We start from the raw sequence: 55,451 nt of genomic DNA, 5'->3' as shown, positions 1-55,451 counted from the left end.
GTACCACCTGGACGACCCGTTCCTGGAGAGCTACTGGCGCTGGCTGACCGGCATGGTGCACGGCGACGCCGGCCAGTCGCTCAGCTACCAGGACTCCGTCACCCACCTGCTGGCCGACCGGGTCGGCAACACCCTGTTCCTCATCGGCTACGCCGCCGTGCTCATCGTCGTCCTCGGCGTCACCCTGGGCACCGTCGCCGCCCTGCGCGGCAGGTGGGTCGACACGGCCGTGACGGTGGTCTCCACCACCCTCATGGCGGTCCCCGTCTTCGTCATGTCCGTGCTGCTGACCTGGGTACTGGCGGTGCGTCTCGGCTGGTTCCCGGCCTACGGAACCGGCGTCGGCCTCGCCGGCCGGCTGGAGCACCTCACCCTGCCCGCCCTGGCGCTCGCCGCCTCGTGGCTCGCGTACGTCGCGCAGGTGTCCCGCTCCGCGGTCCGCGCCGAACTGGCCTCCGAACACGTCCAGACAGCGCGCAGCCGCGGCATCGGGGAGCGCTTCCTCATCCGCAAGCACATCCTGCGGAACGCCTCCGCGCCGATCGCCTCGGTCTCCGGGGTGGCCGTCGCGGGCTTGATCGCCGGCTCCTCGATCGTGGAACAGGCATTCGGCCTCAATGGCGTCGGCGCGCTGCTGATCCAGAGCGCCGCGAAGCAGGACCTGGCCGTGGTGCAGGCCGTGGCGCTGCTGACGGTGGTGGCGTTCGCCCTGATCAACACCGTGGTGGACGTGCTCACCGCCGCCCTCGACCACCGCGTTCCGCTGGGAGGAAGCCAGTGAGGCTCGAAGAAAGACAGTTGAGGCCGGGAGGAAGCCAGTGAGTACTTATCAGTTGGCCGCCGAGGCCGACGGCCGGCTGTCGCTCGGCCGCGCCCGCGTCCGTGCCCTCGCCCGCGGTCGAGGGACACTGATCGCCGCCGGAACCGTCATCGCCCTCATCATCCTGGCCGCCGTGTTCGCGCCGCTCCTCGCGCCGTACGATCCCAACGCCGTGGACCCCATGGCCGTCTCGCAAGGCGGTTCGGCGGCGCACTGGCTCGGTACGGACAACACCGGGCGCGACATCCTGTCCCGGCTGCTGTACGGGGCGCGGCCCAGCCTGCTCGCGCCGGCCCTCGTCACCGTGCTCGCGGGCACGGTGGGCACCGCGCTCGCGGTGTCGGCGGCCTGGCTCGGCGGCTGGTACGACCGGGTCGTCGCCGGCTTCCTCGACCTCGTCTTCGGCTTCCCCGGCCTCGTACTGGCCGTGGTCGGCGCCGCGGTCTTCGGGGCCGGCCTGGACATCGCCGTGGCCACCCTCTCCCTCGCCTACCTGCCGTACATCGCCCGCGTCGTACGCGGTGCGGCGCTGCGCGAGCGCGCACTGCCGTACGTATCGGCGCTGACCATGCTCGGCATGTCCGGCCGGCGGAGCTGCCTGCGACATCTCCTGCCCAACCTGCTGCCCCTCGTCCTGGTGCAGGCGACCACCTCCTTCGGCTACACGATGCTCGACGTGGCGGCCTTCTCCTTCATCGGGCTCGGCACCCAGCCGCCCACCGCCGAATGGGGCCTGATGGTGGCGAACGGCGCCCCGGACATCGTCGCCGGACAGCCCGAGCAGTCCCTCTGCGCCGGCCTGGTCATCGTCGTCTTCGTCGTCGCCTGCAATCTGCTCGGCAGCGGCCTGTCCCGCCGGCTCTCGGGAGCGGACCGATGAACCCCACCACCGTGCCACCCCTGCTGCGGTTCGACGGCCTGCACATCACCCTCCCTGTCCAGGGCGGGCACCGCGCCGTCATCCACCGGGTGGACCTGACCGTCCCGGCCGGCGGCGCCGTGGGGCTGGTCGGCGAGTCCGGCTCCGGCAAGTCGCTCACCGCGCGCTCGGTGTTGCGCCTGCTGCCTCCGGGCGCGCGCCTCAGCGGCGAGGTCCGCTTCGAGGGCGCCTCGATCGCCGCCATGGATCCGGCCGCGCTGCGTACGCTGCGCAGCCGCGACGTGGCGATGATCTTCCAGGACCCCCGGGCGCACATCAATCCCCTGCGCACGATCGGCGACTTCCTCACCGAAGGTCTGATCACCACGCGCGGCGTGCGCCGCAGGGCGGCCGAGGCCCGAGGCACGGAGCTGCTGCGCGAGGTGGGGATCGCCGATGCGCCGCGGCGGCTGCGGCAGCGCCCGGCCGAGCTCTCCGGCGGGCTGCTGCAACGCGTGATGATCGCGGCGGCCCTGCTCGGCGAGCCCCGGCTGCTGCTCGCGGACGAGCCCACCACCGCGCTGGACGTCACCACGCAGGCCGAGGTGATGGCCGTCATCGACGAGGCCCGCGTGCGGCGGGGGCTCGCGCTGCTCTTCATCACCCACGACCTCGCCCTGGCCTCGGCCGTCTGCGACAGCATCGCGGTCATGTACGCCGGCTCGGTGGTCGAAGTGCTGCCGGCCGGACGGCTGTACGAGGGCTCCTGCCATCCGTACACCCGCGCCCTGCTGGCCTCCCGGCCCGACCTCGGAGCCGGTGCGCAGCCGCTGCGGGCGATCGGGGGCAGGCCCCTGTCGGCGTCCGAGGCCGGCCCCGGCTGCGCCTTCGCGCCCCGCTGCCCGGCCGTCCAGGACATCTGCGCTGCCGAGCGCCCGCCGCTGGAACCCACCGGCGACGGCCGCACCGCCTGCCACTTCCCTCATCTGCCGCACGCCCAGCCGGACGACACAAGCGACACGGACAGGAGCGCGTACCATGCCTGACACCGCCGTGCCGCCCGCCCTGGAGGCAGTAGGTCTCCGCAAGGCCTTCGGTGACTTCCTCGCCGTCGACGACGTCAGCCTGACTCTTCCCGCCGGTGCCGCACTGGCCGTGGTCGGCGAGTCGGGATCGGGCAAGACCACCACCGCCCGCATGATCGCCGGGCTCGACGTGCCGACCACCGGCACCCTCCGGTGGAACGGTCACGGCCTGCCCGGCCGCCGGGCCCGCGCCGCCGAGCGCCGGCGCTTCGCCCGCGATGTCCAGATGGTCTTCCAGGACCCGTACGCCTCACTGGACCGGCACCAGCGCGTCGACGACTGCATCGGCGAGGTACTGGCGCTCCACACCGACCTCACCGGACGTGCGCTCACCCGGCGTACGGCCGAGCTGCTCGACCAGGTCGGGCTCGGCCCGCGGCAGGCCCGCTCCCTGCCCCGCGCCCTGTCCGGCGGACAGCGGCAACGCGTCGCCATCGCCCGCGCCGTGGCCGTCCAGCCGCGCGTCCTGGTACTCGACGAGGCGGTCGCCGCGCTGGACGTCTCCGTACAGGCGCAGATCATCTCCCTGCTGGCGGAGCTCCGCGAACGGTCCGGCATCGCCTACCTCTTCATCACCCACGACCTCGGCCTCGTCCAGCACCTCTGCGACGAGATCGCGGTCATGCACCGCGGCCGGATCGTCGAACGGGGTCCCACGGTCTCCGTACTCGAACGGCCCCAGCACGCGTACACCCGCGAGCTGATCGACTCGGTACCCCGCCAGGGCTGGAAACCGAAGCGCCGCGCCACGGCCTGACTCTCCGCGACCGCACCCCAACGCCCCTCTACACCACCGGAGTTACGCAATGTCCTTCTCTCCCGCTCTGACTTACGCGTTCGAGATCCGCGCGCACCTCAACGCGTCCCTGCACATCGGCCACGGCGACGGCGAAGTCACCGAATTCACCCCGATCGTCGGCGGCACCGTGGACGGCCCCCTGCTGCGCGGCAAGGTCCTCGCGGGCGGCGGCGACTGGAGCAGCACCCGCGGCGAGATCTGCCAGCTCGACGCGCGCTATCTGATCCAGGCCGAGGACGGCGCCGTCATCGACATCGTGAACCGCGGTTACTACCACCCCGCCCCCGACAGCCCCGACCAGTACGACGACGGCCTCCAGGTCACACACTCCGGGCACTACTACCGCACCTCCCCCGTCTTCCGCACCGACGCACCGGAGCACCGCTGGCTCGCCGAGACGGTCTTCGTGGGCCTCGCCCGCCCCGAGGGGGAGGACACGGTGGCGATCCGCATGTACGCGCTCAAGTAACCGCGCCCGTAGCACGGGTCAGAAACGCACCGGTGCTTGCCGGAGGGCTCCCATCCCGCGCAGCTGACGCGCCTTCATGCAGCTCTCCAGGTGGTCGATGAGGTCATCGGCCGGCCCCAGGCCGGTGCTGCGGTCGGTGACCAGGGTGTGGCCGTCGTGCACCAGTCGGTACTCGAAGCGGTCAGCGGAGCCCTCGGAGACGCTGCGGGAGGGAAGGGCAGCGAAGTCGACGGCGCCAAGCAGGGAGCCGAGCTTCTCGCGCTCGGCTCCCGTCAGGTCACGGCCCGGATGGCTGCCCTTCCAGTCGGTGAGCAGCACCGACCCGTCGGGCCGTACCTCGATGCCACGCCGGACCCCCGCGATCCCACCGCTGACGCTGAGACTCACCTCTTTGGACGCATCCCCGAAGTCGTTCCCGGACGCGACGGACTCCCCGCAGCCGACCAACAGCAGCACACCCGTGAGAAGGGCGAGGAACCGTCCGATGCGCTGTGCCATGCTTCCGCTCCCCTGGCTCGCCGTGCCGCCACTTTACTGAGGAGACCGGCTTTTCTGGTGGGACCAGCGCCGCGAGTCCTTCCCCGAGAGCGCTCTCACCCAAGTATTGACAGGGACGCGTCAGCACCGCTTCACTTCCTGAAGGCAGGTCCGGACCAATCGAGGCGGGTCACATGTCCCTTCGCATGTCCTTCAACGTGTCCCCAGGGAAGCGCCGGCGCCCTCTCCGCGGCATCTCCCTGGCCACCGCGGCACTCACCGCCGCACTGAGCTGGGCCCCCGGTTCCGCCGCCGCGGCGCCCCCACCGGACGCACCCAACGCGTCGATACTCGCCGCCACCTTCGAGGACACCTTCGACGGCCCCGCCGGGTCGGCGGTCGACGGCGGCAAGTGGCAGACCGAGGCCGGCGACAACGTCAACAACCACGAGCGGCAGTACTACACGGCGGGCAACGCCAACGCCGCGCTGAACGGCCAGGGCCAGCTGGTCATCACCGCACGCCGCGAAAACCCCGCCAACTACCAGTGCTGGTACGGGCGTTGCGAGTACACCTCGGCCCGGCTGAACACCTCGGGCCGCTTCACCTCCACCTACGGCCACGTCGAGGCCCGGATGAAGGTGCCGCGCGGCCAGGGCATGTGGCCGGCGTTCTGGATGCTCGGCAACGACATCGGCCAGGTCGGCTGGCCGAACAGCGGCGAGATCGACGTCATGGAGAACGTCGGCTTCGAGCCGGGTACGGTGCACGGCACGCTCCACGGCCCCGGTTACTCGGGCAGCGGCGGCATCGGCGCGCCGTACTCCCTCCCGAACGGGCAGGTCTTCGCCGACGCCTTCCACACCTTCGCCATCGACTGGGCGCCGGACTCGATCACCTGGTCCGTGGACGGCACCGTCTACCAGCGCCGCACGCCCGCCGATCTCGGCGGCAAGACCTGGGTGTTCAACAAGCCCTTCTTCCTCATCCTCAACCTGGCCGTCGGCGGCTACTGGCCCGGCGACCCCGACGGCTCGACCGCCTTCCCGCAGCAGCTCGTCGTCGACCACGTCCGCGTCACCACCTCGGACACGGCCGGCAGCGCCGGTACTCTCCGCGGGCCGGGCGGCAAGTGTCTGGACGTGGCCGGCGCCAACACCGCCAACGGCACGCCCGTGCAGCTCGCGAACTGCAACGGGAACGCGGCACAACGCTGGACGGTGGGCACCGACGGCACCATCCGGGCGCTCGGCAAGTGCCTCGACGCCGCCTCGGCGGGCACGGCGAACGGCACGCGCGTACAACTGTGGGACTGCAACGGCACGGGTGCGCAGCGCTGGTCGTACAACGCTGCCACCCACGACGTGGTCAACCTGCCCGCCGACAAATGCCTCGACGTCGTCGGCGGCAACCCGGCGGACGGCACGCCGACACAACTCTGGACCTGCACGGGCAGCGCCAACCAGAAGTGGTCACTGGCGCCGTGAGGCAGCGCCGGCGGTCTTCATCGGTTCACTCGTGGCCGAGGTCCACATCGTGGCTGATCACTCCGTGTCCATTCACGGTCAGCGGGTCGGCGGCCGGTGGGTATCCGCCGGCTATCAGCGTGTACTCGCCGGGGGTCAGGCCGTTGAAGGCGTAGTGGCCGTCGCTGCCGGTGGTCGCGGTGCCCGCGACATCGCCTGCCGCGTCGACCAGCGTGACCCGCGCGCCGGCCAGCGGGCCGTGGTCGGCGCCGGCCCTGACCGCTCCCCGGACGTGCGTACCGGCGGCCGGGCCGGCGGCGCCGGAGAGCTGGACGTCATGGCCGAGCGGCCCGTCACCGACGAGCACGGTGGACGCCTGCGGCCGGCGCCCGTCGGCAGTGGCGATCAGCACATAGCTGCCGGCGACGGGTACGGCCAAGTCGTACCCACCGTCCGGCCCCACCGGCATACGCCCCAACTGCCGCCCCTGCGGGGAAATCAGGGTGACGGTCGCGCTACCGACCGCTCCCCCTTCGGCATCCCGCACAAAGCCATGAACCCTGCTCCCTCCAGTACCGATGTGGCCCTCCGTGCCCGCGGCCTCCTGCAAGGAGTTGGCCGTCTTCAGCGGCACCTCCCTGATGCAGAGCGCCAGCAAAAATGCCATGCAGGCGAACGGAGCGGCGTACAGGAAGACATCGGCGATGCCGTGCCCGTAACTGCTCTCGACGACCCCGCGCACGGTGGGCGGCAGTGTCTTCAGGTCGGGGATGTCGCCCCCGCCCGCGTGCGGCATCGGTATGCCGAGCGAGGCGAAGCCGTCCTTCATGTACTGGCCGATCCGCGTGGAGAGCGCGGCGCCCAGGGCGGAGACGCCGATGGCGCCGCCGAGGGTGCGGAAGAACGTGACGAGTGAGCTGGCCGCGCCCAGGTCCTTGGGGGCGACCTGGTTCTGCACCGCGAGCACCAGGTTCTGTTGCATCAGGCCGATGCCGATGCCGAGTACGGTCATGTAGACGACGACCTGCCAGTACGGGGTGTCGTACCGCATCAGGCTCAGCGTGGCCGCGCCGCCGGTCAGGAAGAGCCCGCCGCCGACGAGGAATATCTTCCAGCGTCCGGTGCGGGTGATGATCCGGCCCGAGCCCATCGAGGCGACCAGCAGTCCCGCCACCATCGGGATGGTCGAGACGCCCGACATGGTCGGCGTCTTGCCGCGGGAGAGCTGGAAGTACTGGCTGAGGAAGACGGTGCCGGCGAACATGGCGACACCGACGAAGACGCTGGCGAGGGAGGTGAGTGTGATGGTCGCGTTGCGGAACAGGCGCAGCGGGATGATCGGTTCGCTCGCGCGGGTCTCGACGAACAGGAAGATCAGGCCCAGTAGCACCGCTCCGGGCACCATCACACAGCTCTGCCAGGACAGCCAGTCGTACGCGTCGCCGGCCAGCGTGACCCACACCATCAGCAGGCAGACCGCGGCGGTGACGAAGAAGGCGCCCAGCCAGTCGGCCTTCACCTGGCGCTTGACCACCGGCAGGTGAATGGTCTTCTGCAGCACGACCATCGCGATCACGGCGAAGGGCACGACCGCGTAGAAGCACCAGCGCCAGCCGAGCCAGCTGGTGTCGGTGATGACACCGCCGATCAGCGGGCCGGACACGGTACCGACGGCGTACGTCGCACCGAGGTAGCCGCTGTACCGGCCCCGCTCGCGCGGCGACACCATGGCCGCCATGATCACCTGCGAGAGCGCGGACAGCCCGCCCGCGCCGATGCCCTGCACCACGCGGCAGGCGATCAGCATCCCGGCGTTCTGCGAGAAGCCCGCGACGATCGAAGCGACGATGTAGAGCAACAGCGCGAACTGGACCAGGAGCTTCTTGCTCACCAGGTCCGACATCTTGCCCCACAACGGGGTGGTCGCCGTCACCGAGAGCAGGGCCGCCGTGACGACCCAGGTGTACGCGCTCTGCCCGCCGCCGACGTCGGCGAGGATGGTCGGCAGCGCCGAGGAGACGATGGTGGAGGACAGCACCGCAACGAACATCCCGAGCATGAGCCCGGAAAGCGCCTCCATGATCTGCCGATGAGACATGGCCGCGGCGTGCGCACCGTGTCCCCCGTGCCGGGCCCCGCCGGACTGCACACCCTCGGACGCTGTCGATGCAGTTGATGCCGTTGTCGTCCTCATGACCTTCCTCTTGCCGCCCCCTCCGGCCCTAGTTGGCCAACGCAACCATAATTAATTTGGTTGCTGCATTCAACTGAGCGTCGGAGGGTAGCGGCCTCGGAGGTCAGGACGGCTGACCGGCTCTTGGCTACTGACTACCGGCTGCCCCCAGCCGGCACCTCGGTCCTCAGTCGTACGTCGGTCAGGGAGCGGCCGGTTTCGGCGGTGTATATGCCGGGGAGCAGCCGCCAGTCCTGTGCCTGCTCGTCCCAGATCTCGGCGGCGCGGCGGGGGACGGGGATGCGGACTTCGGCCGTCTCGCCGGGGGCCGCGGAGACGGAGGCGAAGCCGGCGAGGCGGCGAGCCGGGCGGTCGACGGTGTCGGTGTCAGCGTCGGTGTCGGTGTCGGTGTCGGTGTCGGTGTCGGTGTCGGTGTCCGGGGTGGCGAGGTAGACCTGGATCACCTCGCGGCCGGGGCGCTCACCGGTGTTGCGCACGCGTACGGTGAGGGTGCCCAGTCGGTCCCCGTCAGCGGCGGGGGCGTAGGTGGCCGTCTCGTACTCCCAGTCGGTGTAGCCGAGGCCGTGTCCGAAGCAGTACGCGGGCTCGGCGGCTGCTTGCTGCCAGGCGCGGTAGCCGATGAAGACGCCCTCGGAGTAGGGGAGTTCGCCATCCTTTGGGGTGACGCGGGTGACGGGGGCATCGGCCAGTCGGGCGGGCCAGGTGGTGGGCAGCCGGCCGCCCGGCTCCTCGGCGCCGAGGAGGACGTCCGCGAGGGCCGCGCCGGCCTCCTGGCCGGGGAACCAGCTGAGCAACACCGCGGCCACGTCGTTCCGCCACGGCAGCTCCACCGGGGAGCCGGAGTTGACGATCACGACGGTTCGGGGGTTGGCGGCGGCGACCCGCCGGACCAATTCGTCCTGGTGGCCGGGGAGCCGGAGGTCCGTACGGTCGAAGCCCTCGCTCTCCACACGCTCGGTGGTGGCGACCACGACGACCGCGGTGCCGGCCGTGCGCGCGGCGGCCACGGCCTCCTCGATGAGCTCCTCGGCGTCGCGCCGGGGCTCGCGGTGGACGAGGGCGAAGCCGACGGCCTGGATCGGCGCGTCCGGGAGGTCGGGCACGGTGTGCAGAAGGCCGACCTCGACCGGCTGCCCCGCGGTGAGTTCCACCTGGCCGCGTTCCACGGGCGCGCCGAAGAACGCCTCGAACGGGTCGTCGTGGTCGGGGGTCTGGACGTCCTCGTGGAGCACGCGGTCGCCGACGGTGAGCCGGAAGCCGCCGATGCCCTTGGTGCCGAAGCAGTGCGCGCCGCTCTCGCGCGGGGTGAAGGTGCCGGCGATCTCGACGGTGTGCAGCTCTTCGTGGGTGACGCCCGCGGGCAGGTCGTCGCCGTGCCACTGGACCGCGCCGCTGGGCAGCGAGGTCTCCCCCAGTACCCGCCCGTGCCGGTCCCGGCAGACCGCCCGCAGCGTGAACCCCTGTCCTGCAGCGGCGAGTTCATCGCTCGGGTCGGCGCCGACGCAGTAGGTGAGGTCGCCTTCGGGGAGGGCGGCGCGCAGGCCGTCCAGCGGGGAGACGATGTGGTCGGGGAAGACCTGCGCGGAGCCGCCGCCGAGGACGCGGGCGTCGCGGGCCGCGGCGCCGATGAGGGCGACGGTGCCGGCCTGCGCGGGCCCGCCGAGGGGCAGGGTGCGGTTCTCGTTGCGTACGAGGACGAAGGCGCGGCGGGCGATCTCGCGGGCCAGTGCCGCGCCGTCGACCTGGGCCGGGAGGTCGGCGGGGGCGACGGCGGGCGGCGCGCCGTCGAGGATGCCGACGCGGGCGGCGAGCCGCAGGACGTTGCGTACCGCGTCGTCGACGAGGGACTCGGCCACCTCGCCCGCGCGGACGGCGGCGGCGAGCGCGCTGCCGTACACGGTCTTCGGCCCTGGCATGGCCACGTCGAGGCCGCCTTCGATGGCGCCCTTGGTGGACCTGGCGGCCATCCAGTCGGAGACGATGAAGCCGTCGAAGCCCCACTCGCCGCGCAGCACCTCGTTCTGGAGGTAGCGGTGTTCGGTCATGGTGGGGCCGTTGACGGAGTTGTAGGCGGCCATGATGCCCCAGGGGTGGGCGTTCTTGACGATCGTCTCGAACGGCGCGAGGTACAGCTCGCGCAGCGGCCGCGGGGCGACGGTGTTGTTGACGGTGAAGCGCTCGGTCTCGGCGTCGTTGGCGACGAAGTGCTTCACGGTGGTGCCGACGCCGCCCTCCTGTACGCCGGTGACGTATCCGGTGCCGATCGCGCCGGTGAGGTGCGGGTCCTCCGAGTAGCACTCGAAGTGGCGGCCGCCGAGCGGGGAGCGGTGCAGGTTGACGGTCGGGGCGAGGAGGACGTGCACGCCCTTGCGGCGGGCCTCCTGGGCGAGCAGGTGCCCGGCGCGGCGGGCGAGGGCCGGGTCCCAGGTCGCGGCGAGCGCGGTGGGGCTGGGCAGGGCGACGGAGGGGTCGTCGGCGGTCCAGCGCACGCCGCGCACGCCGACCGGGCCGTCGGACATGACCAGGGACCGCAGCCCGATCTCCGGGAGCGCGGGCAGCGCCCACATGCTGCGGCCGGCCAGCAGCCGGGTCTTGGCGTCGAGGTCCAGCTTGCCGAGCGCGTCCTCGATGGTCGTGTCGTACGGGGTCATGCGTGACTCCTTGGTGCGAAGGGATGGTGCGACGGGCGCGGGCCGGCTCATCGCGCGCCCTTGATACGGGTGACGAGTACCGAACCGATCAGCGCGGCGGCCGCGGCCACGCCGAACAGCAGGGGGTAGTTCCCTCCCCCGCCGATCGCCAGCACGAACGGCGCGATCATCGGCATCAGGGACTGCGGCAGCGCGTTGGCGATGTTGACGATGCCGAGGTCCTTGGCGGGGTTGTCGGGGTCGGGCAGGACGTGGGTGATCAGCGCCATGTCGACGGCGTAGAAAAGGCCGCCGCCGACGCTCATGACGAACTGGGCGACGACGATCCAGGTGAGGTCCGGGGCGAGGGCCAGCAGCGCGAGGCCGGCGGCGACGATGAGCCCGGAGGCGACGACGAAGGGCTTGCGGCGGCCGAAGCGGTCGGAGAGCCGGCCGCCGGCCGCGGCCGTGACGGACTGGACGGCGTAGCCGGCGGCGACCAGTACGGCCACGGTGCCCGCCGTGGCGGCGGCGCTCACGCCCATCCGGAAGGGCAGGTAGTAGGCCAGGTAGGTCATCGGCGCGACGGAGCCGAACATGACCAGGAACTTGGTGAGCCAGGCCCAGCCGAAGTCCGGGCTGCGGCGCGGGTCGAACACGAAGCTGCCGAGGAACTCCCGCACGGAGAACGGCTCGGGCGGCCCGGCCGGCGCGCGGTCGTCCAGCGTGAGCACGAACCAGCCGACCAGGGCGACGGTCAGCACGGCCGGCAGCAGGAACATCACCCGCGCGTCGGTGCTGAGCGCGGCGATGCCCGAGCCGGCCAGTACGGCGGCGGTGAGGCCGGTGCCGATGGCCCCGGAGGCGCTGCCCCGGGCGGCTTCGGGCACCTGGTCCGGGATGGTCGCCATGAGGGCCGCGTACACGGCGTTGAAGGAGGTCTGGACGACGGCCCAGCCGATGACGAGGGCGGGGACGGAGGGCACGAAGGCGATCACCGTCAGGCCCAGCAGGCCGCCGACGAGTCCGCCGACGAGCCAGGGCCGGCGGCGCCCGAAGCGGGAGCGGGTGCGGTCCGAGAGCCTGCCGAAGAGCGGATTGGCGATCACCGCCAAGACGGCGCCGACGCCGAGCACGAGGCCCAGTACCGATTCCTTGTCGCGGGGCGCGATGTCCGCGACGCGCAGCGCCATGGTGACGATGACGGGCGTCAACAGGGCGCTGTAGAGGCCGAAGTTGGCGAGGCCCAGGCGGAGTACGAAGCCCCGCGGGGCTCTTTCCGCGTCCGGGTCGGTGCTCGCGGGCTCGGCAGGCGTGGTGGCTGGAGCGGGGACAGCTGCCTGATCCACTGCCGTACCTCCTCATTGAGGTGAAGAAAGCGGCTCGAAGGCAGGGAGGAATCACGCCACGAGACGGCGGGCTCCCTGCGGTTCGCAGCATCGTGTCCCAGCCACCTGGTGAGCGGTAGGCTTTGTAATGTCTTCGTTACCTTCAGGGGTCCGGACCGTTTCGTCGATTAGGCTCGGGCCCGTGGCAGCGAACGAACGGTCCGTGGCGAAGGAACGGGAAGCGCGGCGCGGGTGGGCCGTGCGCGGCGAGGACCGCCGCGCGGAGATCCTCCGGGCGGCGCTGGAGGTGATCGCCGAGCGCGGTTACCGAGGCGCCTCGCTGAGCGCGGTCGCCGAACGGGTCGGCATCACCCAGCAGGGCCTGCTGCACCACTTCCCCACCAAGGAGGCGCTGCTCGTCGCCGTGCTGGAGGCGCGGGACGCGTGGGACACCGGCGGCGGCTCCCCGCGGCGCGGCGAGCCCTGGCCGCTGGACCTGTACGCCTCGCTCGTCGAGTACAACGCCATGCGCCCGGGCATCGTGCAGACCTTCTCCGCCCTGCTCGGCGAGAGCGTGACCGGGGAGGACCACCCGGCGCGGGAGTTCTTCGCCCACCGCTATGCGACGGTGCGCGAGTCGGCGGCCGCCACGCTGCGGGCCGAGTTCGGCGACCGGCTCCCCGGCGGCCGTACGCCGGAGGAGGCGGCGCCGCTGCTCATCGCGGTGATGGACGGCCTGCAGTTCCAGTGGCTGCTGGACCCCGCGGCCGTGGACATGCCGGCCGCCTTCCGCACGCTGGTCCAGCTCCTGGGCCGGACGGAGCCCAAGGACTGAGGCCCGGCTGCTCGTTCAGGTCCGCCGCCCCCGCCGCCCCAGCCACGTCTGGGCGATCACGACCACCGCGAGGAACGCGCCGCTGACCACCTGCTGATAGGCGGAGTCGAGGGAGCCGATCTGGTTGATGACGTTCTGGATGACCTTCAGCAGGAGGACGCCCACCAGCGAGCCGCTGAGGAAGCCGGAGCCGCCGGTCAGCAGCGTGCCGCCGATGACGACGGCGGAGATCGCCTCCAGCTCCATGCCGGAGCCGAGGATGGTGACGCCGGAGACCAGCCAGGCCGCGTTGAGCGCCCCGGCGAGCCCGGCGCACAGGCCGGACAGCGTGTACACGATGATCTTCGTACGGTCGACCGGCGCACCCATCAGCGCCGCGGCGTCCTCGTTGCCGCCGACCGCGTAGACGTACTGGCCGAAGCGGGTGCGGCGGAGCACCAGCGCGCCGGCCGCGAACAGCACCAGCGCGATCCACACGGGCACGCCGACCCCGAGCAGCCTGCCCTGGCCGAGCGTCGCGAAGAACGTGCCCTTGTCGACGAGGTACGTCTGCGATCCCTCGTCCGTGACGGCGAGCAGCAGGCCGCGCGCGCCGAGCATCGCGGCGAGTGTCACGATGAACGGGGCGAGCCGGGACCGGGCGATCAGCACCCCGTTGAGCAGGCCGATGAGGCCGCAGACGGCGAGCGGGAGCAGCAGCGCCACGGCCGTCCCGTACCGCGATCCCCACGCCGCGAGCACGCCGCCGAGCGCGAACAGCGAGCCCACCGACAGGTCGATGCCACCGGTGACGATCACGAACGTCATGCCGAGCGCCACGACCGCCAGGAACGCGGACGACAGCGCCATGTTCTGGACGTTGTCGGCCGTCAGGAAGGGTTCGAAGGTGAGCGCCGCGACGATCACGGCGAGTACGAGGGTGACCAGCGCGCCGTGCTGCTGGGCGAGCGCGCTGAGCCGCTCGGCGGGCCGCGGCGCGTCGACCGCCGCCTCCTCGGCCCCGGCAACAGGCGGCACCGGCACCGGATCGCGGACATCGGCGGTGGTCATCGCTTCCCCCGTTCCCTGGCCGCGTAGACCGCGAGAACGATCACCGCGGCCTGGGCGATCTGGGTCCATGACGGCGGCAGGTCGTGCTTGATGAGTGTGGCGGTCAGCAGCTGGATCAGGACGGCGCCGGCAACGGTGCCGCCGATGCGCACGCGGCCGCCGCTGAGCGGAGTACCGCCGACGACCACGGCGGTGATCGCGGACAGCTCCATCAGGGTGCCGAGCGAGGTGGGGTCGCTGGCGGTGAGCCGCGCCGTGGCCAGCACGCCCGCGATCGCGGCGAGCGCCCCGGAGGCGGCGTAGACGAGGATCAGTACGCGGCGTACCGGCAGGCCCGCCAGGCGCGCGGCCGGGCGGCTGTCCCCGATGGCGAGCAGCTGCCGGCCGAAGGTCGTGCGGCGGACGACGAAGGCGGTGAGCAGCGCGAGGCCCGCCGCGATCAGGACGAGATACGGGACGCCGAGTACGGCACCGGAGCCGAGGGCCGCCATGCCGGGGTCGTGCACCTGCTTGAGCTGGGGCAGCAGGACGAGTGCGAGGCCGCGTCCGGCGACCATCAGCGCGAGGGTGGCGACGATCGGCTGCACCCCGACGAAGGCGATGAGCGAGCCGTTCGCGAGGCCGACGACGATGCCGCCGACCACCGCGACGAGCAGCGCGATCCACGGCCCGTACCCGAGGTAGAGCGAGACGAGTGAGGTGGCCAGGGCCATCACTGAGCCGACGGACAGGTCGACGCCCTCGGTGCCGATGGCCAGCGCCATGCCGAGCGCGACGATCAGGACGGGCGCGACCTGCACGGCCTGGGTGCGGAAGTTCTCGGCGGAGAGGAAGTGCGGGGTGAAGAGGATGTTCACGAGGAGGAGTGCGGCGACGCCCGCGTAGACGCCGTAGTTCTGGAGGAGGCTGCGGAGCCGGTCGCGGTCGGCGGTGGCCCGGCCCAGGGACAGTGCGGTCATGCGGGGCCTCCCGCGGGTGCGGTCGCGATGGCGCGCATCAGGCGGTCTGCGGTGACGGCGTCGCCGGTCAGCTCCTCGACGACGGCGCCGTCCTTGAGGACGACGATCCGGTCCGAGCCCTCGATCAGCTCCTCCATGTCGGAGGAGATCAGCAGGACGCCCAGGCCGTCGGCGGCGAGCTCGTCGATGAGCCGTTGCACCTCGGCCTTGGCGCCGACGTCGATGCCGCGGGTCGGCTCGTCGAGCAGCAGTACCTTCGGGTGCATGGCGAGCCAGCGGGCGAGCAGCACCTTCTGCTGGTTGCCGCCGGAGAGTTCGCCCACCTTCTGGTGCGGCCCCGCCGCCTTGATGCGCAGCCGCTGGACGAAGGTGTCGACGATCCGGTCGATGCGGGCCTCGTCGACCAGGCCGAACCGGGACAGGCCTGGCAGCGCGGCGAGCGCGATGTTCTCCCGCACCGACAGGCCCGGCACGATGCCCTCGGCCTTGCGGTCCTCGGGGAGCAGGCTGATGCCGGCGCGGATCGCGGCGGGTGTGGAGCCGGTGCGGACGGGGGCGCCCGCCACCACGACCGTTCCGGAGTCCAGGGGCAGCGCGCCGGCGATCGCCTTCGCGGTCTCGCTGCGGCCGGAGCCGAGCAGCCCGCCCAGGCCGACGACCTCGCCGGGCCGTACGTCCAGACCGACGCCGCGGAGGTGGTGACGTACCGTCATGTTCCTTGCGGACAAGACTGGTTCGGTGTCCTTGGCGTGGTGGCCGCCGGTGAATTCGGTACGGCCCTCCTCGCGTACCTCGCCGGGATCGCGCCCCAGCATCAGGGAGACCAGCCGCAGCCGGTCGAGGCCGGTCATGGGGCCCGTGTGGACGGCGCTGCCGTCGCGCAGCACGGTGACCGCGTCGCAGATCTCGTACAGCTCCTCCAGGCGGTGGCTGACGTAGACGACGGCGATGCCGCGCTCGCGCAACATGCGGATCACGCCGAACAGGGTGCGCACCTCGCGCGGTTCGAGGGAGGAAGTCGGCTCGTCCATGATGACGACGCGCGCGTCCACCGAGACCGCGCGGGCCAGGGCCACCATCTGCTGCGCGCCGACGCCGAGTTCGCGCAGCGGGCGGCGGACGTCGACGCGTACGCCCAGTTCGCGCAGCGCCTCGTCCGCCGCGCGGTGCATCCGGCGGAAGTCGATCAGGCCGAGGCGGCCGCGCGGCTCGCGGCCGAGGAAGAGATTGCGGGCCACGCTCATCAGGGGGACGAGGTTGACCTCCTGGTAGATGGTGGAGATGCCCGCGTGCTGCGCTTCGAGCGGGGTGGCGAAGGCGACGTCCGCGCCGTCGTACGTCATCGTCCCGGCCCCCGGGTCCGGCCGGTACACACCGGTCAGGACCTTGATGAGGGTGGACTTGCCCGCGCCGTTCTCGCCGATGAGGGCGTGCACCTCCCCAGCGCGGGCGGTGAAGTCGACGCCGTCGAGCGCCCGTACGCCGGGGAAGGTCTTGCTGATGCCGGTGACCGACAGCACCTCAGTACGCCTTCGTGAGGTCGGCCTTGGCGTTGTCCTTCGCGTACGCGCTGTCCTTGATGACGATGTCCTGCGGCACCTTCTCGCCCTTGGTGAAGGCGTCCAGGGTCTGGAAGGCGAGCGGGCCGAAGCGCGGGTTGGACTCGATGACGCCGTCGATCCAGCCGTCCACGATGCCCTGGACGGCGCTGCGCGTGCCGTCGACGGTGACGATCTTGACGTCGCCGGGCTGCTTGCCCGCGCCCTTGAGCGCGTTGACCGCGCCGAGGCCCATCTCGTCGTTCTCGGCGTAGATCCCGTCGATGCCGGGCTTGGACTGGATGAGCTGCTCGGTGACCGACTGGCCCTTCTCGCGGGAGAATTCGCCGGTCTGCTGGAAGACGACCTTCAGGTCGGGCGCCTTCTCCTTGAGGCGCTGCTCGAATCCCTTGGTGCGTTCGGTGGTGACGTTGTTGCCCGCGGCGCCGAGCAGGATGGCGATCTCGCCCTTGCCGTCGGTCGCCTCGATCATCCGGTCGGCGGCGCGCTTGCCCTGCTCGACGAAGTCGGAGCCGATGAAGCTGACGTAGTCCTTGCAGGCCGTGCCGTTGATCTTGCGGTCGACGGTGACGATGGGGATGTGCCGGGCGCGCGCGGAGCTCAGTACCGGCTCCCAGCCGTCGGAGTTGAGCGGGGCGATGACCAGCAGGTCCGCGCCCTTGGCGATGAGGTCCTGCACGTCGCTGATCTGCTTGGAGAACTGCGACTGGCCGTTGGCCGTGAGCAGCTTGATGCCGCGCTTGGCCGCCTCGGCCTTGAGGGAGGCGGTCTCCGCGATCCGGAAGGGGTTCGCCTCCTTCTCGGACTGGGAGAAGCCGACGGTGGCGTGCTCGAGGTCGAGCTTCTTGCCGCCGAAGGCGTCAAGGGTGCAGGTCTTCCCGCCGGCACCGGTGCCCGACGCGGCGGCGGCCCCGCCGGAGCCGTCCTGCGCGGCGGGCTTCTTGTCCGCCGCGGCGTCGTCCTCGGACTTGGCGCAGCCGGAGACGAGCGCGAGGCTCGTGATGAGGCCGGTGGCGAGCAGGGCTCTCGCGGAGGTGCGGCGAAGAGAGGAGGTCGGCTTCATGGGGTCCCCAAATGGCACGGCCCCGGCGCGCGGAGCGCTCGCGGGGACTTCGGAACGTGCAGGCAACTGGTGGCTCAGGTGAGGGTTTTACATCGTTGAAAGAACGCTGACAACCCTCCGCGTACGAAATGCCGGGCGCCACCACCGATTCGCCCGCCTCGGCAACCACGGCCCGACGGCCCCGACTTGGTGCGGGATCAGCGGCGGCCCAGCGTGCTCTCCCGCTCCACCAGCCGGAACTCCGCGACCAACTCCCGCCCCACGGGCCGGTCCGCCCGGTTCTCCAGCGTGCGCAGCAGCGACTCGACGGCCAGCCGGGCGATGGACCGCTTGTCCGGGGAGACCGTGGTCAGGCTGACGGCACCGAACCGCCCCTCGGCGATGTCGTCGAAGCCGACCACCGCCACGTCCCACGGCACCCGCAGCCCCCGCTCGTGCAGCACCCGCATCGCGCCGATGGCCACCAGGTCGTTGTACGCGAACACCGCGTCGGGCCGCACACCGGCATCCAGCATCCGCGCCATCGCCTCGGCCCCGTCCCCCCGGTCCCAGCCCCCGGTCGGGCCGATCAGGCTGTCCGGCGCGGGCACGCCCGCCTCCGCCAGCTCCGTCCGCCAGCCCGCGAGCCGCAGGTGCGCGGGGCGGTTCGCCGAGTCGGTACGGGCTCCCAGGTAGGCGATGCGGGTGCGGCCGCGGCCGAGCAGATGGCGCACCGCCATGCGCGCCGCCGCGACATTGTCGATCGCGATGTGGTCGTACGGCAGGTCGTACTCGCGCTCGCCGAGCAGCACCAGCGGGACGTCGTCCTCGCGGCCCCGCAGGTCCTCCACTTCGAGCTCCAGCGGGCTGAGGATCAGGCCGTCGATGACGCCGGCCCGGAAACCCTGGCTGACCAGGACCTCCCGCTCGCGATCGCCGCCGGTGTGGTCGAGCAGCACGGTCAGGTCGTGCTCGGCGGCGACGTCGATGACGGCGCCCGCGAGCTCCGCGAAGTACGGGTTGCCGAGCTCGGGAACGGCGAGCGCGAGGATGCCCGTGCGGCCTTTGCGCAGGTGTCGTGCCGTCATGTTCGGCCGGTAGCCCAGCTCGTCGATGGCGGCCTGGACCCGGGCCCGCATCCCCGGGGTGACGTGCTGATAGTTGTTCACCACGTTCGAAACGGTCTTGATCGAGACACCGGCGCGTTCCGCGACGTCTTTCAGGCTCACTCGCAAAGGGATCTCCTCGGTATCGACGGTGCGCGCAGCGCTCCCCCGCCCGGCTGGTGTGACACTCTCCCGCCCGGCTTCTGTGCCGCACCTGGACAGGATCGGGGAGCCGTGCTGTCATGCCAACTGCCGTTCCTTCCAACGTTGTACAGACTGATGCAACGAGCCGCCACCCTTCCTCGACAAGGAGGATCCGTGCGCACCAAACGGTTCAGAGACAGACTCGGCCTGCTGCTCGCGGCCACGCTGGGCGCCGCGGGACTCGCCGCCGCGCCGTCCGCCACGGCGGCCGACGAGCCGCAGCCCGACGCCGTCCACGGCCTCAAGGGCGAGTACTACACCCAATCGGCGCCCGGGGCCTTCGACTTCCACGAGCTGAAGTCCACCGGAGTCGACCCCGACCTCGACTTCGACAACCTCGAACCCCGGCTCGGCTACGCCACCGGGCAGAACGACGATGTCAGCGTCCGCTGGACCGGGAAGATCGTCCCCGCGAAGACCGGTCCCACAACGTTCTCCCTCAGCGCCGACAACGGCTTCCGCCTGTGGGTCGACGGGAAGATCGCCATCGACCACTGGGTGGACGACTGGGACAAGGAGCAGACGTCCCGGCCGGTCGAGCTGACCGCGGGCAAGGCCTACGACATCAAGGTCGAGTACTTCGAGCACTTCGGCGGGTCCAACCTGCACCTGCGCTGGACCCCGCCCGGCAGCAACAAGGCCGCCGTCCCGCAGTCGGCGTTCCGGCTGCCCGACGGCTTCGACTACGACGGCGCGACCGCCGCCACCGTCCTCGGCGACGGCCGCACGCTCAAGCTGGACTTCCCGCAGCGACTGGCCGCACCGCCGGCCGGTCTGACGGACCACCTCGACGCGGTCATCGGCGGCAGCGCCTGGCCGCTGGGCGCCGCGAAGGCGGACCCGTCCGACCCCAAGGCGCTGCTCGTCGGGCTCAAGGAACCGGTCGTCGGCAACAAGACCGGTACCGCGCGCGGTGACGTCGAGCTCCGCTACGACGGCGAGGCGGGCCTGGCCCGCGCGGACGGCGAGCGGATCGGCCGGTTCTGGTCCAGCGGCGCCAACAAGTCCACGTACGAGCTGCGCACCAAGTGGGCCGATGACGTGAGCGAGAAGAACGCCCACCCCGAGTACCCGCGCCCGCAGCTGACGCGCGACGCCTGGCGCAACCTCAACGGCTCCTGGCAGTTCGCCGCCGCCGAGTCCGGCGAGCAGCCGCCCGTCGGCAAGAAGCTGGGCGAGAAGATCCTGGTGCCGTACCCGGTCGAGTCGCAGCTCTCGGGCATCGAGCGGCACGAGGACCGCATGTGGTACCGCCGCACGTTCACCGTCCCGAACGACTGGAAGGTGGGCGACGGCAAGCGGCTCCGGCTGAACTTCGGCGCCGTCGACTGGCAGGCCGAGGTGTACGTCAACGGCACCAAGGTGGCCGCGCACAAGGGCGGTTACGACAAGTTCAGCGCCGACATCACCGACGCGCTCAAGCCCGGCAAGACCCAGGAGCTGATCGTCGGCGTCTACGACCCGACCGACGCGAAGGGCGGCGAGAATCCGCCGCTCGGCAAGCAGCGCCTGGACCCGAGCGGCATCTGGTACACCCCCTCGTCCGGCATCTGGCAGACGGTGTGGATGGAGCCGGTCGCGGCCGACCACGCCGACTCGCTGAAGATCACCCCGAAGGTCGCGGACGGCACGGTCGCGGTCCAGCCGCGCGGCGTGCGGAACGGCGTGCCGGTCACGGCCACCGCGTACGACGGCAAGCGCCGGGTGGCGACGGTGAGCGGCCGCACGGGCGAGCCGCTGACGCTGAAGATCAAGGACCCGCACCTGTGGTCCCCCGACGACCCGTTCCTGTACGGCCTGAAGGTGAGCGTCGGCAGCGACCGCGTCGGCAGCTACTTCGGGATGCGCTCCATCGCCGTGGAGAAGATCGACGGCACCCCGCGCACCGTGCTCAACGGCAAGCCCGTCTTCATGATGGCCACGCTCGACCAGGGCTTCTGGCCCGACGGGCTGCACACGGCGCCGACCGACGAGGCGCTGGCGTACGACCTGAAGCTGCACAAGCAGCTGGGCTACAACTCCGTACGCAAGCACATCAAGGTCGAGCCCGACCGCTGGTTCTACTGGGCGGACAAGCTGGGCCTGCTCGTCTGGCAGGACATGCCGGCCATGACGGCGGGCACCAACCCGGACGCCGCGTCCCGCGCCGAGTACGAGCGGGAGATGAAGACGATGATCGACCAGCACGACAGCCACCCCTCGGTGATCATGTGGGTCACCTTCAACGAGGGCTGGGGCCAGTACGACGAGGCCCGGATCGCCGACCAGGCCAAGTCCTGGGACCCGACGCGCCTGATCAACGGCCAGTCGGGCCTCAACCTCGGCCGTGACGGCGGCACCGGCGACATCATGGACGAGCACGGCTACCCGAGCCCGGCCCTGCCCCCGCACCCCGACGGCAAACGCGCCCTGATCAGCGGCGAGTACGGCGGCCTCGGGCTCGGCGTGCCCGGACACGCGTGGTCGGTGCAGCAGTCGTACGTCGATGTCGACCCGGCGACGTACACGGACGACTATCTGAAGCGCCTCGCCGAGGTGCGCCAGCTGGCCTGCCGGGGCGGCAACGGCGCCGTCTACACGCAGATCTCGGACGTCGAGGGCGAGCTGAACGGCCTGGTGACGTACGACCGCAAGGTGGTCAAGCCGGATGTGAAGCGGCTCAAGGCCGCCCACCAAGCGCTGATCCACGACGCGTCGCAGGCGACACCCGCGGGCTGCCGCTAGGAAGCGGGCGGCTCGGGCCCCGCTCTGCCGGTAACCGTCAGACGGCTACCGGCAGAGCGGGGCCGTCCCGGGCTCCGTCCGGTGCCCGGGTATCGGGCAGCCGCAGCAGGCAGGCCAGGCTCGCCGCGCACAGGCAGATCACATAGGCGCCGGTCACCCAGGGGAGGCCGGTGCGGGAGAGGCCGGACAGCCAGCTGTCGATCAAGGGGGTGAGGGCGCCGCCGAGTACGGCGCCGAGGTTGTAGGAGAGCGCGGTGCCCGTCGTACGGATGCGAGCCTCGAACAGCTCGGGGATGTAGGCCCCTTGGACCCCGAGCGTGGTGATCAAGGTGAGCAGCATGACGGTGGTGCCCACCGTGAGCGCGATGAGACTCCCGGTCTCCAGGAGCGCCAGGTACGGGACCGTCCAGGCGGCCATGGCGGCGCATCCGATGATGCTGAGCCTGCGGCGGCCGAAACGGTCGCCGCACACCGCGGCGACGGGCGTGGCCACCGCCATCACCGTCATCGCGACCATGACGCACAGCAGCGTCCCGGTGGGGTCCAGGCCCACGGTCCGCGTGGCGTGGGAGATCGCCCACGTCGTCGCCGTGTAGTGGACGGCGTAGGAACAGGTGACCGCCCCGGCGACGAGCAGGACCCGGCCACGGTGCCGCCTGAGCACGAGGCGGACGGGGGAACGGGACAGGGCGCCCTCCTGGACGAGCGCCCGGAACGCGGGGGACTCGGTGAGCGAGGACCGGAGCAGGTACCCGGCGAGCGTCAGCACGCCCGCGCACCAGAAGGGCACCCGCCAGCCCCAGGTCCGGAACTGCTCCGCGCTCAGCGTCCCGGAGAGCGCCAGCATTGCGCCGTTGGCCAGCAGGAACCCGAGGGCCGGGCCGGTCTGCGGCAAGGAGGCCCACAGCCCGCGCCGCTTCACCGGTGCGTGTTCGGTCGCGAGGACGACGGCCCCCGTCCACTCCCCGCCGATCCCGACGCCCTGCAGGAGGCGCAGCGCGACGAGGCACACGGGCGCCGCCATCCCCAGTTCCTGGTAACCGGGGAGCAGGCCCACCCCGAGGGTGGCGCCGCCCGTGGTCAGTACCGTGCCCAGCAGCATCGCGCGGCGTCCCAGCCGGTCGCCGATCCACCCGAACACGGCCGACCCCACGGGTCGGGCCAGGAAGCCGGTGGCGAAGGTGGCCATGGCCGCCAGGGTTCCCGCGGCGGGCGCGAAGTGCGGGAAGAACACCGGGCCGAGGACGAGCGCGGCCGCGATGGCGTACAGGGTGAAATCGTAGAACTCGATGACGGTGCCGATCAGGCCGGCAGCGGTGATCCGGTTGAGGGCGGCTGTTCTGCTTTCCGGCCCGCGCCGGCCGTTCTTCCCGACGGACTTCATGGTCCCTCCTGCGACCAGAGACGGATCTTTTCGTCCAGCTCCAGGGCGGCGGCGAGCCGCCGGTTCCGGTAAGGGCCGAGTTCCTGGCTCATCGTCGCCACCACGTACCGCACCCGGGCCGACCGCACCCCGTCCATCAGCCGGAGCGCCTCGCTCCAGGTGGCGCACGCCTGCTCCACCCGTCCTTGTCGGCACTGCATGGTCCCGGCGTGGGCGAGGCTGAGCGCGGCGATGCGCCGGTAGTCGGCCCCCGTCCGGCTCCACACCGCCCGGCTGAAGTGCTGTTCGGCGATGTCGTAGGCGCCCATGTGCTGGGCCGTCTTGGCGGTATGGGTGCCCACGCAGGCCTGCGCCGATCCCCACAGCGCGGCCCAGTACGGCATCTCCCGCTCGTCGGCCCCGTCCACGAGCCGGGCCGCGCGGGCGGTTTCCGCGACCGCTTCGCGCCGTCTGCCCTCCATCGCCAGCGCGCGGGCCCGGGTGGCGACGTACAGCGCCTCCGTGGCCGGGTCCGTGCGTCCCTTGACCCGGTGCAGTGCCGCGTCGACGAGCGCCAGCGCGTGTTCGGCCCGGCCCGTCTCCATGCCGTGGTGTGCCAGGACCCGCAGCACGAACGCTCCGTGCAGGTCGTTGTCCGCTTCCCGGGTGAGCCGGAACGCCTGGAGGTAGTACCGCTGCGCCAGGCCCTGCTCGCCGGCGTCGTACGCCTTCCAGCCGGAGAGGTAGGCGACGCACGCGGCGGCCGAGAGGATCTGCCGCTTCAGTTCCTCGGTGCGGAACCGGGCCCGGCACAGGGCGGCCACATCACTGGTCAAGTACTGCACCAGCGCCGACCGGCCGTGCTGTCCGCCGTGGCGTTCGTCGACGGCGGTGAACAGCTCCGTCAGCTCCCGCACGGCGCGTACCTCGGGCTCCCCCGCGGTCCCGGCCTGACGCACCGCGGAAGCGTGCGCCGCCTCCTGGGCGTCGAGGTCCAGCGCGAGGGACGCGACCGCGACGCTGTACGGCGCGGCACGCGCTTCGGGGCGCCGCTCGATGTCGGCGCGGCCCAGCGCGGTCAGGACGTCGAGCGGGTCGCGGTCGACGTGCAGTCCGAACGCGGTGTCGGCAGACCCGCTCTCCGGGGAGCGCAGCCCCAGCTGTACGGGTGTCACGGGCCGCTGGAGCCGCCGCGCCAGGGCTTCGGCGATCAGACCGGCCGTGCTGTCCGCCGGCCGCGTGCCGGCGACCCAGTGCGCCACGGCGGAGGAGTTGGTGCGTACTGTCACGCCGCTCTCCGCCGCGACCGTACGCACCTCCCGCGCCAACTCCGCGTAACTGCAACCGGCTTCACGAATGGCCCGGTCCAAGGACTCGTTCCTCGTGCGCACCACGCCTCCGAGGGGTTTAAGCGATCTAAGCGGCTTGCCGACAGGAGGAGGCTATTCACCGCGGGCGAGGTCGAGTTGAGTGACTGCCGGAACATCGCTCTCTTGGGTGAGGAGCCCTTGACATGCCTGAGCACGACCCCGCCGTACGGTATGAAGCGGAAGACCGCCGCTCGGCGGAACGCGAGCTGGAATTCGAGCTTCTGCTCGCGCCCCGGTACGTGGTCCGCTCCCCTGTGGCGGTCCCCGCCCGGCTGCGCTACCTCGCGCGGGACCCGTTCGCGGTCCGCCTCTCCTTCCACATCGACACTCCCCACCCCGTCCACTGGACCTTTGCCCGCAGCCTCCTCATCGACGGCCTCTTCCGCCCCAGCGGGTCGGGCGACGTGCGGATCTGGCCGGCCCGTAGCGATGCGGACCGCGCCGTGGTCTGCCTGTCGCTCACCGCGCCGGCCGGCCTCACCATGCTGCGCGCGCCGGCCCTGCCGGTCTCGGCGTGGCTGGAGCGCACCCTTCGCATGGTGCCACCCGGGGACGAACGGATGGAGATCCCCGTAGTACCGCTCACGTCCGGGCCGTTGCGCGCGCCGTAGGCCCGGGCCGCCCGGCCGCCGGCTACGGCTCGCGGCGTCCGGCAGTCGTGCGGCGGATGCCGTACACGGCCGCGCCTGCCGCCAGTACCGCCGTGCCCGCCAGGACGGAGGACACGGGCAGGGCGAAGGCCAGGGTCAGACAGCCGGCGAGGCCGGCCGCCGGGACGACGCGGGGCGGGCGGCCCTCGGCGGAGGTGAGGGTCCACGCCGCGGCGTTGGCCACGGCGTAGTACGCCAGCACCGCGAACGAGGAGAAGCCGATCGCGCCGCGCAGGTCGGCCGTCGCGGCGAGGACGGCCACGACCGCGCCGACCGCGAGTTCGGCGCGGTGCGGCACCTTGAAGCGCGGGTGGACGGCGGCCAGGGCGTGCGGCAGGTGGCGGTCCCTGGCCATGGCCAGGGTGGTGCGCGACACCCCGAGGATCAGTGCCAGCAGCGAGCCGAGCGCGGCCACGGCGGCGCCGGCGCGGACCACGGGCGCGAGCCAAGCTGCGCCGGCGGTCCGCGCGGCGTCCGACAAGGGCGCCGCGGCACCGGCCAGTCCGCCCGGGCCGAGCACCATGAGAACGGCGACGGCGACCATGGCGTAGACCACCAGCGTGATCCCGAGCGCGATCGGGACGGCCCGGGGGATGGTCCGCGCGGGCTCGCGGACCTCCTCGCCGAGCGTGGCGATGCGCGCGTATCCGGCGAAGGCGAAGAACAGCAGGCCCGCAGCCTGGAGCAGCCCGCCGCCGGTGATGTCCGCGCCGAGCACCAGCCGGTTGGCGTCCGCCTCGCCGGAGAAGAGCACGGCGGCCACCACTGCGGCGAGCACGGCCAGGACGACGGCGACCACGGCGCGGGTGAGCCGGGCGGATTTCTGCACCCCGGCGTAGTTCACGGCGGTCAGTACCACCACAGCGGCGACCGCGACCGCGTGTGCGTGGCCCGGCCAGAGGTACGCGCCCGCGGTGAGCGCCATGGCGGCGCAGGAGGCGGTCTTGCCGACCACGAATCCCCAGCCGGCGAGGTAGCCCCAGAAGTCGCCGAGCCGCTCGCGGCCGTACACGTACGTGCCGCCGGAGGCCGGGTAGCGGGCGGCCAGCCGCGCCGAGGAGGTCGCGTTGCAGTACGCCACCACCGCGGCCAGTGCGAGGCCGAGCAGCAGCCCGGAACCGGCAGCGGCCGCCGCCGGGGCGAGGGCGGCGAAGATGCCGGCGCCGAGCATCGACCCGAGGCCGATCAGCACGGCGTCCGTCGTGCCCAGGCGCCGTTGCAGTGCGTGCGGGGCACCGGTGTCGGCCGTCGGCTTCTCCATGGACTCCCTCCTCGGCGAGCGCGGCGGCCAGCATACGGAATCCCGTGCCCCGGGGCCGTGCTCAGGTCAGCGCCGCCGCCACCAGCTCGGCGGCCTTCGCGACCAGCGCGTCGTCCGAGGGCCCTTCGGGTGCGTGCGTGGTGGTCAGGACGGACAGCAGGACCGGGGGCCGGCCGGGAGGCCAGGCGACGCCCACATCGTTGGCGACGCCGTACTCGCTGCCGCCGCCGGTCTTGTCCGCCGTGGTCCAGCCCTCGGGCAGACCGGCGCGGAAGCGCTTGGTGTTGGTGGTGTTCGCGACCAGCCAGCCCGTCAGCCGCTTGCGGTCCTCGGCGGCGAGGGCGCGGCCGACGACGAGGCGGCCGTAGGTCGTGCCGATGGCGCGGGGCGTGGTCGTGTCCGTCGTGCGCCAGGGTTCCGCCGAGTTCAGCTGCGGTTCCCACCGGTCGAGCCGGGTCGTGCCGTCGCCGAGCGAGCGGCAGAAGCGGGTGACGGCCGTGGGGCCGCCCAGCTCGCGGAGGAGGAGGTTGGCCGCGCCGTTGTCGCTGTGGCTGACGGCGGCGGAGCACAGTTCGGCGACGGTCATGCCGTGTGCGATGTTCCCGGGCTCGCTGCTGATCGGCGCGTAGCCGGCGTCCGTGACGTACTTCTTGGAGTAGTGGATGCGACGCGCCAGAAACTCGCCGTCGTGGTCGAGGTCGCGCAGGACGGCAGCGGCGGCGAGGCCCTTGAACACCGAGCACATCGGGAAGCGCTCGTCCGCGCGGTACCGCACCGTGCGGCCGGTGGCCAGGTCGCGGGCGAACACCCCCAGCCGCGCGGCGTGCTCCTGCTCCAGTCGCTTCAGCTGCCCGGAGAGCCCCTTGCCGTGCGGTGTTCGGGCGGATGCCGACGCGCAGGCGGGGAGCGCGGCGGCCACTGCCGTGCCCGCGCCGAGGGCCAGCACCCTGCGGCGGGACGGGCGTACTCGTGTGGTGTCCATGGCCAGGAAGTGAACCCGGCCCCCCCTCCCCATGTCGAATATGCTCTCGGCCTACGATCGATTCACTCGCCATATCACCGCACGCCACAGGAGTGGAATGCTGACGGAACGGCACTTGGAAATCTTCGTGGCGCTGGCGGAGGAGGAGCACTTCGGGGCCGCCGCGCAGCGCGTGGGGATCACCCAGCCGCCGCTGTCGCAGGGGCTGCGCCGGCTGGAGGCGCTGCTCGGGGTGCGGCTGTTCGACCGCACCCGTGGCGTGGTCCTGACCGACGAGGGCGCGCTGCTGCTGCCGCACGCGCGCAGGGCGCTCGCCGCGCTCGGGGAGCTGCGGGAGATCGGCGCGCGGGAGCACGCCGACGGCCGTCGGCTCCGGCTCGGGCTGGCGCCGGAGGTGCCGGCGGGGCTCGCGGCGGCCGTGGCGGCGGCGCCGGTACGCGCGGGGGAACAGAACCGCATAGGCGTACTGACGGCACCGACCGCCACGCTGCTCTCCGACATCGCGGCGGGCCGGCTGGACCTCGCGGTGATCCGGCATCCGGCGGTGCTGCACGGTCTGGCCGCGGGGCCGGTGGTCCTGTTCCCGAGCTGGGTGCTCTCCCCCGCCGGCCCGCACGGCCGGACGCCGACCGGTGGGGTGCCCCGGCAGCTGCCCGTCGCCGTGCGGCCCCGCGAGGAGGCGCCCGCGGCCCACGACCTGTTCGTCGACACGCTGGCCAGCCGGGGCCGGCGGGTGGAGACCGTCGTGGTGTCCGACGAGCGCGCCGGGCTGGCGCTCGTCGCGGCGGGACAGGCGGTACTGGTCACCGCCGACGCGACGCTGACCGCCGACGGCGTGGAGCGGAGACGGGCGACCGACCCGGCGCTGCCCCTGCGGCTACGGGTGGTGTGGGACCCCCGGCGGCCGGACGCGGCGGACACCGCGGACACGGCCCGGCTACTGGTGGACACTCTCGAACGGCAGGCGGCGTCATGAGCGGGACGCGGCGGGGAAGCGGTGTGGAGCGCACGATCCGCGAGATGTTCGCCGACGCGGGCGTGCGCGGCTGGCTGCACGTGGCGGAGCTGGACCGGCCCTCGGCCCGGGTGACCATCGATCCCGACGAGGCGGTGCCCATGGGCTCCGTGTACAAGGTGCCGCTGATGGTGGCCTGCTGCCGGCTGGCGGACGCCGGAGAGATCGACCCGCGCGAGCGGCTGACCCTGGAGCCGCCCGACCGGATCGCCGGTCCCACCGGCATCTCGATCCTGCGGGACGCCGTCACGATGTCGCTGCGCGACCTGGTGGTCATGATGATGAGCGTCTCCGACAACACGGCGGCCGACGCGCTGCTCCGCACGGTCGGCACCTCGGCGGTCGACGAGGTCTGCCGCGATCTGGAGATGCCGGACACGCGTATCCACGGCGGGGTCGCGGGGACGTGGGACCGGCTGCTCACGGAGACCGGTACGGACTCGCTGCCGGCCGCGATGGCGCGGCTCTCCAGCAACGACGACACCGTGCCCGAGGTCGTCTACAACCCCTTGTCGAAGGCCGCCACCACGCCCGCCGACATGGCGCGGCTGCTGCGGGCGATCTGGACCGGGCGGGCCGCCTCCCCCGAGCGCTGCGCGTTCATGCGCGAGGTCATGGGCCGGCAGCCGTGGCGGCACCGGCTGGCGTCCGGTTTCCCGTACGACGACGTGACCGTTTCGGGCAAGACCGGCACCTTCGGGTCGATGCGGCACGAGGCGGGGGTGGTCGAGCTGGCCGACGGCAGTACGTACACCGCCGTGGTCTTCACCCAAGCGGCGCGCGCGGACAACGTGTTGCCGCGGGCCGACGCGGTGATCGGCGCCGCGGCACGTACCGCCGTGGAGGAACTGCGGGGGAACGCGGGCACGTGACGCTTCAGCCCGCGGGGGTGTGCGCCCGGGCGCTGACGTGCGGGGGCGGCGCGATGCCCGCCGGCAGGAGGGGATCCGCTTCCGGTTCGCCCCAACTGGCGTTGAGCGGAAGGACACCGGCCCAGATCCCGAGCGCGGCGTCGGGCCCGTCCCCGTCGTCGGGGCCGCCGGTGCGTATCTTCACCGACGCCTCCGCCAGCGACAGCGCGAGCAGCGCCGTCGCCGCCATTTCCTTCCGGCTGGGCTGCCGGGCGTAGTCCCACTGCCCCGGTGCCGCGCGCTCGGTCAGACAGCGCAGCCCGGCCAGCTTCTCGTCCGGGTCGGTGACCGCGCGGGGCACACCGTGGATCATGGCGCTGCGGTAATTGACGCCGTGCTCGAACACAGACCGGGCCAGGACCAGCCCGTCCACGTGCGTGACCGTCACGCACACCGCCGCCTCGGGGGAGGCCACCAGGCTGCGGCTCGCGACCGAGCCATGGAAGTACAGCGTGTGCCCGTCGCTCCCGTACACGGTCGGCACGACCATCGGCCGCCCGTCGACGATCACCCCGAGGTGGCAGACGAACCCCGCTTCGAGGATGGCGTCCAGCTCCGCACGGTCGAGGCTCCCCTGCTCCCGCAGTCGGCGGTGCCGGGTGCGCTCCGTCTCCGGCAGCGTGGCAGGCAGTGGGTGGTCGGTCATGGTGCTGTCCCCCGTGAGTGTCCGGCGCTCGATGTGGCTGGCCGTACGCTACCGATATCGCCGTGAATTCGCTATCGATCAACGGAATCAGTCACCAATAGGCTGCACAGCAACGGAATCCGGTGCAAACCGGCAGGCGCCGGCGTCTCCACGAGACGCCGGCGCCGTCGGATCGACGTGTCGTTGTGTCGTCAGCAGGTGGATCAGAGGTCGGACTTGAAGAGCAGGCGGTTCGGGGTGCCGCTCGGGTTGCTGATGACGTTGGTCGTGGCGTTGCTGGTCAGCCAGTCGTTGATGGTGGAGGAGGCGGCGTCGCCCTTGTTCGACTTGTACAGGGCCGCGACGCCGGTCGCGTGCGGGGAGGCCATGGACGTGCCGCTCATCTGGGTGGTGCCGCCGCCGAGGCGGGTGGACGTGATGGAGACGCCGGGCGCGAACAGGTCCGTGCAGCTGCCGTAGTTACTGAACGACGCCTTGCGGTCGGAGCTGTCCGAGGCGGCGACGCTGAGGACACCCGGCGCGCTCGCGGGCGAGGTGTTGCAGGCGTCGGCGTTGTCGTTGCCGGCGGCGACGGACAGGAAGACGCCGGAGTTGTTCAGGGCCGCGGCCGCGTCGTTCACGGCGGAGGAGTAACCGCCGCCGATCGAGGCGTTGGCCACGGCGGGCTTCGTGGCGTTGTTACGCACCCAGTCGAAACCGGCGATGATGCCCGAGTACGCGCCGCTCCCGTCGCAGCCCAGGACCCGGACGCCGCGCAGCGCCACGCCCTTGGCCACGCCGTACGTGTTGCTGCCCACCGTGCCGGCCACGTGCGTGCCGTGCCCGTGACAGTCCTGGCCGTTGCCGCCGAGGGCGTCGTACACGTTGCGGGCGCGGCCGCCGAAGTCCGGGTGGCTGGTGTCGATGCCGGTGTCGATGATGTACGCGGTGACACCGGAGCCGTTGCGGTTGTAGGTGTAGGTGCCGCTCAGCGGGCGGTTGCGCTGGTCTATGCGGTCCAGGCCCCAGGTGGCGTTGGACTGGGTGGCGGCGGCGGTGACCTTCTGGTCCTCCTCGATGGCCTTGACCGACGGGTCGCCGCGCAGCTCCGCGAGCTGGTCGGCGGAGAGCTTGGCGGAGAAGCCGTTGAGGACGCCCTTGTAGACGTGGCGGGTGGTGATGTCCTCTCTCTTCGCCAGGCCCTTGGCCGTCGTGCCCGGCTTGAGGGTGACGATGTAACTGCCGTTGATGGCCTTGCTGTCGGGGGCCTGCTCGACGGTCACGAGCCGGGGGGACGCGTCCTGTCCGGAGGCGAGCGCGGTGCCGGCGGCCGGGACGAGCGCCGCGGGCACCGCCAGCAGCAGGGCGGCGAGGTGGGAACGCTTCATGGAACGGCGGACCTTTCACGAGGGGGGTGTGGCGAGTGGTCACACCCTCGGTCCGCCGGCCGGCCGAAACAATCCGTAATTCGCTAGGTAGTGCGTGCATAGGTGGTGGTGAACAAGTAGGTGGTGGTGAACAAGTAAGTGGTGGTGATCAAGCAGGGTCGCGACCGGCCGGCTCCTCGGCGGTGGCCAGCCGGCCCAGCAGGGACCGCAGCTCGTCGAGGGCTGCCGCGGTGTTCGCCGCGTCGCCGAGGGTCAGCTGGTGCAGGACGAGCCCGTCCAGCGCCGCGAAGACCAGGCGCGCGAGGGCGGGGCTGGGCTCGTGCGGCAGCATCCGGGACAGCTCGCGCGCGGAGGCCTCGAAGTACGCGTCGTACAGGCCGCGCACCTGGGGCAGCAGGTCCGGGCGGCGGCGCGCTTCGAGCAGCAGCTCGTACTGGAACGCCTGCAGATCGGGGCCGGTCTCGACCATGGCGGAGACGCCGGCCGCGAAGTCCTCGGGCCTGCCCGTTCCCGGCTCCAGCAGGCTGCTGCTCAGGCTCTGCCGCACGACGTACCCCAGCGCCTCCTCGATCAGCGCGTCGCGGGAACCGAAGTGGTGCACGACGAGGCCGTGGGTGACGCCGGCCTCCTCGGCGACCGCACGGTAGGTCAGCTTGCGCAGGCCGCCCCGCGCCACGACCCGGACCGCCGCGTTGAGCAGGGCGTCCCGGCCCTCGCCGTACCCCACCTCCCGGTGGCCGCGGCGGCCGCTGCCCTCCTTGGCTGCTTCCGTCATGCCGGCCAGCCTATCCCCAGGTCACAGCCACCGGAGGGCCCGCCGAGCCGGTCATCATCCGCGCTTCGGCGGGCGGATGCCGCGGAACTCCCAGTCGCCGCCGAGCGCGGTGGAGCGGACCTCCTCGGACTCGGTGGGCTGGGCGCCGACGTCGCCGCGGATCGCGGTCGGGCCGGTCACGATGTGGTTGGTGAGCCGGCCCAGCCCTTCGGCCTCGACCTCCACGACGTCGCCGGGCTGTACGGGGCGGGAGTTGGCGGGCGTGCCGGAGAGCAGCACGTCGCCGGGGTACAGGGTGATGGTGCGGGCGATGTCGGCGACGAGGTAGTGCATGTCCCACTCCATCTCGTCGGTCGAGCCGTCCTGGACGAGCTCGCCGTTGACGTACGTCCGCAGGTACTTGCCGCGGAAGTCCCAGTCGGTGACGAGGCCGGGGCCGAGCGGGCAGAGGGTGTCGGAGCCCTTGACGCGGAGCATGGAGCCGGCGTCGGTGTCGCGGAAGTCGTGCAGGCCGTAGTCGTTGGCGACGGTGTACCCCGCGATGTACTCCCCCGCCTCCGCCTGGGAGATGTTGCGCGCGGTCTTCCCGATGACGATGGCGACCTCGCCCTCGTAGTTCAGCCACTTGCAGCCCTCGGGGCGGACGATGGCGCCCTGGTGGGAGTTGAGCGCTGAGGTCGGCTTGTGGAAGTACGTGGGGGTCGGCGTCAGCTTGATCTGGAACTCCGCCACCCGGCTGCGGTGGTTCAGGTGCACCGCGACGATCTTGGAGGGGACGACGGGCGGCAGGTGCCGGGCATCGTCGATCTTGACGCGGCGGCCGTCGCCGGCCACCAGTTCCTTGCCCTCGCGGACGGTCTCGACGACGGCGCCGTCGAGGAGGATGCGGCGGTACTCAGGCATGGGTGGTCTCCTTGGAGGGGCGGGGGCGGGGCGCGGTCCAGCCGTTCTCGGGACGGTCGAACCACAGGTGGACCTGGCCGGTGCCGACGGAGTTCTCATACTCCCCGTACTGGCGCCCGCGGGCGGTGCAGCCCGCCTCGCCCAGCGCGCCGGCCAGCATCAGGTAGTGGAAGAACTTCGCCTCGGGCTTGTACGTCCAGAAGTCCGGCATGGTGCGCAGCACTTCGTCGTGGCGGCCGTCCTTGAACCAGGCGATGCGCTGCTCGTCCGCCGCGCGCGCCTCGGGCGTGAAGATGTGGACGGGGTCGCTGGCCTCGTGGTCGCGCAGCTGCCGCAGCGGCCAGAAGGTGTGCGAGAGGGCGCCGGAGGCGATCACCAGGACCTTGCGGCCCTCGGTGGCGGCGATGCCGTCGGCCAAGGCGCGGCCGAGGCGCAGGTGGTCCTCCATGTCGCCGGTCTGGCAGACCCCGATGGAGATCCACTTCTTGTCGGGCAGGCCCTCGCCGAGGTGCTTCCAGAGGTTGATCGTGGCGTAGTAGATCGGCAGGTAGTCGTCGTCGATCGGGGTGATCCAGGTGCCGTGCTTGTCGGCGAACTGGGCGATGTTGGCGGCCAGTTCGGGGTCCCCGGGGAAGTCGTACGGCATCCGGCACATGCCGCGCGGCAGCTCTTCGGAAGTGAAGAGGCCGGCCCGGCGCTGCTGGGCGGTGACGACGAATTCGACGGTGGTGGCCCAGTGCGAGTCCAGGACGACGACGGTGTCGTAGTCGGTGGTCTCGAAGACGTCCTTACGGAGCTGTCGCAGGCCGGTGACGAGGGTGATCTCCTTGCCCTCGTTCAGCTCCCGCCGGGTCTCCTCCGGCAGCACGATGGTGGGGACGTGGGCGAGCAGCCCGGCGCCGACGATTTCACCCATGGTCGCGCCAGCCTTCCCCAAGCTCTCGGCTCCGCTCGAGCAGGGGAGACCCCAATGGTGCGGTGACGGTGTTCTTGAGGTCGCAGTAGAAGTCGAAGCTCCAGGTGCCGCCTTCGCGGCCGACGCCGGACTCGCGGGAGCCGCCGAAGGGGGCCTGGAGGTCGCGGACGAAGAAGCAGTTGACCCAGACGGTGCCGGCGACCAGCGCTCCGGTGACGCGCTCGGCACGCTCGGGGTCGCCGGTGGCAACGGTGGCGGCGAGGCCGAAGCGGGTGTCGTTGGCGAGCCGGACCGCTTCCTCCTCGGTCTCGAAGGTCTGCAGGGTGAGGACCGGGCCGAAGACCTCCTCCTGGACGATCTCGGAGTCCTGCGCGACGTCGGTGAGGAGGGTCGGCGCGTAGTACTGGCCCTCCTTGCGGTGTCCCCCGATGACCGCGCGAGCGCCGGCCGCGAGCGCCCGCCGCACGAAGCCGTCGATCTTCTCCAGCTGGCGGGGGTGGATGTTGGGCCCGATGTCGGTGGCCTCATCGCGGGGGTCGCCCTGCGTCAGCTGCGACGCCTTCTCGACGAACCGGCGGGTGAACTCCTCGGCGACCGAGGACTCGACGAGGAGGCGAGTCGCCGCGAGGCAGACCTGCCCTGCGTTGTCGTACTGCTCCACCGCCAGGTCGACGGCGAGGTCCAGGTCGGCGTCGGCGAAGACCAGCAGCGGGGACTTGCCGCCGAGCTCGAAGCTGGTCGGCACGAGGTGCGCGGCGGCCGCGGCGGCGATGGCCTTCGCGGTGGGTACCGAACCGGTGAAGCTGATGCGGCGCACGTCGGGGTGGGCGACCAGGGCGCTGCCCGCCTCGGTGCCGTACCCCTGGACGACGTTGAAAACGCCGGCGGGCAGGCCCGCCTCGTGCGCGATGTCGGCGAGGAGCGAGGCGGTGAGCGGGGTCCACTCGGCGGGCTTGAGGATCACGGTGTTGCCCGCGGCGAGCGCCGGGGCGATCTTCCAGGTCGCGAGCATCAGCGGCGCGTTCCACGGCGTGATCAGTACGCAGGGGCCCGCCGGGTCCCAGGAGACGTGGTTGGTGTGGCCCCTGCCCGCGGCGGAGCCGCTCGTGTACGTCGTGAAGTCCTCGTGCTCCAGCTTCAGCAGCCAGTCCGCGAAGAAGCGGAAGTTGTGTGCCACGCGGGGCATCACACCGCGCCGGTGCGAGCGCAGCAGCGCACCGTTGTCGCTGGTCTCGACGATCGCGAGCTCTTCGATGCGCTTCTCGACGCCGTCGGCGATGGCGTGCAGGATGCGGGCGCGTTCGGCGCGCGGGGTGGCGGCCCAGCCGGGGAACGCCTCCTTCGCTGCGGCGACGGCCACTTCGGCCTCCGTCGCGGTGCCGCGGGCGATCTCGCCCAGGGCCGCGCCGTCGAGGGGCGAGACGTCGGTGAAGGTGGCGGCGGAGGCGACGCGCGCGCCGCCGATCCAGTGCCGGGTGTCGACGGCGACGCCGGCGACGGTGGTGCGGTGTGCGGTCATGTCCGGTCTCCCAGAGGTGAGAAGGTGTCGGTCACTCGGCGGCGGAGGTGCCGGACTCCAGGAGGGTGCCGCCGTTCCAGACGACGCCGACCTGGCGGTAGTACGCGGCGATCGGCTCGCGGATCTCGAGGCGGGCCAGCTCCTCGGTGGGCGCCTCGAACAGCTCCAGTTCGGCGTCGCCGCGCCAGGCGGGACCGGCCTCGAAGGACGCGGCACCGCTCTCGACCAGCTCGTCCAGGGCGAGGCCCTTGCCCGGCTCGATGGAGGGCAGCCAGCGGTGGTGGGCCATCGGGTGGCCGTTGACGAAGCCGTTGTTCTCCGATTCCGCGCGCAGCGTCACGACGGCCTGCGCGAGGCGCCGGTCGGCGGCCGCGAGCGTGGCGCCGAAGCGGGCGCCCGCCTCGATGCGCGGCGCCGGACCGTAGGGGTGCGGGCGGGTCTGGTGGATCGAGCCGAGCTTCTTCGGATAGCCCTGGTGCAGGCCGCGGGCGATGGCGAAGTCCTTGTCGACCCAGATGTACACGCAGCGGGAGTACGTACGGCCCTTGTAGGAGCAGCGGACGACCGCGAAGACTTCCTTGTACTGGGCACGCACGGGGTCGAGCAGTTCCTCCCCCGAGCCCGCGCAGGACTGCCAGTCGGCCCAGATGAGGGCGACGGCGCCGGGGTCCTCCTCGGCGAGTCCGAGCGGTTCGGGCAGCAGTTCGCGGACGCGTGCGGGGTCGGTGCGGTACTCGACGGTGAGGAGGTCGCCGGAGTAGTGCCAGGGGGGCGAGGGGATGAGCGACGAGGAACCGGTCGCCGTCTTGGGGTGGAAGTAACCGCGGACGCTGGCCATGGTGGTCGGACTCCTTCAGGCGTGCTGGGTACTGGGGGCCGGCTGCTGGAGCAGCTCGGCGCGGTAGCGGGCGGCTCCGGAGGCGGCGGCCGGGCCGCCGAGGGCGAGGACGCCGACCAGTCGGCCGTCGGCGTGGTAGCCGACGACCACGTCACCGTCCGGATCGCCGTCCGGGTCCCCGTCCAGGACGCGTACGTCGGTGAGGCCGAGGGACGGGGCGCCGAAAGACTGCAGCCGGAAGTCGTGCTGGTCGCTCCAGAAGGTGGGGAGCGGCGCGAAGGGGGTGGGGTCGGGCTCGGCGCCGGCCAGGTCGGCCGCGAGGGTTTTGGCGGCGCGCTTGGCGGTGTCGCCGGGGATCGACCAGTGCTCGACGCGGCGCGGGACGCCGTCGTAGCGGGCGTTGGGGAAGCGGGCGACGTCCCCGACGGCGACCGCGTACGGCAGGCCGCCGGCCCGCAGCAGTGCGTCGGTGAGCACGCCGTCGGTCAGGTCCAGGCCGTTGCCGGCCAGCCACTCGGTGTTGGCCACCGAGCCGACCGCCTCGACCACGACGTCGGCAGGCAGCACCTGGCCGTCGTCGAGCACGACGCCAGTGACGCGGTCCCCGCCCTCGAAGGCGGTGACGCCCGTACCGAGGGCGAAGCGTACGCCGCGTTCCTCGTGCCGGCGGTGCAGCAGGCGGGCGGGCAGTTCGCCGAGCGGGCGCAGCATCGGCAGCGGCTCGGGGTCGACGACGGTGACCTCGGCGGCGCCGAGGCCGACGGCGGTGGCGGCGACCTCGCAGCCGATGAAGCCGGCGCCGACCACGACGACCCGGGCGCCGGGGCGGGTCAGCGCGGCGCGCAGGCCCTGGGCGTCGGCGAGCGTACGGACGGTGTGGCGGCCGGCGGCCGGGCCGGGGCAGCGCAGCCGCCGGGGCCGCATACCGGTGGCGATCACCAGGCCGTCGAAGGCCAGTCGCTCGCCGTCCGCCAGCTCCACGGTCCGCTCGGCGAGCCGGGCGGCGGTCACACTGGTACCGAGGCGCCATTCCACGTCGGCGACGCTCGCGCGGGGCCGGAAGGCGAGGGACTCGAAGGGGGCCTTGCCCGCGAGGACTTCCTTGGAGAGCGGCGGGCGGTTGTACGGCATGTGCGGCTCGTCGCCGGCCAGGGTGATCGCGCCGGTCCAGCCGGCGGCGCGCAGCTGCTCAGCGGCGCGCAGACCGGCCATGGCGGCGCCGGCGACCACGATGCGGGCGGCCATCGGTCAGTCCTCGATCCGGATGGCCTGCAGCGGGCAGACGTCGGCGGCTTCCTCGACGTCCTCGCGCAGCGCGTCGTCGGGCTCGCCGACGTAGCCGAGGTGCCCGTCCGCGTCGAGCTGGAAGACGTCGGGCGCCGCGAAGACGCACTGGCCGTGGTCCTGGCACTTGTTCATGTCGACGACGACCTTCATGGCCGGCCTCCTGGTGGTGGAACCCATAAGTCGCTTGGAACTCGTTTGGCTTCAAACAAGATAGGAAGACGGCGACCCCTGGTCAACACCTATCCACGTGGATAAATTTTTTCGCCCGGCCTCTTGCGGGCGCCCCTGCCGTTCCCTACCGTTTGGCGTCAAACGATCACTGGACCGCATCCACCCCGCGGCCCCCGGTCGTCCTCCGCCACCGTTCAGCCCGTCCGAGGAGACACAGGTGAGCGCTCACGATTCCGCCCAGCTCCAGCAGCAGACCCAGCTCCGGCAGCAGATGGACGCACTGGCCGCCGACGGCATCGACGTCGTCCGGGTCGCCTATCCCGATCTCATCGGCACCGACCGCGCCCGCGACGTCCTGCTGGATCACCTGCCCTCGGCGTGCGACCACGGCCTCGCCTTCTGTCGGGCCGTCTACCACACCAGCCCGCAGGGCGACGTCGTCGAGGTCGCGGGCGGCCTGGACGCCGGCCTGCCCGACATCGCCGTCCGCCCGGACCTGAGCACGCTGGTCCCGCTGCCCTGGGAGCCGGGCGTCGCCTGGTGCCTCGGCGATGTACTCGACCCCGCCACCGGCTCACCCGCCCCGGAATCCCCCCGCGACCTGCTCCGCCACGTGCTCGCCCAGTGCACCGAGGAGGGGCTGGCCCCGGTGGTCGGCCCCGAGCTGGAGTACTTCCTGTGCGATCCGGACCCGGGCTCGCCCTCGGGCTGGAAGCGGTACGCCGAGGCCCCCGGCAACGTCTACACCGCGGGCCGCCGCGGCGACCCGGACGGCCATCTGCTCCGTACCCTGCGGCAGCTGCGCGACCTCGGCATCGGCGCCAGCATGGGCAACCACGAGTTCAGCCCGGGCCAGTTCGAGATCAACCTGACCCACTCCCCCGCGCTCGACGCCGCCGACCGGGCCTTCCGCTTCAAAGCCGCCGTCAAGGAACTCGCCCGCGTCGAAGGCCGGCTGGCCACCTTCATGGCCAAGCCCTTCAGCGACGAGGGCGGTTCGGGCTTCCACGTCCACGTCTCCTGTCTGGACGGCGAAGGGCACAACACCTTCGACGACCCCGCGGCGCCCCACGGACTCTCGGCCACCGCCCGCCACGCGATCGCCGGCGTCCTCGCCCACGCCCCCGCGCTGACCGCGCTGCTCAACCCCACGGTCAACTCCTACAAGCGGTTCGGGCCCGACACCCTCGCCCCCTGGCTGATCGACTGGGGGCTGGACAACCGCAGCGCCATGGTCCGCGTCCCGCCCGAGCGCGGCGCCGGCACCCGCTTCGAGCTGCGGCTCGCCGACGCCGGCGCCAATCCGTACCTCCTGCTGGCGGGCGCCCTCGCGGCCGCGCTGCTCGGCGTGCGGGCCGGCCAGGAACCGCCCGCGCCCCTGGAGGGCTACGGCTACGACACCACCAAGGCCGCCACCCTGCCGATGACACTGCCCGCGGCGCTCGACGCCTTCGAGGCCGACACCGCGCTCACCGCGGTCCTCGGCAAGGGCTTCGCCTCGGCCTTCCTCGCCTACAAGCGCAACGAGGTCGCACGCTTCCAGCAGTACGTCACGGACTGGGAGTTCACCGAGTACGCGTACCACCTGTGACGCCCGCGCCCACCCGTACGCGCAAGACCCGCAAGGAGCCACCGATGACCAGCACCCAGCCCGACGTCCACGAGCCGCTCCCCCTGGACGAGGTGAACCTCGCCGACCTGGACAACTTCACCGACGGCGTCACCCCGTGGCGGATGTTCCACACCCTGCGCCATCAGGACCCGGTCCACTGGCAGCCGGAGGAGGCGCCCAACTCCGGCTTCTGGTCGGTCACCCGGCACGCGGACATCGCTCGCGTCGACCGGGACGCGGACACCTTCACCTCCACCAAGTTCGTCAACCTCGAGGAGGTCGACGAGGATCAGATCAAGAAGCGCGCCTCCCTGCTGGAGCTGGACGGCGTCCGCCACCGCGCGATGCGCAGCCTGCTGCAGCGCCAGTTCGGCGCCGGCGTCATCAACCAGTACGCGGACTTCCTGCGCGGCCTGACCGCGAAGACGCTGGACGCCGCGCTCGCCAAGGGGAGCTTCGACTTCGTACGGGAGGTCTCCGCCGACTTCCCCATCAACGTCCTCGCCCGGCTGCTGGACGTGCCGCCGGAGGACAACCAGCAGCTCATCGACTGGGGCAACCGCATCATCGGCCACACCGACCCCGACTACGCCGACGTGCTGCTGGAGAGCGAGGAGAGCGAGCAGTACCGCGACCTGCCATTCCGCTCCCCCGCCTCCCTGGAGGTCTTCAGGTACGGGCGCGAGCTGGCCCGGCAGCGGCGCGGCGGCGACGGCACCGACCTGATCTCCCGGCTGGTCAACCAGACCCCGCGCGACGGCGTACCGCTCTCGGCCCAGGACTTCGACAACTACTTCCTGCTGCTCGTCGTCGCCGGCAACGAGACCACCCGGCACTCCATCAGCCACGCCATGCTCGCGCTGATCAACAACCCCGACCAGCTCGACAGGCTGCGCAAGGACCCCTCCCTCATCCCCACGGCGGTCGAGGAGTTCCTGCGCTGGGCCTCGCCCGTGTACCACTTCCGCCGCACCGCCACCCGCGACGTCGAGCTCGGCGGCAAGCACATCAAGGAAGGCGACAAGGTCGTCATGTGGTACGCCTCCGGCAACCGCGACGAGCAGGTCTTCGGCAACCCCTACGACTTCGACGTGGCCCGCGAGAACAACGACCACGTCACCTTCGGCAAGGGCAGCCCGCACCTGTGCCTGGGCAACCTGCTCGCCCGCACCGAGATGCGCATCATGTTCGAGGAGCTGATCCCGCGGATCGCCGACATCCGCGTCACCGGCGAAGTCCCCCGTGTCCGCTCCAACTTCGTCAACGGCATCAAGAAGCTCCCCGTCGAGGTCACTCTCGCCTGACCGCCGCGCGCCCGAATGCCATCCGGGCCAGCAGCCGGTCACGCAGGACGAGGGTGTGGAACAGCACCGCGCACGCGTGCGCCAGGAAGGCCGCGAAGAGCAGGTACGCCAGTACCGTGTGCGCCTGTCGCAGTACCGCGTACAGGGCCGGGTCGGACGGCAGAAGGCCCGGCAGGCGCACCGGCCCGTACAGCACGATGGGGTACCCGGCCGCCGACAACATGCCCCAGCCGATCAGCGGCAGCGCGAACATCAGGGCGTAGAGCAGGTACTCCGAGCCCTTCGCCGCCGCGCGTTCCCACCGGCCCATGGTGGGCGGGAGGCCCGGCGGCCGGTGCCGGAGCCGGTTCACGAACCGCAGCGCGGTGAAGACGAGGATCAGCATCCCGAGCGGCCGGTGAATGTCCTGCAGCGTGTCGTAGGCGGTCGGGGAGGCCACCATGGCGGCGCCGATGAACAGCATGGCGACGACCATGACCGCCATCCCCCAGTGCAGCAGGCGGGCGAGAACGCCGAACTTCTCCGTTCCGCTCATCACTGCTCCTTCACGACGTGGACGGGGCTCGGGGTCTTCTTCTCGCCCGATCTCCGGGTGAACGACTGGGAGTAGACCGCCGAACGGGCGCTGAGCAGCGGGTCGTCCGAGGCCGATATCCCGTCCGGGAGGATCAGCGGATCGAAGTTGACGTCCCGGGCGTTGCCGGCCGCCTCGGTCTGTACGGAGTCGATCGTCAGCGTCCCGGCGTCGATCGTGCGCCGGTCGGCGGGCCACGGCCGGGTGGCGTCGTCCGTCGGGTCACCGGCCCTGCCGACCGTCAGCACCAGGCGCCAACGCAGGGGCTGCTGCGCGACCTTGGCGATCAGCGCGTCGAAGAGGTGGTCGCGGCCCGGCGGGGCGGTGGTACCGCCCGGCCGGACCGGCTGCACCGGCTTCAGCGACCAGCGCACGGGGACGGTGTCGCCCGCATCATTGGTGCAGCGGAAGGCGTTCAGGCCGTTGTAGGTGCTGTCGTCGAAGCCGGACGTGGGCGGGTGTTTCTTGACGACGGCCATCGCCCTGGCCGTTTCGGGGTGCCCGGCGAGGAAGGCGGCCATCTTCTCCGGGTCCGGCTTGCCCGTTCCCGGCAGCGGCTTGGCCGCGAGCATCCGCGCGAAGAACCCCTCCGGGGTGCGGTCCAGGAAGACCGGGAGGTTGATCATCGCGGTCCGCCACTGCTCGCCGTCCGGCAGGTGGAAGAGCAGCGCGAGCCCGCGCACGGTGGGCGTGGCGTCGGGGGCGTCCGGCAGCCCGCCCGAGAGCGAGAACCGGCCGGTCACGGGGGTACGGCCGGATGCGAACACACTGGCCCTGGACACCTCGGCGCCCGCCCCATTGGCGGTGAAGTACCCGGAGACGCTCACGCCCTTCGCGTGGTTGCGCCGGAATCCGGCATGCTTCCCGTACACCTCCTCGAAGCGGTCGGCGAACTTGGCCGGGGTCAGCCGCTCGGCCGGATACCAGCCGCCTGCGTAGGCGAACCCGCCGACGCCCGCCGTGCCGACGCCGCCGATCGCGGCGAGCCCGAGCAGCGCGCTTCGCCGGCTGAGCCGCGGGCGGGGCGGCTCAGCGGGTGGCATGGGGGCGTCCGTCATGACGCACCGTCAGCGGACGGGTCGATCACCACGGCGTGCCATACGCCCTTGACCCCCTCGCCGGTGGTCTTGCCGGGCGCGGTGTCCTTGGCGAAGCGGTACAGCGCGTGGCCGTCGTACGTGGCCTGGGTGGTGCCGTCCGGGCGCTCCAGCGTGCCCGGGTCCTCGGGGAGGCCGGCGCCGGCCTTCGGGGTCCCGGTCACCGGCGGCCAGAGCGCGGCGCACTTCCCGGTGCAGGCCGAGGACTTCGCGGTGTCCTTGTCGAAGGTGTACAGGGTGTAGCCGCGGCCGTCGGTCAGCACCTTGCCCAGCCCGGTGGTCCGGGCGGACAGCCGGGCGTCCTGCTTCCCACCGGCCTTCCCCTCGGCGGATGGCGCGCTCGCCGAGGGCTTGGCCGACGAGCCCTTCTTCGCCGCGTCGCTCCCCGCTTCCCCGCCGCCCCCGCACGCCGCCAGCAGCAGCGCCGCCCCGACGCCCACCGCCAGGCCGAGCCCGGCCCGCGCGATTCCCCGGCGCCCGCCCGTCCGCCGGCTCCCCTGCTCGCCCATCGTCGCGACCGTCATCTCGCCCGTCATCTCGCCCGTCGTCTCGCCCATCGACGTACTCCGTCCGTGTCTGCCGTGTCCTGTCGTGTCGTGCTGGTGCGCGCGACGACGGGGGATACGGGGCGGACGCGGCGAGTGTTTTCCGGAGGACGGGTGAGCCACGTCACAGGGTCCGCGGCGGCCGGAGGGGCTACCGCGTGGGCAGCGGCGGCCAGGTGGGGCGGTGCTCGGCGGGGAGCGAGGCGACGGCCTGGCTGACGGTGGTGTGGAGCGGGAAGAGCTGGTCGCTGCCGGTGTGGCGCAGCAGGTCGGAGAGGCGGCGGCCGGCGCACGCGAGCAGCAGCGCGCCCTCCCGGCGGCGCAGGAGCCAGTGGAGGGCGAGCAGGCAGTTCAGGCCACGGGAGTCGCAGAACGTGAGCGCGGCCACGTCCAGGACGAGATAGCGGTACCCGTCGGCGAGGACGACGCCGGTGGAGGAGAGAAACGCCTCCTCCGAGGCATGGTCGAGCTCGCCGCGGACGCGCAGCACGGCACATGCGTCGCACTGCGTGAGAACGGTGACGGCCAGCCGTCCGGTGCCCGTGGACATCGCTCCTCCGATCACCTGTCGCACGGACATCCACGGACGATCCACGGACATTCCCTGGTGGTGGCCGCTCGTCGGCTCCACGCTGTGAACTACAGGCATGTGATACAAGACGAGTGTCCCACATAGGCGGATACATGACGGAAATGTCGCGGCCGACGCACGGTGACAATACGATCGCGCTGCACCCGGACGGGTGAACCTCGGGCGCGGGCCTCCCTCGGCGCCCGGGAGCGCGGCCCGAGCGGGAGGCGAGCCGGGGGGGGACGAGCCGGGGAGGCGAGCCGGGGGGCGTCAAAACCACGCACCACAGTGCTTGTGCCCGGGCCCGCGCGGGGTGGACGCTGACGACGCCACGTGGCCGGTGCATCGAACCATCGGACCGGAGTGGGACATGCCGGCTCAGGAGCGGCACGGTACGGCTCGGAGGGGGCGCTGCGAGATGGTGGAGAGCACCGTCAAGGACTTGGTCGCCGTTCTGGCGCAGGGCCACGAAGGAGACTTCGCGGCGCAGTGGGCCGGGGAGGCGGCAACCGCGCTGGGCCTGGACGGGCTCGCCGCCTCGCTGCTCATCGAGGGACCGGAGCTGATCTGGTTCAGCGAGGAGGTCAGCGCACGGCTGGAGGACCTGCAGTTCACGCTGGGCGAGGGCCCCAGCCTGGAAGCCGCGCGGGCCGGCGCGATCTGCCTGGTGGCCGATGTGTCGTCGGCGCCGGGGGCGCGCTGGGCGGGCTTCCTGCCCGCCGTCACACAGCTGGGCGTCCGGGCGGTCTTCGCCTTTCCGTTACGGCTGGGGGCCATGAAGGTGGGCGCCCTGACCGGCCATCGCCGCCGGCCGGGAATGATGAGCGGGGAGAGCATCGAGCACGCGCTGACGCTCTGTGACGCGCTGACCGACTTCCTGCTGCGCACGCGGCTGCCGCAGGCGGCCCCCGGAGACGCGGCCCGCACCCCGCCGAGGACCGCCGGCACGGTGAACCTCCACCGCGCGGAGGTGCACCAGGCCACCGGCATGATCGCCGTCCAGCTCGGCATTCCACTGCCGGCCGCGCTGTCCCGGCTGCGCGCGGAGGCGTTCGCGACAGGCCGCGACATCACCGAAGTAGCGGGCGCGGTACTCCGCGGCGAACTCCGCCTCACCGCGAACAAGGGCCCCATTGACTCCGTGTGACGGCCGGTCCGTTCCGGCCAAAGTCGGAGTGCAGGGTGGGGTCAGACGCGCGGGCATCCGTATCTCTGGTCCCGTCGGCGGCTCGCGTCGGTCCGTTTGTTCACAGTGGGCGTCTCCTGGCGGGCGGGCTACTGGCCGACAGCCTCCGGGTGCCGGCGGGTGGCGGGCGCGCGACGTTCCCGTGCTCCGCGCCCGGGTACGCGTGCGCCGCAGCCGGCGACCGCCGGATGACCCACGTGAGAAAGCAGGCGCACCATGACCGCCGCTTCGTCCCCCGGGTACTCGGAATCCGGCATGCCGAGGAGTACCCATACCGCCGTGCGACCCGCCCCCACCGAGACCAAACCGTCCTTCAAGACCACCGAGTTCTTCGTCTACGTGGCCGCCGTGGTGGCCGTCCTCGTCGCCTCCGCCGTGGTGGGCAGCGACACCCGCCTGGACCCCTTCCCCGCCGACCGGGCATGGCTGTACGTCACCCTGCTCAGCATCGGCTATCTGATCAGCCGGGGTCTGGCCAAGAGCGGCAGCCGCGAATCCGCCGACCACACCCACGGCTGACGTACCTCTCCTGTCTCCACCCCCTACGGGCCCCGCCACGACCGCGGGGCCCCTCGACACGTCCCTCTCCCTTTTCTCCGCAGGAAGATCCGCGTACCTTCTGACTCCGACGTCGGGATCACTACGGGGGAAGACGTGGACTGGGGGACGCTCGCCGCGGCGGTCAGCGGCGGTTCCATCGCTATCGCCGGCACTGTGCTGGCCGACCACCTGCGCCATCGCCATGAGGTCGACCGCAGTGCCGGGGACCGCCGACGGGCGGTGTACATCGAGTTCATCGGCGCTGCCGGCGAGTGCCACGCGCGGCTGCGGCAGCTCGCCGAGGACCCGGCCGCCGGACCCGGCCTGGACGCGGCCACCCGCGCGGCCCTGAGCGATGCCGGGGTCTACGAAGCGCGCGAGCGGCTGTTCATCGAGGCGAGCACGGCCGTCGCCGGCGCCGGGCAGGCGATGTTCGAGCAGCTCCGCAGCCTGCAGCGGGCCGTCGCGGCCGGCGCTTCGCTGTCGTCAGCGGCCTTCCACGACGCTTACCACCCGTACATCGGCGCGGTGTGGGGGTACCGGGTGGCGGTACGCGAGGAGCTCGAGGGCCGGTCGCTCTCCCCCGCGGCCTTCGGGTGGGACGGGTGGGACGGCACGGACCGGTGTCCGATGTGCCGCCAAGCGGCCCCGCAGGAAGCGTGAGTGGGGCCGGCCGGGCCCGGGACGCTGTGGCCCCGGGCCCGCCCGGCCGCAAGACCGGAGGACCCGGCCGAGAGACCGGGCGAGCGGTCAGAGCGGGAGGAACGCGTCGGTCTCCTGGTCGTGTGCCATGACCAGGCCGGTGTGCACCTCGTAGAACCAGCCGTGCAGCGCCACCTCACCGGCGTCCATGCGTTCGCGGACGCAGGGGTAGCCGCGCAGCCGGTCGAGCTGTTCGCGCACGTGGCGCTGGACGGCACCGGCCACCGCCGGGGTGTCGTCCCGGGGCAGCTCGGCGGAGAACTGCTCGGCGAGCCAGCCGCGTACGGCGGGCACGTCGGTCAGGTCCTCGGCGCGTGCCCGGGCACCGACGGCGCCGCAGTGCGAGTGGCCGCAGACCACGATGTCGGCGACCTTCAGGACGCGCATCGCGTACTCGATGGTCGCGGCCTCCGCACAGGCGGTCATGCCTTCCTGGTAGGCGGGGACGGCGTTGCCGGCCGTCCGCAGTTCGAAGAGCTCGCCGGGCCGTGCGCCGGTGATGAGAGACGGTACGACCCTGGAGTCGGAGCAGGTGATGAACAGGGCGAGCGGTGACTGGCCGGCGGCGAGGCGGCCGAAGCTCTCCCTTTCGTCAGGACGGTCGGCGATGCGGGCGTTGAGGCCCCTGGCCTGCTGGATGAAGGTCTCCACGAGGAGGTCTCTCCTGTTGGTGAGGGTGCCACTGAGGGCGTGGCGGAAGCGGATCGCGGGTGGGTCGTTGCCGTGCGGAGGCGGTTCGGGGACGTACGAAGCGGCCGGTGGCGAGCGCGCGCATGCGCGGTGCGGCCGAGGCATGTCACGGGCTCCCCTCGGGCACTGCGGGGCGGCGCCGTGCGGTCAGCGCCAGTACGGGCACGATCGCCAGCGCCAGCGCCCCGCCGGCGAGGGCCAGCAGCGGGAAGCCGCCCGCCATGACGACCACGCCGGAGGACAGCCCGCCGGTGGCCCCGGCGACGGCGATGGCCACGTCCAGCAGGCCCTGCGTACGGGCGCGGGTGGCCGCCGGCAGCGCGTCGGTGACCAGCGCGGTACCGCTGATCAGGCCGAAGTTCCAGCCGAGGCCGAGCAGTACGAGCGCGGCGGCGAGCGCCGGTACGGAGTGGGCGGGCGCCAGGGCCGCCACGGCGCCGGCCGCGCACAGCGTCACGCCGGACGCCGCCGCGACCGGCAGCCGCCCTGCCCGGTCGACGAGGAGCCCCGTCAGCGGGGACGGCAGGAACATCGCCGCGACGTGCAGGGCGATGACCAGCCCGGCGGCTCCGGTGCTGTGGCCGTGCGCCCGCATGTGGACCGGCGTCATGGTCATGATCGCGATCATCGCGAGCTGGCTGAGGACCATGACGGTGGTACCAGTGAGGAGGGCGCGCCGGTCGGGACGGGCGGTGTCGGGCCCTGCCGTCTCGACTCCGGCGGCCCCAGGGGCGGCCTCCGCCAAGGCGCGTGCCAGCCGCAGCGGGTCGGGGCGCAGCAGCGTGCCGAGGAGGACGGCGGCCGCCGCGAAGGCGACGGTGGCCAGGGCGAACGGGCCTGCCAGGCGCGGGATGCCCCACGCGTGCGCGGCCTCGCCCGTGGCGGTCACCAGCAGCGGGCCCGCCACCGCGCCGAGCGTGGTGGCCATCAGTACGGTGCTCACCGCCCGGCCGCGCCGTTCGGGCGCCGCGAGGTCGGCCCCGGCGTAACGGGCCATCAGATTGGTGGCCGTTCCCGCGCCGTAGACCGTGAGCGAGACGAAGAGCAGGACCGGGTCGGCGGTGGCGGCGGCCACGACGACGCCGAGGCTGCCGAGCGCGCCCGTGCCATAGCCCAGCGCGAGGCCGGGGCGCCGGCCCCAGCGCTGGCACAGCCGGCCGACGGCGACGGCCCCGACGGCGGACCCGCCGGTGAACAGGGCGCTGGGCAGGCCGGCCGACCCCGTCGAGCCGAGCATCTCCTCGGCGAGCAGCGCGCCGACAGTGATGCCCGCTGCCAGACCCGCGCCGCTGAGGATCTGGGAGAGCACCAGGACGGTCAGTATGCGGCGTTGCGCGGTGGCCGCCGCAGTGGCCGCGGGCGGCGCGGCGAGTACCGGCGGCCCGTGTGCCGGGGAGATCCCGGTCCGTTCGGTCATGGATTCCTGCCCTGCGCCGGTTCCAGCGCGGAGATGTCCGGCAACGGCATGTCCAGCCGCTCGTGCAGGAAGCGGACGATGGTCCAGTGCGGCAGCGCGCCCTCGTCGAAGGGGCCGAATTCCCGGCAGTACAGCGGAATCCAGCGCAGCGCCTCTTCGATCGCCTGCTCGCGCCCCGGCTCCTGCTGGTACTCCTCGTAGCCGATGCTGCGGTGTTCGATGAAGAATTTCCCCGGCAGGCGTTCCTCGCACAGGGTGCGGTATTCGCGCGTCTGCAGGATGAGGTAGTGCCAGAATTCGTCGATCTCCTGCTCCACGGGGAGGAAGAGCCCGCTGAGTTCTTCCGGGTACTTGGAGATCAGGTAAAGGTACCGCAGGCATTCCAGTGCCTGGCGTTCGGTGTACGCGCGCGGGGCGTCGGTGCCGGCCGCGAAGTGCCCGACCAGTTCCGCGTACAGCGTGGGGCCGAGCAGTGCCGTGAGGTCGTCCTCCGTCACGAACGTCTTCGTGGTCATGGTCCCTCTCACTTTCCGTCCGCGGCGAGCCAGGCGTACTTCCCCGACTTTCCGATGGGAATGTGGTCCCGGTGGTCGAGTACGCAGCGCCGGCCGGTCAGTTCGCGTACGCCGCGTCCCAAGGTGGCCACTCGGTCGGATTCGAGGGGCTTGCCGTCGAACGTGGTGTACGCGAGCACGGCCTCGGCGGGGCCGAGGACCCGCAGCTGGTGGACGAAGACGCGGGGCGAGACGGAGCCGACGAGCGCGTCCAGATCTCCTTGCGACACCGGGCCCGCGGGGGAATCCAGCAATTCCTTTTCGCGGCCGCAGAATTGCGTGATTTTCGCCGGGTCCGGCGTGCCGTCCAGCGTGCGGGCGCAGTCCCCGGAGCGGTAGCGGACCAGCGGCATGTGCGGGTTGCGCAGGCTGGTGACGATGAGATGGAAGAGCCCGCTGCCCTCGGCCACCGGCGCGAGTTCGACGCTCATGTCGTCGAGGTAGGGGTGGTAGCGGCCGCGGCGGTCGCTGTAGAAGAGATAGCCCAGTTCCGTGGAGCCGAACAGGTCGATGATCGGGCACGCGAAGTGCTGCTGGAGATACCGCCGCACATTGACCGGTGTGTATTCGTAGGCGTGGATGATGCTCGCCGGTGGCGAGAACGCGTCCCACAGCCCCCAGGTATGGATTTTGTGCAGCAGATGCGCCAGGTGGTAGCCGGAACAGTCCAGGTGGTACCAGCCGCGCGGATGCGCCTGCCGGGCCGCTTCGATTTCGGCGAGCATCCGCTCGACGTCGGCGCGCTCCCAGAGTGCGGGGTCGAGGCGGAGATTGAGGTAGCAGGTGCGGGCGTCGAGCCGGCGGTCCTCCACGCGCGGCACGGGCGGCGGCTCCTCGCCGCGTTTCCTGGCATTCACCCGGGCCACGTGTTCCGTCGCGAGCACCGTCGTCAGCGAGACACGCCGGCAGTCCGCTTCCCAGGTCTCCCGGATGTCCGGGTGCTCGCTCCACAGCCGGTAATAGGAGCGGAGGAGGAAGTACGGAGGCCGGATGAGCTGCATCCGGGCATGGTTGGTGCCCGTGGAGAGCACGAATTCCGCCTCGCCGGATGCGAGCGCCGTCGCGAGCGCGGGCGTCATCCAGTTGTCCGGGAAGCCGCGCGCGATCTCGGTCTTTTCCAGTACCGGGAAATGGCCACGCGCCAGCGCGTCACGGTAGAGCGGAATGTCCTTGACGCGCGCGATGACCTCGGCCGTCGGCTGACCGTCCGGGGAAACCTTCAGCTGACCGTCCGGGGAAACCTTCAAGGGAAACCTCAACAGTGCTCGTGGGCCGGGGCCGGGACCGGCCGGCGGCGGAGACGGCCGCCGCCGGCCGGTCCTGGAATGCCGGGCGGCGACGGGTCAGGAGATGCAGCCGGTCTTCGTCGCGCTGATGCAGCCGGACTTGGGGGACGCACTGATACAGCCGTCCTTGTCCGCCTTCTGGGCCGAGTTGGCGGCGACCCAGCCCTGCCAGACGTCGTCCTGGGCCATCTTCTTGATGAGCTGTTCCATGCGAGCCTCCGAGAGGTGGGGGATGGAGCCGGCCGTGCGACACACGCGGCGCTGACGTGCGCGTTTTGCCGCACGGAACGAAGGTAAAAGGTTGACCAAGTGGATGTCAACGAATGGCAATGGCCAAAGGTCACGAAGGGCGCCGGGCGCGCCAACTTTTGGCGGGATCGCATCGCGGCGATCGTGACGAGGGGCCGGCTCCCGTGCGGAGGCGTAGTGGGGCCGTGCGAGGCACGATGGCCGTATGCTGCTGGCCCACCTTGCCCGCGTGTCCCAAGAAGTCGCCGCGACCTCCGCGCGCACCAAGAAGGTCGCGCTGCTGGCCGGGCTGTTCCGCGAGGCCGCGCCCGAGGACGTGCCGGTGGTCATCCCCTACCTGGCCGGACGGCTGCCCCAGGGGCGGATCGGCATCGGCTGGAACGCGCTGCGCGACCCGGCTCCCCCGGCCGACCGGGCCGTACTGACCGTACGCGGCGTCGACACGGGGCTCACCGCGCTGTCCCGGATCACCGGGGCCGGCGCACAGGCCGAGCGTCGGCGGCTGGTGCAGCAGCTGCTGGCCACGGCCACCGAGCCGGAACAGCGCTTCCTGACCGGCCTGCTGACCGGCGAGGTGCGCCAGGGGGCGCTGGACGCGCTCGCCGTCGAGGGGCTCGCCGCCGCGACGGAGGCGCCCGCGGCGGACGTGCGCCGGGCCGTGATGCTCGGCGGGCTGCAGGAAGTGGCCAGGGCGCTGCTGGCCGAGGGCCCGACCGCGCTGGCCGGGTTCCGGCTCACCGTGGGCCGGCCCGTCGGCCCGATGCTCGCGCACAGCGCGAAGTCGCCGGCCGAGGCGGTCGGCAAGCTGGGCGCCTGCGCCGTGGAGGAGAAGCTCGACGGCATCCGCGTACAGGTGCACCGCGACGGCGACGACGTGCACGTCCACACCCGCACCCTGGACGACGTCACCGACCGGCTCCCCGAGGTCGTCGAGGCCGCGCGGGCCCTGCCGGCCACCCGGTTCGTGCTCGACGGCGAGGTCATCGCGCTGGACGCCGACGGCCGCCCGCTGCCCTTCCAGCGCACCGCCGGGCGCTTCGGCTCCCGCGTCGACGTGGCCGCCGCGCACGCCGCGCTGCCGCTCTCACCGGTCTTCTTCGACATCCTGGCGGCGGACGACCGGGACCTGATGGACCTGCCCTTCGCCGACCGCCACACGGAGCTGGCCCGGATCGTGCCCGAGCCGATGCGGGTCCGCCGGGTCGCCGTCCAGGACCCGGCCGATCCGGCGGCGCAGGAGGCGGTGGCGGAGTTCTGGACCGCGACGCTGCGCCGCGGGCACGAGGGCGTCGTGGTCAAGGCGCTCGACGCGCCCTACAGCGCGGGGCGGCGCGGCGCCTCCTGGCTCAAGGTGAAGCCGGTGCACACCCTCGACCTCGTCGTGCTGGCGGCGGAGTGGGGGCACGGCAGGCGCGCCGGCAAGCTGTCCAACCTCCACCTCGGCGCCCGCGGGCCCGACGGCTCGTTCGTCATGCTCGGCAAGACCTTCAAGGGGCTGACCGACGCCACCCTCGCCTGGCAGACCGAGCGACTGCGGGAACTCGCCGTGGAGGAGCGGGGGCACGTCGTGACCGTACGCCCGGAGCTCGTCGTGGAGATCGCCTACGACGGCCTCCAGACATCCACCCGCTACCCTGCGGGCGTCACCCTGCGGTTCGCCCGGGTGGTGCGGTACCGGGAGGACAAGTCGCCGGAGGAGGCCGACACGGTGCAGGACATCCTGGCGGCCCACGACACGAACGACGACGCGGAATCATGACGGCGAAACGGAGCGCCGGGCTGCTGCTGTACCGCCGTACGCGCACCGGCGTCGAGCTGCTGCTGGCGCACATGGGCGGGCCGCTGTGGGCCCGCCGCGAGGCCGGCGCGTGGACGGTGCCGAAGGGCGAGTACGTACCGCCGGAGGAGCCGCAGGCGGCCGCCCGGCGGGAGTTCGAGGAGGAGTTGGGGCTGCCGCCTCCGGAGGGACCGTACGTCTCCCTGGGCGACGTCCGTCAGTCGGGCGGCAAGACGGTCACCGTCTGGGCCGTCGAGGGGGACCTCGACCCGGCGGCGGTCGTGCCGGGGACCTTCGAGATGGAGTGGCCCAGGGGCTCCGGCGTCCTGCGCGCCTTCCCCGAGATCGACCGCGTGGCGTGGTGCCGCCCGGAACGGGCCGGGGAACTGCTCGTCACAGCCCAGCGCGCCTTCGTGGACCGGCTCATCGGCCACCTGACGCCGTGCACGCCGCCGCGAACAGCGCCTCCGCCTCGGTGACGGCCGCCGCGAGGCTCTTCGGATCCGGCCGCAGCCCGGTGAGTACCGTGTCGATGCCGCGCAGCCCCGCCTGCTGCAGGAGCCGCTTCTCGTTGGTGGTCCACTCGCCACGTGCCGCGAGGACCGCGTGCGCGGTCTGCAGGGCGGCGGTGGCGAGCGCGCCGGCGACCTCGGTGGCCTGCCCGCGCGGCACGTACGCGCCCTTGGCGTACCGGAGCGTGAGCTCGGCCCGCCCGCGCCATACCGGTGGGGCCGCCGCGCGCAGCGGCTCCGGGTAGGCGGGGCGCGGCAGTTCGCCGCGCAGGACCCGGTTGACGGCCAGCTCCGCGACCACGAGGTAGCTGGGGATGCCCGCGAGGTGGAACATCAGCGGCTCCCAGTGGAAGCGGCCCTCCCCGGCCTCGGCGAGTTCGTGCTCGACGACGTCGAGGTCGCGGTAGTGGACGTCGACGTGCCGGCCGTCGATGACCAGCCAAGCACCGCCGTTGAAGACGCCGCCGCCCCATTCGCCGAGCCCGGAGACCTCGCCGTCCCAGCCGACGGCGCGCAGCTCCGCCGGGTCGAAGGCGCCGCGGTAGTACAGGGCGAAGTCCCAGTCGCTGTCGGCGGTGTGGGTGCCCTGGGCGCGCGACCCGCCGAGGGTGACGGCCTGTACCCCGGGCAGCCCCGCGAGCCGGTCGGCGACATGGTCCAGGAACTCCTGGTCGGTCATCACAGCCTCTCCCATGCCGCCGACCTTATCCCCCTGCGGCATCCCCCTCACCGAAGCGTCAGCGACGCCCGGGAGTTGAGTTCCTGCACGTCGCTGCCCGTGGCCTGCCGGTAGGTGTCGGTGATGCGGGCCAGGTCCTGCGGGGTCCGGCCGCCTGCCCGGTGCATCTCCCGGTTGGCCCGGACGACGGCCGTGGTCGCGTCGCGCCGCGCGTCCTCGTAGCGGGCCAGCCCGTCCGGTACGCCGGCGGACCGCGCGAGTTCGTGGGCGAGCACGCGGGCGTCGACGACGGCCTGGGACGCGCCGTTGGCGCCGACGGGGTACATCGGGTGGGCGGCGTCGCCGAGCAAAGTGACCCGGCCGCGGCCCCAGGCGGGCAGCGGGTCGCGGTCGACCATGGGGTACTGCAGGAGCAGGTCGTTGCCCGCCAGCAGCGCGGGCACGTCCAGCACGCCGAGCGTCCAGTCCGCGTAGTACGGCAGGACGTCGGCGAGCCGGCCCGCGCTGTTCCAGGCCGCCTCCTCGGTGAGCGGCTGCGGCTCGGCCACCCTGACCTGGCAGACCCAGTTGATGCGGCCACGGCCGATCGGGTACGCGATCAGTTCCGCGTCCCCGCCCGGCACGAGAACCGCCGAGGCGCCGGTGAGGAAGGGTGCGGCCACGGTCACGCCCCGCCACATGCGGATGCCCGACCACTGCAGCGGGCCACCCGCCGGATGCAGCCGCGCCCGGACCACCGAGTGCAGGCCGTCGGCGCCCACGAGCGCCGCGGCATCGTACGTCTGCGTCTCTCCGGTCGCCCGGTCGAGCAGCCGGGTCCGGACCGTGCCCGGCCGCTCCTCGAAGTCCACCAGCCGCGTTCCGGTGCGGACCGCGCCGGCGCCCAGTCGCGCACGGACCGCCGCGAGGAGCATGAGCTGCAGTTCGCCGCGGTGGAGGGAGTACTGCGGCCAGTGGTAGCCCTGTGCCCGGCCGCGCGGCTCGGCGAAGAGCCGCCGGCCGGACCGGTCGTAGTAGACGTTCTCGGTGGTGGCGACGCCGAGGGCGGCGAGCTCTTCACCCAGGCCGAGTTCGGTCAGTTCGCGCACGGCGTGCGGGAGCAGGTTGATCCCGACGCCGAGCGGCCTGATCCGGCGGGCGCTCTCCACCACGACGGCATCGATGCCCGCGGCGTGCAGGCTCAGCGCGGCGGTCAGCCCGCCGATGCCCGCGCCGGCGATCACTACGGTCATCGTCCGGCCGCCGTCCCCGGAGTCGCGGGGGCCTCGGGGCGGTCCATGACGCGCAGCCAGCTCCCGTCCGGCTGCCGGCGCGCGACCTGCACCCGGCCGCCCGTGCCGTCGGCGGGCTTGGTCGAGGTCAGGGCGAGGTCGCCGTACCGGACCGTCGGCAGCGGCTCCTCTTCGACGAACGGCAGGGGCGCGTGCGCCACCAGCCGCTCGCACACGGCACGGATCGCGTCGCGGCCGACCGTGACGGACCCCGGCGGGTAGGCGAGCACGGCGTCGGGTGCGTACAGCTCGGCCAGTCCCTCGGCGTCGCGGGCGTTGGCCCGTGCCACGAAGAGCCGGGCCAGGTCCTCGGGGGTGGCGGCGCGTTCGCGGGTCTCGGTCATGGGATCCCTCTTTTCCGACTGGCTGTTCCCTGTGTCTTCACTCTCGGCCCGCGCCGGCCAGAAGTCCAAGAGATGGTAATTATCCGAACGAGAAGCAATGCTTCTGGGTCGCTAGAATCGCTGCCCATGGAGCTTCACCAGTTGCAGTACTTCGTCGCCGTGGCCGAGGAGCGGAACTTCACCCGCGCCGCGGAGCGGCTGCACGTGGCCCAGCCCGGGGTCAGCGCGCAGGTCCGCCGGCTGGAGCGGGAGCTCGGCCAGGAGCTGCTGGACCGCTCGGGCCGTTCGGTACGGCTGACCGAGGTGGGCGCGGCCGTCCTCCCGTACGCGCGCGCGGCGCTCGCCGCGGTCGACGGCGTCCGGCTCACCGTGGACGAGCTGACCGGGCTGCTCCGCGGGCACGTCGCCGTGGGGACGGTGACCTCGCACAGCGTCGAACTCCCGGACCTGCTGGCGGAGTTCCACGACGCGCACCCGGCGGTCGAGATCACCCTGTCCGAGGCCAACTCCGACCAGCTCCTCGACGGTCTGCGGACGGGCCGGCTGGACGCGGCGATCGTCAGCGTGGGCAGCGGGACCCCGGCCGGCGTCGAGATCGAGGTGGTGGACGACCAGCCGGTCGTCGCGGCGGTCGCTCCTTCCCATGAACTCGCCGTCCACCCGGTCATCTCACTCGACACCCTGCGCGGCCGCCCGCTGATCAGCCTGCCGCGCGGCACGGGGCTGCGCGCCCGGCTCGACGAGGCGTGCGCGGCAGCCGGCTTCACGCCCGACATCGCCTTCGAGGCCAGCAACCCCGAAGTGCTCGCACAGCTGGCCGCGCGGGGGCTGGGCGCGGCGATCCTGCCCGGCGCGTTCGCCGCGGCGCGCGGCGAGGAGCTGCGGACGCTGACGATCGATCCGCCCGCCCTGCGCGGCCGTCTGGTCCTCGCCTGGCGGGCGGCCGGGCCGACCAGCCCGG

At 72.2% G+C, this 55,451-nt stretch carries 53 protein-coding genes (1 of these 53 running past the window's edge); 19 read left to right on the top strand and 34 right to left on the bottom strand.

Going from position 1 to position 55,451, the window contains the following annotated elements; genetic code table 11:
* The 5 genes in view from ABT381_RS09735 to ABT381_RS09715 are tightly spaced (at most 49 nt apart) and all read left to right on the top strand, a layout consistent with a single transcriptional unit that may run on beyond the window.
* A protein-coding gene (locus ABT381_RS09735) for an ABC transporter permease (protein WP_351590389.1) crosses the window boundary here: on the top strand, positions 1-781 show its 3' portion. The gene continues 170 nt to the left of window position 1, outside the view; 781 of the gene's 951 nt are visible here — the last part of the coding sequence; the start codon falls outside the window, past its left edge; its stop codon occupies positions 779-781.
* Between the two features lie 37 nt (positions 782-818).
* Positions 819-1,700, top strand: a complete 882-nt coding sequence (locus ABT381_RS09730) for an ABC transporter permease (protein WP_351590386.1) — start codon at positions 819-821, stop codon at positions 1,698-1,700.
* A complete protein-coding gene (locus ABT381_RS09725) occupies positions 1,697-2,725 on the top strand; it encodes an ABC transporter ATP-binding protein (RefSeq protein WP_351590383.1) in 1,029 nt (342 codons plus the stop codon). The genes ABT381_RS09730 and ABT381_RS09725 overlap by 4 nt, the downstream gene beginning before the upstream one ends.
* A complete protein-coding gene (locus ABT381_RS09720) occupies positions 2,718-3,521 on the top strand; it encodes an ABC transporter ATP-binding protein (protein ID WP_351590380.1) in 804 nt (267 codons plus the stop codon). Before ABT381_RS09725 ends, ABT381_RS09720 begins: the two co-directional genes overlap by 8 nt.
* 49 nt (positions 3,522-3,570) lie before the next feature.
* Entirely contained in the window at positions 3,571-4,032 is a 462-nt protein-coding gene (locus ABT381_RS09715) for a DUF3237 domain-containing protein (protein ID WP_351590377.1), read from the top strand.
* A gap of 18 nt (positions 4,033-4,050) precedes the next feature.
* On the opposite strand, the gene ABT381_RS09710 is transcribed toward ABT381_RS09715, so the two are convergent.
* Positions 4,051-4,530, bottom strand: coding sequence for a hypothetical protein (locus ABT381_RS09710; RefSeq protein WP_351590374.1), 480 nt, complete (start codon positions 4,528-4,530; stop codon positions 4,051-4,053).
* Between the two features lie 185 nt (positions 4,531-4,715).
* Between ABT381_RS09710 and ABT381_RS09705 the strand changes: the two genes are divergently transcribed.
* Complete coding sequence (locus tag ABT381_RS09705; protein ID WP_467754522.1) at positions 4,716-5,996, top strand: ricin-type beta-trefoil lectin domain protein; 1,281 nt, start codon at positions 4,716-4,718, stop codon at positions 5,994-5,996.
* 25 nt (positions 5,997-6,021) lie between these two features.
* On the opposite strand, the gene ABT381_RS09700 is transcribed toward ABT381_RS09705, so the two are convergent.
* From ABT381_RS09700 to ABT381_RS09690, 3 genes are all read right to left on the bottom strand, one after another.
* Positions 6,022-8,073 (bottom strand): MFS transporter, encoded by a 2,052-nt coding sequence (locus ABT381_RS09700; RefSeq protein WP_467754505.1) that lies wholly within the window; start codon positions 8,071-8,073, stop codon positions 6,022-6,024.
* A gap of 230 nt (positions 8,074-8,303) precedes the next feature.
* A complete protein-coding gene (locus ABT381_RS09695) occupies positions 8,304-10,820 on the bottom strand; it encodes a glycoside hydrolase family 3 protein (protein WP_351590365.1) in 2,517 nt (838 codons plus the stop codon).
* A gap of 47 nt (positions 10,821-10,867) precedes the next feature.
* Complete coding sequence (locus ABT381_RS09690; protein ID WP_351590362.1) at positions 10,868-12,148, bottom strand: MFS transporter; 1,281 nt, start codon at positions 12,146-12,148, stop codon at positions 10,868-10,870.
* 181 nt (positions 12,149-12,329) lie between these two features.
* Here ABT381_RS09690 and ABT381_RS09685 point away from each other — a divergent pair, with 181 nt between their 5' ends.
* Positions 12,330-12,962 carry a TetR/AcrR family transcriptional regulator gene (locus ABT381_RS09685; protein WP_467754504.1) on the top strand — a complete coding sequence of 211 codons (633 nt, stop codon included), beginning with the start codon at positions 12,330-12,332 and terminating at the stop codon, positions 12,960-12,962.
* A gap of 15 nt (positions 12,963-12,977) precedes the next feature.
* Here the strand turns inward: ABT381_RS09685 and ABT381_RS09680 are convergent, their stop codons facing one another.
* The 5 genes from ABT381_RS09680 to ABT381_RS09660 all read right to left on the bottom strand — a co-directional run bounded on the left by ABT381_RS09680 (position 12,978) and on the right by ABT381_RS09660 (position 18,807).
* Entirely contained in the window at positions 12,978-14,012 is a 1,035-nt protein-coding gene (locus ABT381_RS09680; RefSeq protein WP_351590359.1) for an ABC transporter permease, read from the bottom strand.
* Entirely contained in the window at positions 14,009-14,971 is a 963-nt protein-coding gene (locus tag ABT381_RS09675; protein WP_351590356.1) for an ABC transporter permease, read from the bottom strand. The genes ABT381_RS09680 and ABT381_RS09675 overlap by 4 nt, the downstream gene beginning before the upstream one ends.
* Positions 14,968-16,491, bottom strand: coding sequence for a sugar ABC transporter ATP-binding protein (locus ABT381_RS09670; protein ID WP_351590353.1), 1,524 nt, complete (start codon positions 16,489-16,491; stop codon positions 14,968-14,970). The genes ABT381_RS09675 and ABT381_RS09670 overlap by 4 nt, the downstream gene beginning before the upstream one ends.
* 1 nt (position 16,492) lies before the next feature.
* Positions 16,493-17,593 carry an ABC transporter substrate-binding protein gene (locus tag ABT381_RS09665; RefSeq protein ID WP_351590350.1) on the bottom strand — a complete coding sequence of 367 codons (1,101 nt, stop codon included), beginning with the start codon at positions 17,591-17,593 and terminating at the stop codon, positions 16,493-16,495.
* Between the two features lie 197 nt (positions 17,594-17,790).
* On the bottom strand, positions 17,791-18,807 hold the full coding sequence (locus tag ABT381_RS09660) for a LacI family DNA-binding transcriptional regulator (protein WP_351590347.1): 1,017 nt from the start codon (positions 18,805-18,807) through the stop codon (positions 17,791-17,793).
* 189 nt (positions 18,808-18,996) lie between these two features.
* Between ABT381_RS09660 and ABT381_RS09655 the strand changes: the two genes are divergently transcribed.
* Positions 18,997-21,606: a PA14 domain-containing protein gene (locus ABT381_RS09655; RefSeq protein ID WP_351590345.1), complete on the top strand. Its 2,610-nt coding sequence runs from the start codon at positions 18,997-18,999 to the stop codon at positions 21,604-21,606.
* 37 nt (positions 21,607-21,643) lie between these two features.
* Here the strand turns inward: ABT381_RS09655 and ABT381_RS09650 are convergent, their stop codons facing one another.
* Entirely contained in the window at positions 21,644-22,990 is a 1,347-nt protein-coding gene (locus ABT381_RS09650) for an MFS transporter (RefSeq protein WP_351590342.1), read from the bottom strand.
* Complete coding sequence (locus ABT381_RS09645) at positions 22,987-24,360, bottom strand: NsdA family TPR-like regulatory protein (RefSeq protein WP_502965701.1); 1,374 nt, start codon at positions 24,358-24,360, stop codon at positions 22,987-22,989. Before ABT381_RS09645 ends, ABT381_RS09650 begins: the two co-directional genes overlap by 4 nt.
* A 122-nt stretch (positions 24,361-24,482) precedes the next feature.
* On the opposite strand from ABT381_RS09645, the gene ABT381_RS09640 reads away from it, so the two are divergent.
* On the top strand, positions 24,483-24,950 hold the full coding sequence (locus ABT381_RS09640; protein ID WP_351590336.1) for an SsgA family sporulation/cell division regulator: 468 nt from the start codon (positions 24,483-24,485) through the stop codon (positions 24,948-24,950).
* Between the two features lie 22 nt (positions 24,951-24,972).
* On the opposite strand, the gene ABT381_RS09635 is transcribed toward ABT381_RS09640, so the two are convergent.
* Both ABT381_RS09635 and bla read right to left on the bottom strand, forming a co-directional pair.
* Complete coding sequence (locus ABT381_RS09635) at positions 24,973-26,250, bottom strand: APC family permease (protein ID WP_351590333.1); 1,278 nt, start codon at positions 26,248-26,250, stop codon at positions 24,973-24,975.
* 61 nt (positions 26,251-26,311) lie between these two features.
* Positions 26,312-27,232, bottom strand: a complete 921-nt coding sequence (bla, locus tag ABT381_RS09630) for a class A beta-lactamase (protein WP_351590331.1) — start codon at positions 27,230-27,232, stop codon at positions 26,312-26,314.
* 97 nt (positions 27,233-27,329) lie between these two features.
* On the opposite strand from bla, the gene ABT381_RS09625 reads away from it, so the two are divergent.
* Both ABT381_RS09625 and ABT381_RS09620 read left to right on the top strand, forming a co-directional pair.
* Positions 27,330-28,208, top strand: coding sequence for a LysR family transcriptional regulator (locus ABT381_RS09625; RefSeq protein WP_351590328.1), 879 nt, complete (start codon positions 27,330-27,332; stop codon positions 28,206-28,208).
* 23 nt (positions 28,209-28,231) lie between these two features.
* The gene (locus ABT381_RS09620; RefSeq protein ID WP_467754503.1) at positions 28,232-29,119 is read left to right on the top strand and encodes a serine hydrolase; all 888 of its coding nucleotides are present in this window, start codon (positions 28,232-28,234) and stop codon (positions 29,117-29,119) included.
* A 4-nt stretch (positions 29,120-29,123) separates the two neighbouring features.
* On the opposite strand, the gene ABT381_RS09615 is transcribed toward ABT381_RS09620, so the two are convergent.
* The 9 genes from ABT381_RS09615 to ABT381_RS09575 form a co-directional block, all read right to left on the bottom strand.
* Positions 29,124-29,804: a pyridoxamine 5'-phosphate oxidase family protein gene (locus tag ABT381_RS09615; RefSeq protein WP_351590322.1), complete on the bottom strand. Its 681-nt coding sequence runs from the start codon at positions 29,802-29,804 to the stop codon at positions 29,124-29,126.
* A gap of 203 nt (positions 29,805-30,007) precedes the next feature.
* The gene (locus tag ABT381_RS09610) at positions 30,008-31,171 is read right to left on the bottom strand and encodes a S8 family peptidase (RefSeq protein WP_351590319.1); all 1,164 of its coding nucleotides are present in this window, start codon (positions 31,169-31,171) and stop codon (positions 30,008-30,010) included.
* Between the two features lie 148 nt (positions 31,172-31,319).
* Positions 31,320-31,946, bottom strand: a complete 627-nt coding sequence (locus ABT381_RS09605; protein WP_351590317.1) for a TetR/AcrR family transcriptional regulator — start codon at positions 31,944-31,946, stop codon at positions 31,320-31,322.
* A 54-nt stretch (positions 31,947-32,000) separates the two neighbouring features.
* The gene (locus tag ABT381_RS09600; protein WP_351590315.1) at positions 32,001-32,849 is read right to left on the bottom strand and encodes a fumarylacetoacetate hydrolase family protein; all 849 of its coding nucleotides are present in this window, start codon (positions 32,847-32,849) and stop codon (positions 32,001-32,003) included.
* Positions 32,842-33,765: a 3,4-dihydroxyphenylacetate 2,3-dioxygenase gene (locus tag ABT381_RS09595; protein ID WP_351590313.1), complete on the bottom strand. Its 924-nt coding sequence runs from the start codon at positions 33,763-33,765 to the stop codon at positions 32,842-32,844. Before ABT381_RS09595 ends, ABT381_RS09600 begins: the two co-directional genes overlap by 8 nt.
* On the bottom strand, positions 33,758-35,284 hold the full coding sequence (locus ABT381_RS09590) for an aldehyde dehydrogenase (protein ID WP_351590310.1): 1,527 nt from the start codon (positions 35,282-35,284) through the stop codon (positions 33,758-33,760). Before ABT381_RS09590 ends, ABT381_RS09595 begins: the two co-directional genes overlap by 8 nt.
* A 31-nt stretch (positions 35,285-35,315) precedes the next feature.
* Entirely contained in the window at positions 35,316-36,122 is an 807-nt protein-coding gene (locus ABT381_RS09585) for an acetoacetate decarboxylase family protein (protein WP_351590308.1), read from the bottom strand.
* Between the two features lie 15 nt (positions 36,123-36,137).
* Complete coding sequence (locus tag ABT381_RS09580) at positions 36,138-37,367, bottom strand: NAD(P)/FAD-dependent oxidoreductase (protein ID WP_351590306.1); 1,230 nt, start codon at positions 37,365-37,367, stop codon at positions 36,138-36,140.
* Between the two features lie 3 nt (positions 37,368-37,370).
* The gene (locus ABT381_RS09575; RefSeq protein WP_351590303.1) at positions 37,371-37,559 is read right to left on the bottom strand and encodes a ferredoxin; all 189 of its coding nucleotides are present in this window, start codon (positions 37,557-37,559) and stop codon (positions 37,371-37,373) included.
* A 292-nt stretch (positions 37,560-37,851) separates the two neighbouring features.
* Here ABT381_RS09575 and ABT381_RS09570 point away from each other — a divergent pair, with 292 nt between their 5' ends.
* Positions 37,852-39,171, top strand: coding sequence for a glutamine synthetase family protein (locus ABT381_RS09570; protein WP_351590432.1), 1,320 nt, complete (start codon positions 37,852-37,854; stop codon positions 39,169-39,171).
* 44 nt (positions 39,172-39,215) lie between these two features.
* Entirely contained in the window at positions 39,216-40,496 is a 1,281-nt protein-coding gene (locus tag ABT381_RS09565; RefSeq protein ID WP_351590301.1) for a cytochrome P450, read from the top strand.
* On the opposite strand, the gene ABT381_RS09560 is transcribed toward ABT381_RS09565, so the two are convergent.
* The 4 genes from ABT381_RS09560 to ABT381_RS09545 all read right to left on the bottom strand — a co-directional run bounded on the left by ABT381_RS09560 (position 40,483) and on the right by ABT381_RS09545 (position 43,262).
* Positions 40,483-41,031, bottom strand: coding sequence for a cytochrome b (locus ABT381_RS09560; protein ID WP_351590298.1), 549 nt, complete (start codon positions 41,029-41,031; stop codon positions 40,483-40,485). The genes ABT381_RS09565 and ABT381_RS09560 overlap by 14 nt on opposite strands.
* Positions 41,031-42,113, bottom strand: coding sequence for a catalase family peroxidase (locus ABT381_RS09555; protein WP_351590295.1), 1,083 nt, complete (start codon positions 42,111-42,113; stop codon positions 41,031-41,033). The genes ABT381_RS09560 and ABT381_RS09555 overlap by 1 nt, the downstream gene beginning before the upstream one ends.
* An 11-nt stretch (positions 42,114-42,124) precedes the next feature.
* The gene (locus tag ABT381_RS09550; RefSeq protein ID WP_351590292.1) at positions 42,125-42,724 is read right to left on the bottom strand and encodes a COG4315 family predicted lipoprotein; all 600 of its coding nucleotides are present in this window, start codon (positions 42,722-42,724) and stop codon (positions 42,125-42,127) included.
* A gap of 139 nt (positions 42,725-42,863) precedes the next feature.
* Positions 42,864-43,262: an STAS domain-containing protein gene (locus ABT381_RS09545; protein ID WP_351590289.1), complete on the bottom strand. Its 399-nt coding sequence runs from the start codon at positions 43,260-43,262 to the stop codon at positions 42,864-42,866.
* Between the two features lie 439 nt (positions 43,263-43,701).
* Here ABT381_RS09545 and ABT381_RS09540 point away from each other — a divergent pair, with 439 nt between their 5' ends.
* The 3 genes from ABT381_RS09540 to ABT381_RS09530 all read left to right on the top strand — a co-directional run bounded on the left by ABT381_RS09540 (position 43,702) and on the right by ABT381_RS09530 (position 45,672).
* Complete coding sequence (locus ABT381_RS09540; protein WP_351590286.1) at positions 43,702-44,430, top strand: ANTAR domain-containing protein; 729 nt, start codon at positions 43,702-43,704, stop codon at positions 44,428-44,430.
* Positions 44,431-44,748: 318 nt separating this feature from the next.
* Complete coding sequence (locus ABT381_RS09535; RefSeq protein ID WP_351590284.1) at positions 44,749-44,988, top strand: hypothetical protein; 240 nt, start codon at positions 44,749-44,751, stop codon at positions 44,986-44,988.
* Positions 44,989-45,123: 135 nt separating this feature from the next.
* On the top strand, positions 45,124-45,672 hold the full coding sequence (locus ABT381_RS09530) for a CchlQ (RefSeq protein WP_351590281.1): 549 nt from the start codon (positions 45,124-45,126) through the stop codon (positions 45,670-45,672).
* A gap of 87 nt (positions 45,673-45,759) precedes the next feature.
* Here the strand turns inward: ABT381_RS09530 and ABT381_RS09525 are convergent, their stop codons facing one another.
* The 5 genes from ABT381_RS09525 to ABT381_RS09505 form a co-directional block, all read right to left on the bottom strand.
* Entirely contained in the window at positions 45,760-46,362 is a 603-nt protein-coding gene (locus tag ABT381_RS09525) for a carbonic anhydrase (RefSeq protein ID WP_351590429.1), read from the bottom strand.
* A 145-nt stretch (positions 46,363-46,507) separates the two neighbouring features.
* Entirely contained in the window at positions 46,508-47,818 is a 1,311-nt protein-coding gene (locus ABT381_RS09520) for an MFS transporter (RefSeq protein ID WP_351590278.1), read from the bottom strand.
* Positions 47,815-48,333, bottom strand: coding sequence for a glycine-rich domain-containing protein (locus ABT381_RS09515; RefSeq protein WP_351590275.1), 519 nt, complete (start codon positions 48,331-48,333; stop codon positions 47,815-47,817). Before ABT381_RS09515 ends, ABT381_RS09520 begins: the two co-directional genes overlap by 4 nt.
* Positions 48,334-48,341: 8 nt before the next feature.
* Positions 48,342-49,619 carry a phenylacetate--CoA ligase family protein gene (locus tag ABT381_RS09510; protein WP_351590272.1) on the bottom strand — a complete coding sequence of 426 codons (1,278 nt, stop codon included), beginning with the start codon at positions 49,617-49,619 and terminating at the stop codon, positions 48,342-48,344.
* Positions 49,620-49,715: 96 nt separating this feature from the next.
* On the bottom strand, positions 49,716-49,868 hold the full coding sequence (locus tag ABT381_RS09505) for a hypothetical protein (RefSeq protein ID WP_181138642.1): 153 nt from the start codon (positions 49,866-49,868) through the stop codon (positions 49,716-49,718).
* A 244-nt stretch (positions 49,869-50,112) separates the two neighbouring features.
* Here ABT381_RS09505 and ABT381_RS09500 point away from each other — a divergent pair, with 244 nt between their 5' ends.
* Both ABT381_RS09500 and ABT381_RS09495 read left to right on the top strand, forming a co-directional pair.
* The gene (locus ABT381_RS09500) at positions 50,113-51,666 is read left to right on the top strand and encodes an ATP-dependent DNA ligase (protein WP_351590268.1); all 1,554 of its coding nucleotides are present in this window, start codon (positions 50,113-50,115) and stop codon (positions 51,664-51,666) included.
* Entirely contained in the window at positions 51,663-52,163 is a 501-nt protein-coding gene (locus ABT381_RS09495; RefSeq protein WP_351590265.1) for an NUDIX hydrolase, read from the top strand. The genes ABT381_RS09500 and ABT381_RS09495 overlap by 4 nt, the downstream gene beginning before the upstream one ends.
* Here the strand turns inward: ABT381_RS09495 and ABT381_RS09490 are convergent.
* The 3 genes from ABT381_RS09490 to ABT381_RS09480 are packed head-to-tail and all read right to left on the bottom strand — an operon-like array spanning position 52,108 to position 54,490.
* Positions 52,108-52,890 (bottom strand): nucleotidyltransferase domain-containing protein, encoded by a 783-nt coding sequence (locus ABT381_RS09490; RefSeq protein ID WP_351590263.1) that lies wholly within the window; start codon positions 52,888-52,890, stop codon positions 52,108-52,110. The two genes, ABT381_RS09495 and ABT381_RS09490, sit on opposite strands and share 56 nt — an antisense overlap.
* 32 nt (positions 52,891-52,922) lie before the next feature.
* Positions 52,923-54,107 carry a flavin-dependent oxidoreductase gene (locus ABT381_RS09485; protein ID WP_351590260.1) on the bottom strand — a complete coding sequence of 395 codons (1,185 nt, stop codon included), beginning with the start codon at positions 54,105-54,107 and terminating at the stop codon, positions 52,923-52,925.
* Positions 54,104-54,490, bottom strand: a complete 387-nt coding sequence (locus ABT381_RS09480) for a YybH family protein (RefSeq protein WP_351590257.1) — start codon at positions 54,488-54,490, stop codon at positions 54,104-54,106. The genes ABT381_RS09485 and ABT381_RS09480 overlap by 4 nt, the downstream gene beginning before the upstream one ends.
* A gap of 126 nt (positions 54,491-54,616) precedes the next feature.
* On the opposite strand from ABT381_RS09480, the gene ABT381_RS09475 reads away from it, so the two are divergent.
* Positions 54,617-55,451, top strand: an 835-nt coding sequence (locus tag ABT381_RS09475) for a LysR family transcriptional regulator (RefSeq protein WP_351590254.1), incomplete at its 3' end; no start/stop codon positions are given.

This window comes from Streptomyces sp. NPDC000151, assembly GCF_040301705.1.
Taxonomy (GTDB): domain Bacteria; phylum Actinomycetota; class Actinomycetes; order Streptomycetales; family Streptomycetaceae; genus Streptomyces.
This window is presented reverse-complemented; position numbering and strand designations above follow the sequence as displayed.

Excerpts from the sequence above, each read along its gene's own strand:
- ABT381_RS09625 (WP_351590328.1), top strand. The coding sequence starts at position 27,330 with ATGCTGACGGAACGGCACTTGGAAATCTTCGTGGCGCTGGCGGAGGAG.
- ABT381_RS09710 (WP_351590374.1), bottom strand. The coding sequence starts at position 4,530 with ATGGCACAGCGCATCGGACGGTTCCTCGCCCTTCTCACGGGTGTGCTG.
- ABT381_RS09545 (WP_351590289.1), bottom strand. The coding sequence starts at position 43,262 with ATGTCCACGGGCACCGGACGGCTGGCCGTCACCGTTCTCACGCAGTGC.
- ABT381_RS09540 (WP_351590286.1), top strand. The coding sequence starts at position 43,702 with ATGGTGGAGAGCACCGTCAAGGACTTGGTCGCCGTTCTGGCGCAGGGC.
- ABT381_RS09490 (WP_351590263.1), bottom strand. The coding sequence starts at position 52,890 with ATGGGAGAGGCTGTGATGACCGACCAGGAGTTCCTGGACCATGTCGCC.
- ABT381_RS09520 (WP_351590278.1), bottom strand. The coding sequence starts at position 47,818 with ATGACCGAACGGACCGGGATCTCCCCGGCACACGGGCCGCCGGTACTC.
- ABT381_RS09615 (WP_351590322.1), bottom strand. The coding sequence starts at position 29,804 with ATGACCGACCACCCACTGCCTGCCACGCTGCCGGAGACGGAGCGCACC.
- ABT381_RS09565 (WP_351590301.1), top strand. The coding sequence starts at position 39,216 with ATGACCAGCACCCAGCCCGACGTCCACGAGCCGCTCCCCCTGGACGAG.
- ABT381_RS09585 (WP_351590308.1), bottom strand. The coding sequence starts at position 36,122 with ATGGCCAGCGTCCGCGGTTACTTCCACCCCAAGACGGCGACCGGTTCC.
- ABT381_RS09640 (WP_351590336.1), top strand. The coding sequence starts at position 24,483 with ATGCCTGAGCACGACCCCGCCGTACGGTATGAAGCGGAAGACCGCCGC.
- ABT381_RS09580 (WP_351590306.1), bottom strand. The coding sequence starts at position 37,367 with ATGGCCGCCCGCATCGTGGTCGCCGGCGCCGCCATGGCCGGTCTGCGC.
- ABT381_RS09600 (WP_351590315.1), bottom strand. The coding sequence starts at position 32,849 with ATGCCTGAGTACCGCCGCATCCTCCTCGACGGCGCCGTCGTCGAGACC.
- ABT381_RS09560 (WP_351590298.1), bottom strand. The coding sequence starts at position 41,031 with ATGAGCGGAACGGAGAAGTTCGGCGTTCTCGCCCGCCTGCTGCACTGG.
- ABT381_RS09695 (WP_351590365.1), bottom strand. The coding sequence starts at position 10,820 with ATGACCCCGTACGACACGACCATCGAGGACGCGCTCGGCAAGCTGGAC.
- ABT381_RS09725 (WP_351590383.1), top strand. The coding sequence starts at position 1,697 with ATGAACCCCACCACCGTGCCACCCCTGCTGCGGTTCGACGGCCTGCAC.
- ABT381_RS09480 (WP_351590257.1), bottom strand. The coding sequence starts at position 54,490 with ATGACCGAGACCCGCGAACGCGCCGCCACCCCCGAGGACCTGGCCCGG.
- ABT381_RS09610 (WP_351590319.1), bottom strand. The coding sequence starts at position 31,171 with ATGAAGCGTTCCCACCTCGCCGCCCTGCTGCTGGCGGTGCCCGCGGCG.
- ABT381_RS09680 (WP_351590359.1), bottom strand. The coding sequence starts at position 14,012 with ATGACCACCGCCGATGTCCGCGATCCGGTGCCGGTGCCGCCTGTTGCC.
- ABT381_RS09675 (WP_351590356.1), bottom strand. The coding sequence starts at position 14,971 with ATGACCGCACTGTCCCTGGGCCGGGCCACCGCCGACCGCGACCGGCTC.
- ABT381_RS09635 (WP_351590333.1), bottom strand. The coding sequence starts at position 26,250 with ATGGAGAAGCCGACGGCCGACACCGGTGCCCCGCACGCACTGCAACGG.
- bla (WP_351590331.1), bottom strand. The coding sequence starts at position 27,232 with ATGGACACCACACGAGTACGCCCGTCCCGCCGCAGGGTGCTGGCCCTC.
- ABT381_RS09485 (WP_351590260.1), bottom strand. The coding sequence starts at position 54,107 with ATGACCGTAGTGATCGCCGGCGCGGGCATCGGCGGGCTGACCGCCGCG.
- ABT381_RS09715 (WP_351590377.1), top strand. The coding sequence starts at position 3,571 with ATGTCCTTCTCTCCCGCTCTGACTTACGCGTTCGAGATCCGCGCGCAC.
- ABT381_RS09555 (WP_351590295.1), bottom strand. The coding sequence starts at position 42,113 with ATGCCACCCGCTGAGCCGCCCCGCCCGCGGCTCAGCCGGCGAAGCGCG.
- ABT381_RS09575 (WP_351590303.1), bottom strand. The coding sequence starts at position 37,559 with ATGAAGGTCGTCGTCGACATGAACAAGTGCCAGGACCACGGCCAGTGC.
- ABT381_RS09495 (WP_351590265.1), top strand. The coding sequence starts at position 51,663 with ATGACGGCGAAACGGAGCGCCGGGCTGCTGCTGTACCGCCGTACGCGC.
- ABT381_RS09720 (WP_351590380.1), top strand. The coding sequence starts at position 2,718 with ATGCCTGACACCGCCGTGCCGCCCGCCCTGGAGGCAGTAGGTCTCCGC.
- ABT381_RS09505 (WP_181138642.1), bottom strand. The coding sequence starts at position 49,868 with ATGGAACAGCTCATCAAGAAGATGGCCCAGGACGACGTCTGGCAGGGC.
- ABT381_RS09500 (WP_351590268.1), top strand. The coding sequence starts at position 50,113 with ATGCTGCTGGCCCACCTTGCCCGCGTGTCCCAAGAAGTCGCCGCGACC.
- ABT381_RS09665 (WP_351590350.1), bottom strand. The coding sequence starts at position 17,593 with ATGAAGCCGACCTCCTCTCTTCGCCGCACCTCCGCGAGAGCCCTGCTC.
- ABT381_RS09570 (WP_351590432.1), top strand. The coding sequence starts at position 37,852 with ATGGACGCACTGGCCGCCGACGGCATCGACGTCGTCCGGGTCGCCTAT.
- ABT381_RS09590 (WP_351590310.1), bottom strand. The coding sequence starts at position 35,284 with ATGACCGCACACCGCACCACCGTCGCCGGCGTCGCCGTCGACACCCGG.
- ABT381_RS09515 (WP_351590275.1), bottom strand. The coding sequence starts at position 48,333 with ATGACCACGAAGACGTTCGTGACGGAGGACGACCTCACGGCACTGCTC.
- ABT381_RS09700 (WP_467754505.1), bottom strand. The coding sequence starts at position 8,073 with ATGTCTCATCGGCAGATCATGGAGGCGCTTTCCGGGCTCATGCTCGGG.
- ABT381_RS09650 (WP_351590342.1), bottom strand. The coding sequence starts at position 22,990 with ATGAAGTCCGTCGGGAAGAACGGCCGGCGCGGGCCGGAAAGCAGAACA.
- ABT381_RS09595 (WP_351590313.1), bottom strand. The coding sequence starts at position 33,765 with ATGGGTGAAATCGTCGGCGCCGGGCTGCTCGCCCACGTCCCCACCATC.
- ABT381_RS09705 (WP_467754522.1), top strand. The coding sequence starts at position 4,716 with ATGTCCTTCAACGTGTCCCCAGGGAAGCGCCGGCGCCCTCTCCGCGGC.
- ABT381_RS09550 (WP_351590292.1), bottom strand. The coding sequence starts at position 42,724 with ATGGGCGAGACGACGGGCGAGATGACGGGCGAGATGACGGTCGCGACG.
- ABT381_RS09605 (WP_351590317.1), bottom strand. The coding sequence starts at position 31,946 with ATGACGGAAGCAGCCAAGGAGGGCAGCGGCCGCCGCGGCCACCGGGAG.